The following is a 55,610-nucleotide window of genomic DNA, read 5'->3' on the forward strand; positions in this document are numbered from 1 at the left end:
AGTACCGTTTGGGGGACCGGCTGAGATAGCGGCTGAACAGACGCTCCAACTGGCGGGTGGACATGCCCACATCCTGCGCCAGCACTGACGGGCTGACTGGTTCTTCGATGTTGCTCTCCATCATCTGGATCACAGTGGACAGTTTGGGATGCCGTACCCCGATGCGGGTCGGAATCGACAGGCGCTGTTCGTCCCTTTCACTGCGGATGTTGGTGTGCAAACACTGGTCCGCCACCCAGTTGGCAATATCTTCACCGTCGCGGGTAGCCATCAGTTTCAGCATCAGGTCCAGCGATGACGTGCCACCGGCGGACGTGAACCGGTTGCCGTCAATCATGTAGACCGACTTATACAACTCTACCTCGTCAAATTCCTCGGTGAAACTGTCGTAGTTTTCCCAGTGGATTGTACATTTCTTACCGTCCAGCAATCCGGCCTTGGCCATCGTATGCGCACCCGTACACAGCCCGCCAATGGACACGCCCTTGCGCGCCTCGCGGCGCAGCCAGTTCATCACCGGTTTTGTCGAGGTCCGGTCGATCTCCAGCCCGCCACAAATCATGACGGTGTCTTCCCGCGCGATGTCCCCTAGTCCGGCATCGGGCATGATGCGGGTGCCGTTGGAACAGGCCACCGGCCCGCCGTCCTCGGTTATGATGCTCCAGCTGTAGCGCAGGCGTTTGTCAAAACGGTTCGCGATACGCAAGGAATCGAGTGCCGTAGCAAACGGCACCAGCGAAAACTGGTCAAGCAACAGAAAGACGTATTTGCGTGTTTTGGTTTCGACGAGGGAAGGTCTGGCTATGGGCATGGCGGCAACGTTTGATAGGCCCGAATCACCGGGGCAGTTTGTGTCGTGGTCAACTTGTAAGTTTTTGCAAATTTGTCACAAGGGGTTAACGTTACCATCCGAATGCTTTTCAGACCCGTCAAAAACCGCCAATCCCCGATGATACGATCCAAGGGGTTCTGGTCAAAGGGCAGGGGCTGTTGTATGACCGGAATTCCGATACCCCACCAAGGAGAGACCCGATGACTTCGGCTTGGAAAAAATCTGACTGGCGTTCCAAAGAGCGGATTCAGATGCCGGACTATACCGACGCGGCTGCACTGCAAGCAGTGGAGACCCGGTTGTCCAGCTATCCACCGCTGGTTTTTGCGGGCGAGGCCCGTGCGCTGAAGGCGAAACTGGCGGCTGTTTCCCGTGGGGAGGCGTTTTTGCTACAAGGCGGCGATTGCGCCGAAAGCTTTGCGGAATTCAACGCCGACATGCTGCGTGACACCTATAAGGTGATGCTGCAGATGGCGGTGGTGCTGACCTATGGCGCCAAAGTGCCTGTGGTCAAAGTGGGCCGTGTTGCCGGCCAATTCGCCAAGCCCCGCTCTGCCGGGACAGAAACCGTTGATGGTGTGGAATTGCCGTCCTACCGCGGTGACATCATCAATGACATTGATTTCACACCGGATTCGCGCATTCCCGATCCGAACCGCATGCTGCAGGCCTACACACAGGCGGCGGCGTCTTTGAACCTGCTGCGCGCGTTCTCTATGGGCGGTTTTGCAGATATTCACCGTGTCCATGAATGGAACCTCGGCTTTGCCAATGCTGCGGGCGCGGCCGAGAAATACACCCAGCTTGCCAACCGGATTTCCGACAGTCTGGATTTCATGACAGCGGCGGGTGTCACGTCTGACAATACGTCCTCGCTGCATACGGTGAATTTCTACACCAGCCACGAGGCCCTGCTGCTGGAATACGAAGAAGCGCTGTGCCGGATTGATTCCACCAGCGGCCTGCCGGTTGCAGGCTCCGGTCACATGATCTGGATCGGGGATCGCACCCGCCAGCCTGATGGCGCCCATGTAGAGTTCTGTCGCGGCGTGCAAAACCCGATTGGCCTGAAATGCGGTCCAACCACAACGGCCGAGGATCTGAAGGTTCTCATGGCCAAGCTGAACCCTGAAAATGAAGCGGGGCGCCTGACCCTGATCGCCCGCTTTGGCGCCGGTTCCGTGGCGGATCACCTGCCGCGCCTGATTAAAACAGTGCGCGAAGAAGGGGCCAATGTGGTCTGGTCCTGTGATCCGATGCACGGCAACACGATCAAATCCTCTTCGGGTTACAAAACACGCCCCTTCGACAGTATTCTGCGCGAAGTGCAGGAGTTCTTTGGCATCCACAAAGCCGAAGGCTCGGTTCCCGGCGGTGTGCATTTTGAGATGACCGGCAAAGACGTAACCGAATGCACAGGTGGTGTACGCGCGGTTACGGATGAGGATCTGTCAGACCGCTACCACACCGCATGTGATCCGCGTCTTAACGCGTCACAGGCGCTGGAACTGGCGTTTCTGGTGGCAGAGCAACTGGAAGAACGTGTCGAGGCACAACGTCAGGCTATCTGATCTGTAAACCTCACTGGAAAATAAAAAACGCGGCTTTCGGGGCCGCGTTTTTTTATGGATAATCGGAATGCCTCCGGTTTTGTTTACTCATTCTTAATCAATCGCAGGTAGGGTTTCCCTACTGCCAGACGTCGGGTGGTGGATTTAGTACCGGATTTGGGTCGGTGAAGGCCCTCAAATTGCGGGGCAGGGTCTTGGAACCCTTTCGGTTTGTCGGATGCCGAAGGGATGGTATGTCCGGAATCCTGCTGGCGTCCCTGTGGTGAACCCTGCGCCGGTCTGTGCGCCAGGCTGTCGGGGGGTGTCGGGTCTCGCCCGTCGAAACCCAAGGCTCCCCTGTGCGTGGCGTTCACGTCCATGGCCCCAACGATGCGAGTCGTCTTGACGTCGTGTATGTCGAATCGGGCGGGACGCTGTAGCGGCGGGTCGTCAGACACCAGACAGCCCAATATCCGCGAATACTGGCCCTCTGCATTCTGCATGGGCAGCAAAAGCATGCGGGCGTTCAAGGTCGGTGCGTCATGGGAAGGAGACTTTAGAACCAGTTCGATAATCTTGGGCGCTGTAACCATATCATCTAACACGCGGCCCAATTCGTCCCGATGGCCAATTTCAAACAAGGCCCGTGCCGGCATTCCGCGCAATTCCATGCCTAACATCCTGCACAGCCCCATACCGGCAAGCCTGAAACGCACAACTAGCGGGTTTTTATACTCCAGCACGAACACATGGTCGATGACATGGCTGATCTTGTATGGGTCCAGTTCCGATCGCAGCGGGGCAAGGCGGCCCGCCCGCAAACCTTCCCAGTAATTAAAGACGTCGCGGATGACTGGATCCTGCATATCGGTGTGCTTTCGGGCCAGATGCAATACCTCTGCATCGCCCCTTCCTATCTTTGAGATATGATATCGCATAAGTCACCCTTGCGTATTTTGCACGCATTTGTTGAGAACCGTAGTGTATTTTGATAGGGATTTTTTAACAGTCCCCTTGCCGACTATCTGGCACAAAATCGATTCAAAAGTGAGGCATATCTTCATAAATGGTTAATTCTATGACGGCCTTCGCGTCGGCCAACGGCAGTAGTGGCGCAGTGTCCTGGGCTTGGGAAATCCGCAGTGTTAACGGGCGCGGGCTGGATGTGCGGATGCGTCTCGCGGATGGTTTTGACGGGCTGGAGGCTGACGCCAGAAAGCAGATCGCCGCGATTTGCAAGCGGGGCACGCTTACCATTGCGCTGCGGGTCAGACGCAACACCGTGGCCCGCTTTGCACAGCTTAACCCTGAAGGTTTGCAACGGGCACTCGATGCCGCCAGAACCGCAACACAAGCGGCCAATGTCGAAACTGCCCCGCTCGACATTGCAGCCATCCTTGCGCTGCCCGGTGTGTTTGGCACAGCAGAGACAGAGGCCGACCCGCTCGGCGCGTTGAATGATCCGGTGAAGAAAGATTTTGAAACCGCGCTAACGGCTTTCGCGCAGGCCCGCGCCTCTGAAGGTAAGGCGCTGGCAGAGGTGCTAGCACAACAGATCGACCGGATCGACAGGCTGTGCGCCCAGGCGGGTGAAGTGCTCGACCGGCGGCGGGATCACGTGGCGGAGACCATGAAACAGAACCTTGCCCGTGTTCTGGGCAGCACGGATGCGGTGGACGAACAGCGTCTGGAGCAGGAACTTGCCCTGCTTGCGGTGAAGGCGGATGTTTCGGAAGAACTGGACAGGTTGCAGGCCCATGTCAGCGCTGCCCGCGATCTGCTGGAGCAGGAAGGACCTGTTGGCCGCAAGTTCGATTTTCTCACGCAGGAGTTCAACCGCGAGGCCAATACCCTGTGTTCCAAGGCCAATTTCACTGATCTGACAGGGATCGGACTTGACCTGAAAGCTGTAATCGACCAGATGCGCGAGCAGGTGCAAAATGTGGAGTAACCATGTCTGAACAGATACGATCCGGGCTTCTGATCATTATTTCATCGCCTTCGGGTGCGGGAAAATCCACGCTGGCGAAACGGCTGCTGGCCAAAGATCCGGCGATTGATTTTTCGGTCTCCGCCACCACCCGCCCGATGCGTCCGCAAGAGGTTGAGGGCAAGGATTATTACTTCAAATCCAAAGATGAATTTCTGCGCATGGTTGCGGATGGTGAAATGCTGGAACATGCCGAGGTGTTTGGCAATCACTACGGCTCGCCGCTCGCCCCTGTTGCAGCGGCGGTTGCGACTGGGCAGGACGTGCTGTTTGATGTGGACTGGCAGGGCGGCCAGCAGATTCGCGCCTCCAGCCTGCGGGATAATGTGGTGTCGATCTTCTTGTTGCCCCCGTCGATTGCAGAACTGGAAAGCCGTCTCAACGCCCGCGGACAGGACAGTGAGGAAGTGGTTAACAACCGCATGGCCAAAGCGCGGGACGAAATCAGCCACTGGCCGGAATACGACTATGTGCTGGTGAACGAGAATCTGGAAGCTTGCGAAACCCAGTTGCGCTCTATTGTGACGGCAGAGCGTTTGCGGCGCGACCGTCAACCCGGTCTGGTGGAGCGGGTTCGCGAACTGAATGCAGAATGTGAGGCAATGTTATGATCTACGAACTGGATGGAATCGCACCGGAACTGGCGGCGGACGGGGATTACTGGATCGCGCCGAGCGCCCAGTTGATGGGGCGCGTGCGGATCGAAAGCGGCGCCTCGGTCTGGTTCGGGGCCGTGCTGCGCGGCGATAATGAGCTGATTCTCTTGGGGGAAGGCTCTAACATTCAGGAAAATTCAGTGCTGCACACGGATATGGGGTATCCGTTAGCGATCGGTAAAAACTGTACCATCGGGCATAAGGCGATGCTGCACGGCTGTACCATCGGGGATAATTCCCTGATCGGAATGGGTGCAACGGTGTTGAACGGCGCAGTGATTGGTAAAAATTGCCTGATCGGTGCAAATGCGCTGATTACAGAGAATAAAGTCATTCCGGATAATTCTCTGGTAATGGGCGCACCCGGTAAGGTCGTGCGAGAGTTGGACGCGGCGGCTCAGGCCATGCTGACCAAATCCGCCGAAGGCTATCAGGCAAATATGCGGCGCTTTCGCAAGGGGCTGGTTCCGGTGGATGCCGGATAATCCGCCCACCCCGTTAATGAATTGTTATGTCCAGTGTGGTGTCGCTGAACCGCACATCGATGTCCCGCCCGAGTTTCAGAGCCTGCAAGCGGGCCAATTCAAAATGCACTAATGACGACGTCAGGGTTGGCTGGGCAGTTTCCGCAGACAGACACCCCCAGAGTGCCGGATCATGCCGCACCTCCTTGGCGTTGGTGTGTAAGTCAATCACATCGTCCCTTTGGTGGAGCTGGATTTCCCCGCCATAGGGCAGTGCGCTTTCACAGCATTGTATTAGTAAAAACAGCAGCTTGGTCAACGGTTTCGCCGTGTCTTGCGAAATCCGCCACTGGATGGCGATCTTGCGTTCCGCAAAGTTTGCGGACAACAACTGCTGCGCCTGTGACGGGGCCATTTTGGTCTGGCTATTGGCAAACCCGTAGGCAACGCGAATGAACGCCATCCGTGCAGTTGCGCAATTTACACTATCCGCAAGCAAGACCGCTTCGGGGCAATCTGCTACGCCGGACAGTTCCAGCAGCTCCACACCATTGGCGATAGCGCCAAGCGGACTGGCAAGGTCATGGCAGATTCTGGCGCTGATGAGGGCTGTAATATCGTCGGAAGTATCATACATAGGCGTCACCAATAGGTTTAACAAAAGGCTTTCCATGATTGAGTTTCTGACACCCGGCCAGTTGGTGCGCAATCCCGAGCATCCTGAATGGGGGCTGGGGCAGGTTCAATCTGTTATAGACGGCAAAATAACCGTCAATTTCGAAGAGGTCGGCAAAGTGGTAATCAATGGCGACCATGTGGCCCTGGAGCCAGTGTAGCTGGCGTGCTGTGGAATGAGTATGCTACTTTCAGTTGAGTTTTCAAGTTTTTTTCCTGACGTGCGGTTTGTCTGCAAAAATACGCCGATTGGGTTAATAATTTCCTAATTGGCAGGGGAGGTCCCAGATGATCGTGAATACATCACATTTCACCCTGAAGCTGGCAGAGAGCGAACAAGAGCTCGCCGCCGCCCAGCGCCTGCGGTATCGCGTTTTTGTCCAGGAAATGGGCGCCCGTCCCGCCTTTGACGGAGAGGCTGCGAACCGCGAGTCCGATGCTTTTGATCCCTATTTCGATCATCTCCTTTTAATGGACACGCGGATTCCGGACACTGACAATAACGTCGTTGGGGCCTATCGCATGATGCGCAGTGAAACTGCCGCAAAGGCGCAGGGATTTTACGGTGCGCAGGAATATGATTTGGGTCCGATCATCCGGTCGGGACGCTCTGCTGTGGAACTCGGGCGCAGCTGTATTGATCCGGCCTATCGCAACGGCATTGCGCTGCATCTTTTGTGGCAGGGGGTGGCGGAATATGTGTTGCGCAACCGGATTGAACTGCTGTTCGGCGTGGCTTCGTTTGCCGGAACCGATCCGACGGCTTATGCCGACGGTCTGTCCTACCTGCACCACGGCCATCTCGCCCCGCCGCAGCTGCGGGTGGTCGCGCGGCAAAGCGCCCGTGTCCGAATGGACATGAAGCAAGCCGATGCGATTGACCGCGTAACTGCGGTGCGTCAGATCCCCGCGCTGATCAAAAGCTATATCCGGCTTGGGGGCTGGGTCGGAGAAGGGGCCTATGTGGATCGGGATTTCAACACGATTGATGTGTGTCTCGTGCTCGACCAGCAGAATATTCCTGCCAAACAGAGGGCGCAACTGTTGCAGGGGCTGGCGGCATGACCACTTGGGATGACGGCAGTCGCGCCGTGGTCAAGCCATTCGGCGTTATGGGCTGGCTGCGCTGTTGCCTGCGTGTGGCGGCGATGGCGGTGATTATTTTCGGTCTGATGGGGCCAATGGTTATGCTGCGGATTTCAGGATTCACCGCGGCGGCACAATGGGTTGTCGGGCTGGCCTGTCGCGGTGTGTTGCGGGTGATCGGCCTACCTGTGATCCTTACAGGCACCCCTATGCCCTATGGTGGCGCGGTGGTGGCAAACCATTGTTCGTGGCTGGATATTTTCACGCTGAACGCAGTGCAAAAGGTGTTGTTTGTAGCCAAAGCCGAGGTGCAGCACTGGCCGCTGATCGGCCTGATCGCCCGCTCGGTGGGCACGATCTTTATTGAGCGGCGTACCAGTCATGCCGCCCGCCACCGCGCCCTTGTGCTGGACTATATCGCGCGGGGGCATCGGTTGTTGTTCTTTCCCGAAGGCACCAGCACGGACGGGCAGCGGGTGCTGCCGTTCCGCTCTACCTTGTTTGCGGCCTTTATGGAGCCTGATGTGCGAGAGCGACTTTGGGTGCAGCCGGTTACACTGAATTACATCGCGCCCGCGGGAGAAGATCCGCGGTTCTACGGCTGGTGGGGGGATACGGCCTTTGCGCAGGACCTGTTCCGCGTGTTGGCCCAAGGGCGGCAGGGGCGGGTCGAGGTGGTATTTCACCCGCCGGTTCAGGCCGCCACTGTGGCATGTCGCAAGGATATGGCGCGGCTCTGTGAGGCCGCCGTGCGCAGTGGGCTACACAATCCGCTCTAGATAGGCTTTCAGCGCGGCGTCCGGCCCGTCCTTTGCAGACCAGAGTTCCGGACCAAAGGCAAAGAAATCTGTGACAGGGGCCAGTTTCGCAGCCATCTCAAGGGTAATCGCGCCTTCGGCAACCACCGGAAGCTCGATCATTTCGGACCACCATTCAAAGGTGTCAAAATCCACTGGATCGGACACAGACAGCGGGTTTTCCGCCAGCGGACCAAAGGAAATGTAGTCGGCACCGGCCTCGCCCGCGGCCATGCCGGTATGACGGGAGTTTTCACAAAAGCTGCCGACAATCGCATCGTCGCCCAGAAGTTTGCGCATGTCGCGCACCTGTCGCGGCCCGTCCGTCAGATGAACCCCGTCCAACCCGTGAACCGCCGCGATCTTGCCGTGGTTTTCCACCACCAGTGGCACATCGCGGGCATGGCAGACTTCGCGCAGGTTATCAGCCGCGCGGCCAATATCCTCTGCCGCTTCGGAAGCACAGCGCAAGCGCACGCAGGCCACCTCAAAATTGTCGAGCATCCGGCTCAGCTCTGCCGAGAAGGCGGAAAGCTCGAACTGCGGGGGGGTGATAAGGTAAATCTGGGGATGTTCTGGATCGGCCATGACTGCACCTTTGGACTTGTGACGGGTGTCTTATCGCCTGCGTAGCCTGTCGTCCAGCAATTTAGCAAGAGCCGCAGCGCCCAAGCACGGTTCCGAGACCAAAATGGCACATTTCCAGCGCCGGATTACCGAAGGAGCAGACCGCGCCCCATAAAAAACCGGACGCACGCGCCCGGTTTTTTGTGTTTGCAAAGGGGGAGGCTTAGCCGCGCAGAACGGATGTCCCTGCATATTGCGCCACATCGCCCAGCATTTCTTCGATACGGATCAGCTGGTTATACTTGGCGAGCCGGTCTGAACGAGCCAGAGAGCCGGTTTTGATCTGACCGCAGTTTGTTGCCACTGCGAGGTCGGCGATGGTGGCATCTTCGGTTTCGCCAGAGCGGTGGGACATCACCGATGTAAACCCGTTGCGCGTGGCCATATCGACGGCTTCGAGTGTTTCGGTCAGCGTGCCGATCTGGTTCACTTTCACAAGGATGGAGTTGGCGCAGCCCTCGTCGATACCACGGGCCAGACGTTTGGTGTTGGTGACGAACAGGTCGTCGCCCACCAGCTGGCACCGGTCCCCGATTTTATCGGTCAGAGTTTTCCAGCCGTCCCAGTCGTCCTCGTGCATACCGTCTTCGATAGAGATGATCGGGTACTGGTTTACCAGATTTTCAAGGTAGTCCGCATTTTCACCGGACGACAGTTTCTTGCCTTCGCCTTTGAAGTTGTAAAGACCGTCCTTGTAATATTCCGATGCGGCACAATCGAGCGCGAGGTAGATGTCCTCACCCGGTTTGTAGCCAGCCTTCTCGACGGATTTCATGATGAAATCCAGCGCGTCAGTGGTGGAATTCAGGTTCGGTGCAAACCCGCCTTCATCGCCGACGCCTGTGTTGTGGCCGGCTGCGGACAGCTCTTTTTTCAGGGTGTGGAACACTTCGGCACCCATGCGGATGGCTTCGCGCACATTGGGTGCGGACACCGGCATGATCATGAATTCCTGAATGTCGATCGGGTTATCCGCATGTTCGCCGCCGTTGATGATGTTCATCATCGGAACAGGCAACCAACGCGAGGACGTGCCGCCGATATAGCGGTATAGCGACTGGTTCAGCGTTTGGGCTGCGGCTTTGGCTACGGCCATAGACACACCCAGAATAGCGTTCGCGCCAAGGCGGGATTTGTTTTCGGTGCCGTCCAGATCAATCATAATGTTGTCGATAACCAACTGGCGGGTGGCATCCACACCCAGCAGCGCCTCGGCAATTTCACCGTTTACGGCTTCGACCGCTTTAAGAACACCTTTGCCGAGATAGCGGCTTTTGTCACCGTCACGCAGTTCAACCGCTTCGTGAGCACCTGTAGAGGCACCCGAGGGCACGGCGGCGCGGCCCCATGTACCGTCTTCCAGCAGGATGTCCACTTCGACGGTCGGGTTGCCCCGGCTGTCGAGGATCTCGCGTCCGGTGATTTCAATAATTGCGGTCATGTCAAATTCCTCTTTTCAGTTCGTTCGGTTAACAGGGCATGTGGCTTATGCCGCTACGGTTTGGGGAGGGATGGCGCGGGCCAGTCTGCGTTCGCGCAGCCAGACATAAAGTCCGGCCGCTACAATCACAGCGGCGCCAAACAGGGTTTGCAGGGTCAACACCTCGTCAAAAACGATGACAGAGAGGGTGAAGGCAAAGATGATGCGGGAATAGCGGAAGGGGGCCACGGCGGAAATATCCCCGATGCGCATGGCTGAGGTGATCGCGAAATACCCGATCCCCGAAAACACGATCAGTCCGCAAATATAGCCCGCAGTCAGCAGGTCCGGAATCTGCCACGGCGCACCGAACAGGGACAGGATCACACCGGCGATTGCCACCGTGAAGAATCCCCATGTGGAGGCTTGCAGGTTGGGTACGTCCTTTGGGATGAACCGCGTGGACAGATCCCGCCCCGCAAGGCCGAACACGCCGATAATCGCCAGCAGGGAGCCGGTGGAAAACAGGGCGGGATGGGCCTCGGTTGTTTCTGCAAAAGGGTTGAGAATAATAAGAACGCCGCTCATCCCTACAAAAATCGCGCTCCAGCGCCGCCAGCTTACAGATTCCCGCAGGAACAGTGCCGCGCCAAGCGTGACCAGCAGCGGGGTGACTTGCAGGATCGAAGAGGCGGTTGAGAACGGCAGGATGGTCAGCGCCATCAAGAAACCGCAAGCGGCGACGATTTCTGCAACGCCGCGGCTGAGGATCGCAGGGTGCAAAATACGCCGCGACAGAACCGGTGTACCGCTGGCTTTGGTCAAAAGCCCGAACAGCACCGTGCCGCCAATCCCCATAAAAAACATCACTTCGGACGGGGGCAGCGTCAGCGCGGCCAGTTTGACAAACATATCCGTCGCGGCGAAGGCCGCCATTGACAGGATCATCATCATGATCGCGCGCAACGTGTCGCTTTGTGGGGCGAATATCACTTCTTCGACCGTTCTTTCCCAGTATCGCGGGGGACGCCGTAAAGTTCCATTTTATGACCGCGCAAATCATAGCCGAGCTTGGCGGCGATGCGTTCCTGCAATGCCTCGATTTCGGGATCGACAAATTCGATAACCTCGCCGGAGTGCAGGTCGATCAGGTGGTCGTGGTGGTCGCGCTCTGCGTCTTCATAGCGGGCGCGGCCATCGCCAAATTCCAACCGCTCCAGAATGCCCGATTCCTCAAACAGTTTCACGGTGCGGTAAACGGTTGCGATGGAAATTCCGCCGTCCACCTCGGAGGCGCGGGCGTAGAGTTCTTCCACATCGGGATGGTCTTCGCTGTTCTGCAAGACACGGGCAATCACACGGCGCTGCTCCGTCATGCGCAGGCCCGCAGCCTCGCATCGCTCTATGATTGTGGGTGGTGTCATGGCCGAGTCCCTCTTGTTGTGAGGGGTTTTAGCGGCCATGGCGTTTGGTGCAACCCTGTTAACGTTCGCAGTGCTTCAAAAACATGGCGTAGCAGGCCGGTTTACCCAGCGGTTTAGCGGCTTACAGAAGTTCCGGCGTGCGGCCCAGTCGACGGGCCAGCGGTGCGATGGTCAGGCCCTGAATGATAATGCTGAACAACACCACCATATAGGTCATCGACAGCAGCAGCGGCTTCCATTCTGTGTCCGGCAGGGTCAGCACAAGCGCAACAGAGATACCACCTTTCAGACCGCCCCATGTCATGATCGGAATCACATCGCGGGGGAAGGTCTTGAACGGTTTGAGCATCAGAACCGGCACCGCGACCGCCACCAGCCGCGCCGTCAGTGCCACGCCGATGGCAAACAGTCCGGCCCAAAGCGCACTGACGTTAAAGGCCACGGCAAAGACTTCTACGCCGATCAGCAGGAACAGGATGGCGTTCAGGATTTCGTCGATCAACGACCAGAAGGCATCAAGATATTTGCGGGTTTCATCGCTCATCCCGTATTTCACGCCCACATCCCCGATGAACAGACCGGCGACCACCGCGAAAATCGGGCCGGACAGGTGGAAATAGGTTGCCAGTTGATACCCCCCGAAGGCCAGCCCGAGCGAGAGCAGAACCTCCAGCGGGTAGTCGTCGATCCGCCGCATCACCGCGAAGGTCAGATAACCGAGGATACCGCCAAGGGCCGCACCGCCAAAGGCTTCCTGTCCGAACAGCATGAATGCGCCGGCAAATGTTGTTGCGTGGCTGTCCTGACCGCTTGGAAAGGCGAGCCCGACAAGGATCAGAAACACCACATAGGCCACGCCATCGTTGAACAGGCTTTCCCCTGCGATTTTGGTTTCCAGTTCCTTGCGCAGGTTGGCCGCGCGCAGCACGCCCAGAACCGCAACCGGATCGGTCGGGGAAATCAACGCGCCGAACACCAGCGCAATCATCAAAGGAACACCAAGGACAAGGGTCACAGCCCCCCCGACAATCGCCGTGGACAGACCAACGCCAATGGTCGCCATCAGCACAACCACCCACGCCTGCTGTCTCAGATCACCGATTTTCACATGCAGCGCACCGGCAAAAAGCAGCAGGCCCAGCATCCCTTCAAGCAGCGCGGAGGAAAACTCCAGATCAATCACGAAACTGCGCACCGTGTCGCGAATTTCCAGAACGGGATAGATCGCATCAACCCCCATAATCGCCAGAGACGCCAACAACGCTATGATCATGATGCCAATGGCCGAGGGTAATCTGAAAAACAGGTAGTTGATCGCGCCGAACACCCCTGCAAGGACGATCAGCAACGATGCAATCTGAAGTTCGTTCATGGGGGCTCTTCCTGTTGTTTATCCCACTGCATGTAGCATTCGGGGCAACCGGACGGAAGATAATTACGCACGCTGTGAAAACACGTGCGACAGGGTTCTGGTTCGGGGAGGGATGAAACCGGCCCCTCCGGGAGGAGGAGGAGGGACCGGCATCTGTACCATGCGGGATCTGGGAGGAACGACCGCGCGGTATTCTGGTGTATTATGATGCCGGTCCCACCGGGAGGAGGTGGCGGGACCGGCATCTATACCTAACGGGATCTGGGAGGAACGACCGCCGGGTAATCTGGTGTGTTTGTTTGCCGGCCCCTCCGGGAGGAGGATAGAGGGACCGGCGTGTTTACGAAACGGGATCTGGGAGGAACGACCGTTTTGTAAAAGGCGCTTGAAAGGACAGGCGCCTATCCGAATTATTGATCCTGAACGACCAGCGTGCGTGCGTAGGCCGGAATGTCAGCGCGTTTCACGCCAATCTGGTGCAATTGCTCGTTGCTCATGCCTTGCAGGGCAGAGATCATCCGTGCGGTTTGCAGGCGCAGCAGGGACGCGGATGCCCGTGCTGAAACGCCGGACCAACCCGCAGCGAATGCTTCGGCAGAGCGTTTCTTGAAGGCTGCGAAGCCGGATTCAGAGATGTTGTCGTATGTTACAGTTTTCATTGTCTTAAGCCATTTCTGCCGCTTCACGAGCGACCCGTCTGATGTCACCACGGGAAAACCCGAGGTCTGCGAGATCGCGGGCAGAGAGGCCTGCAAGCTCGGCAAATGTGTTTGTGTACGCCTTGCGTTTGCGGCGATATGTGCTCCAGCTTTCGGCGGTGTTCTTGAGCGCCGATGCGAACTTGTTCTTAAGGTCGCCGAGTGCTGTGCCATTATGTGTGCTAGAGATCGACATTTCGACTTTCCTTCATTTTGCTGCAGCGCAGAATTTCTTGCTGCAATGCAACAATATGAACGATCCCCCCCGGTTTCAACGTATCTCTGCGCAAAGGGGGTATGCATAAACGGAAAGGCAGTTCTCCTTGAAAATAAAGCTCTTGCCCTATGGCTGCGCCTTTATCGGGCAGATCCGGCGGGTCCTGAGCGATATTTGCGCAGGGTTTGCACGCAGTCCCGAAAATTTTGTGATCACAGCAAGTGACGGGACGTTTCCGGCGTGGATGACGCCTTGCGCGGGATTCGCGGCTTTTGCGAATTGCCAAGCGATTCAATGCGTGATGATCTGCGCCTGTCTGGGAAAAGGTGCAGTATGGAAAAGAAAGATCGTATAGATTTGCTCGGTGCCGGCTTGCTGGTCGGGGTTTCCCTGTTGCTCGGACTGAATCAGGTTTTGGTAAAGATCGTCGGGCAGGGGATGCATCCCGCGCTGCAAGCCGGATTGCGCAGTGCGATGGCGGTGCTTCCTGTTCTGGCGCTGGCGGTGCTGTTCCGCCGCAGGCTGAGCCTGCGGGACGGCAGTCTTGGCTGGGGCGTCGTCACCGGCGTCCTGTTTGCGCTGGAATTTCTGATGCTGTTCCTTGCGCTTGATTATTCCTCTGTCGCCCGTGTTTCTGTGTTGTTTTATACTATGCCGGTCTGGATGACCCTTGGTGCGCATTTTCTGATCCCTGCCGAACGTCTGACCCGTAACAAGATCATCGGTCTGGTGGTCGCGGTTACAGGTGTCGTGGTGGCCATGTGGGGGCGTGAGGGCGGCGAGAACGAGTTGCTGGGCGATATTTTCTGCATTGCAGGGGCGATGATCTGGGCGGCCATCGGGATCGTGGCCCGTGTCACGCCGCTGAACCGGTCTGTGCCGGAAATGCAGTTGCTCTACCAGCTTGTCGTCTCGGCTGTTGTGCTGATCCCTGTTGCCTTTCTGATCGGGGACCAGATCCGCGATCTGCAACCGTTTCATTGGGGCGTTCTGGCGTTTCAGTCGGTGGTTGTGGTTGGCTTGGGCTTTTCCACATGGTTCTGGGTGCTGTCGAAATACCCCGCATCGGAAATGGCGAGCTTCGGCTTTCTTGCGCCGCTCTTTGGTGTGCTGCTTGGCTGGTTGATCTTGGGAGAGACGATCACGATCTGGATTGTCGTCGCACTGATACTGGTCAGCGCGGGGATTGTGTTGATCAACCACAAGCCCCGCAAAAGATAGCCCCGCGCAGCGCAGTGCCGCGCGGGAGCATTCCTCAAAGCGTGCCGATCCGTTCGACCAGCAACGCGAAAAAGCCGTCGGCATCCACGTCTTTTACATAGGTTACATTGGCGGGGCGATCCGTAACCCGCCACCAATCCGCCACTGTCGCCCCAAGCGTCAGCTTGGAAATGGTTTCAACCTCTACGTTGATGAAACGGCTGTTGAACAGATCGGGGCGCAGCAGATAGGCAATCACGCAGGGATCATGCAGCGGCGCACCGTCCGAGCCGTATTTCTCCTTGTCGTAACGTTCAAAGAAATCCGTCAGCTCTGCCACCACAGGACCGGCGCGGTTGGGCAGGGCACGAAAGGCTGCGACCCGCGGCGCGGTGGTCAGGGCCTGATGTGTGCAATCAAGCGGCAGCATCGTGACCGCAACGCCCGAGCGCAGCACAATATCGGCGGCGGTTGGATCGACATAGATGTTAAACTCTGCCGCGGGCGTGATGTTGCCCCCTTCAAAGAAGCCACCCCCCATGAAAACAATCTCGCGAATGTTTTCCTTGATCTCGGGGGCTTGTGTCAGCGCGGCTGCGATATTGGTTAATGGTCCCAACGGACAAAGCGTCACATCCTTTGTGCTGCGCAGGGTGTCGATGATGAAATCTACCCCGTGTTTGTCCTGCAATGGGATTTGCGGCTCTGGCAGGGTCGGCCCGTCCAGCCCCGTGCGCCCGTGGACATGCTCGGCTGTGACCAGTGGACGATCCAGCGGCGCATCGCAGCCCGCGAAGACCGGAATGTCCGGGCGTCCGGCCAGTTCCACGATTTTGCGGGTGTTGAGTTCGGTTAGCGCCAGAGGAACATTCCCCGCCACTGCAGTGATGCCCAGAACCTCCAGTTCAGGACTGGCAAGCGCGAGCAGGATGGCTACCGCATCATCCTGTCCCGGGTCTGTGTCGATAATGATTTTACGTGTCATGCCATAGCTTTAGACCAGCCGCGCCAAAAGCAAAAGCGCCCCTTTTGCGTGAAGGCGCAATTCACGTTACCCTCGGCGCAGGTGCATTAGAGAGAAAAGGAGTTTTAGGATGCCTAAAGGTTATTTAATTGCTCATATTCGGGCACATGACGCGGAAAAAATGCAGGAGTTCAGCGCTTTGGCCCGCCCTGCAATAGCCAAATACGGCGGTAAGGCACTGGTAAGCAATCCGAACCCGACGCTAAAGGAAGGCCCTGCAAGCGGAACGGCTGTGGTCATCGAGTTTGAAGACATGGACGCCGCCGAACGCTTTTACAATTCCGAAGAATACACAGCGGCAAGAGCGGTCCGTATGCTTGCTGCGGAAACGGATCTCGTTCTCGTAGAAGGTCTCTGATTTCTCGTAATGCCCAGTCGCCACGCAAGCTTCGCTGCGGATGCTGCCGTGTTCTGCCCTACTTGCGGAACCTCAAAAGTTGAACCGCCAGTGCGTATTCGCACCGGCGGTCCTTATGGCGCGCGCCTGTTACGCAGGCGCGAACACAATATTATGCGATAGCGGACGATCAGCCGTCGAAATCAACCGTTTCGACCAACTTCAAAGAGGTTGGGCGCAGTTTCGCGATTTCGTCGAGCGGCTTGTCGTCCGCTGTAAAGCTGCCCCAGCTTTTCACCAGATCAGAGGCTTGCGTGCCTTCTTTCAGCGGGTATTCCCCGTTCACCTGCGCGTAGATTTCCTGTGCAGCATCAGAGGACAGCCATTCCATCAGTTGAACGGCTTCTTCCTTGTTCGGGGCCGCTTTGGTCAGGGCCACACCGGACAGGTTCACATGGGTGCCGCCGTCTTCAAAGGTCGGAAAGACGATGCGCACGGAATCTGCCCAGGCTTTCTGATCGGGTTCTTCCAGCATTTTTTTCATGTAGTAGGTGTTGCCAAGCGAAATATCGCATTCACCGGCGTGGATGGCTTTCACCTGTCCGCGGTCATTGCCTGAAGGCTTGCGCGCCAGATTGGATTTGATGCCTTCCAGCCATGTTTTGGTTTCTTCTTCGCCGTGGTGGGCGATCATGGAAGAAATCAGCGCGAGGTTATAGGCATTGGTGCCGGAACGGATGCAGATGCGGCCTTCCCATTTGTCCGAGGCGAGGTCTTCGTAGGTGGTGACTTCCCCTTCTTCCACCCGATCCTTGGAGGCGTAAACAATCCGCGCACGGGATGTCAGGCCAAACCATTCGCCATCGGCATGACGGAATTCAGCGGGGATATTCGCGCTCAGGGTTTCGGATTGCACGGGTTGGGTCACGCCGGCATCCACAAGTGCTTGCAGGCGGGAAATATCAACGGTCATCACCAGATCCGCCGGAGAGCGGTCGCCCTCGGCCTGAAGTTTTTCAATCATGCCTTTGTTCAGGAACACAAGGTTGGTTTCAACGCCGGTCTCTTTGGTAAAGGCGTCCAGCAGGGGCGATACCAGTTCGGGCTGGCGGTAGGAATATACCGTTACGTCTGCGTATGCGGCGGTGCTGGTCAGGGTGGCAGCGGTGGCTGCGAGGGCGCTGATAAATCTCATAGGTTCGAATCCTGTATAAGTTTCGGTGGCTCCTCTTAATACGACTAAAATAGTCGGGTCAATGATTGACTGAATTGGTCGGAATAAAAGTTCAACTGCGCTTGCCGTTGGCGATCCGGATAATGGAGCAGTTAAAATTTGCATTGGCGCGGGCGGACTTAGGGGCTAAGCATGTGCCATGACTGACTATATTCTCCTGATCTTTGCGGCTTTCGGGGCCGGTGTTTTGAATACTATCGCCGGTGGCGGCACCTTTCTGACCTTTCCCGCGCTGGCCTTTACCGGCGTGCCGCCCGTTGTGGCCAATGCGACATCGGCGGTGGCGGTCTTTCCGGGCTATCTGGCCGGAGCGGTGGGATTCAAGGACGAATTGAAAGCCTTTGACCGGCGTCAGATGGTCCGCCTGACGGTGATTACGCTGGCCGGCGGGCTGGTGGGGGCGCTGCTGCTGGTGGTCTCCTCTAACGAAGCCTTTGCGATTGTCGTTCCTTTCCTGCTGCTGGCCGCAACACTGGCTTTCTGGTTCGGGGATGCGATCCGCGACTGGGCCGCACGCAAGGCACGGGCGGTCACACCGTTCGGTGCGGCGGGTCTGTTTCTGGTCAGCATCTACGGTGGCTATTTCAACGGGGGGCTTGGCATCGTGCTGCTGGCGTTGTTCTCGCTCTGGGGGATGACCAACATCCACGAGATGAACGGGCTGAAGAACGGCCTTTCCTTTGCGCTTTCGGCAATTTCGGTCGCGGCCTTTGCCATCAGCGGGCTGGTTGAATGGCCCCAAGCGATCGTGATGATGGTCGCGGCCACCATCGGGGGCTATGCGGGCGCGCCTGTGGCCCGTGTCCTGCCAAAATCCGTGGTGCGCGGCATTGTCATCCTTGTCGGCCTAAGCATGAGCGCGGTATTCTTTGCGCGGCTGTTCTGATCACAGCGCTATGGTGATGCCTCAGTCTGCGGCGCGTTCCGCCTGTTTCGCCTGATCCCAAAGCCCGTCCATCTCTGCCAGATCCGAGTCATTCGGGGTCTTTCCCTGCCGTTCCAGCGCATCTTCGATGTATTCAAAGCGGCGGGTGAATTTGCGGTTGGCACTGCGCAGGGCCTCTTCTGGGTCGATCTCCAGATGGCGCGCCAGATTTGCCATTACAAACATCAGATCCCCGAATTCTTCTACCTGTTTGTCACGGGGCAGGCTATCCACGGCCTCTACCAGTTCGGCGGCTTCTTCGGTGATCTTGTCAAGAACCTGCACCTTTTCCGGCCAGTCAAACCCCACACGGGCCGCCCGCTTTTGCAGCTTTACCGCACGGGTCAGGGCCGGCAGATTGCCCGCCACCCCGTCCAGCGTGCGGGTCTTGGTCTGCCCTTTCGCCGCCCGCTCTGCCGCCTTGATCTTTTCCCAGTCGGCGGTCTGTTGCGCTGCGGATTTATCGCGGCTTTCCGTCCCGAATACATGGGGGTGCCGGTGGATCATCTTGTCGGCAATCTTTTTGGTGACGGTTTCAAAGGTGAAATGCCCGTCCTCCGCCCCCATCTGGGTGTAATAGACCACCTGCAACAGCAGATCGCCCAACTCCCCCTCCAGCTCTGCCATATCCCCGAGCGCGATGGCATCGGCAACTTCATAGGCTTCTTCGATGGTATAAGGCACGATAGAGCCATAATCCTGTTCAATGTCCCACGGACACCCTGTTTCAGGGTCGCGCAGGCGGGCCATGATCTCTAGCAGGCGGGGCAGGCCGCCGTCCGGATCAAGGCATAAGGATTGAGAGGCGGATTGGTCTTTACTCATGCTTCGGGGTTCCTGATAGTCCGCGCAAAAGGAGACCAGAATCTATGGCCGTGATCAACCGTATTGCAGAATATTTTGAAGACATGAAGGAATGGCGCCAGCATCTGCACGCCCATCCCGAACTGGACATGGACTGTCACCAGACCGCCGCGTTTGTTGTCGAAAAACTGCGCGCCTTTGGTGTCGATGAAATCCACGAAAAAATCGGGGTTAGCGGTGTGGTCGGCATCATCAACGGGCAGGGCGACGGGCCGACTATCGGTTTGCGGGCGGATATGGACGCGCTGCCCATGCCAGAGGAAACCGGGCTGCCCTACGCCAGCACGGTTGAAGGTATGATGCACGCCTGTGGCCATGACGGACATACGACCATGCTGCTGGGTGCGGCCCGCTATCTGGCTGAAACCCGCAAGTTTTCGGGGCGCGTGGCGCTGATCTTCCAGCCGGGCGAAGAAGGGTCCGGCGGTGCGCGGTTCATGGTAGAGGACGGGTTGATCGACAGGTTCAACATCTCGCAGGTGTTCGGCCAGCATTCCCTGCCAAAATCCCCCGTTGGTACGATTGAAACCTGTCCCGGTCCTTTGCTGGCAGCGGCAGATGACTTTGAAATTCACATCACAGGCGCGGGCGGGCATGCAGCCAGCCCCCATGAATCCGTTGATCCGGTGATGATCGCGGTCAATCTCTACCAGAATCTGCAATCCATCGTGACCCGCAATGTGGATCCGATCAAAACCGTGGTACTGTCCCTGACACAGATCCATGCCGGCACCACCCACAATGTGGTGCCTGAAACCGCTATGCTGGGCGGTACGGTGCGCAGCTTTGACAAGGATGTGCAGGCACTGGTGGTGGAGCGGATGAAGGCGATTGTTCACAGCACCGCAGAGATGATGGGCGGGTCCGCGCGGCTGACGTATAACTATGGCTACCCTGCGACGATCAATGATCCGGTGAAAACCGAATTCGCCTGCGAGGTTGCCCGCGAAGTGGTCGGCGCGCCGAATGTCAAAGGCGACATTGCCCCGACAATGGGGGCCGAGGATTTCTCGTTCATGCTGGAACAGGTGCCGGGCGCCTACTTCTATATTGGCAACGGTGACAGCGCCTATCTGCACCACACGAAATACGATTTCAACGACGAGGCCAGCCCCGCCGGAGCCTCGGTTCTCGCACGGATCGTAGAGCGGGCGCAGCCCCTTGCCGCCAAGTGATCCGGTTCACGAAACCTTGCGTCACGGAAATGGGCTTTGCTCTCCTGCGGTGGTCACACTAGGTTAGGCGGCAACAGGAAATTGAAGGAATAAATGATGTCTAACGACTATGTACCGCCAAAGGTTTGGGAATGGGATTCCGAAAGCGGCGGCCAGTTTGCCAGTATCAACCGGCCCATCGCAGGGCCAACCCATGACAAGGAGCTGCCCGTCGGCAAGCATCCGTTGCAGCTTTATTCGCTGGCGACACCCAATGGTGTCAAAGTCACGGTGATGTTGGAAGAACTGCTGGAGTCCGGTCACGCGGGGGCGGAATATGACGCCTGGCTAATAAAGATCGGGGACGGAGATCAGTTCGGCAGCGGCTTTGTCGATGTGAACCCGAACTCTAAAATTCCGGCACTGATGGATCATTCCACAGAAAAACCGACCCGCGTTTTTGAAAGCGGGGCGATCCTGCTCTATCTCGCGGAAAAATTCGGAGCCTTCCTGCCAAGCGATCCCGCAGCGCGGACTGAAACCCTGTCTTGGCTGTTCTGGCAAATGGGCTCTGCGCCGTATCTGGGCGGCGGTTTTGGCCACTTCTACGCCTATGCACCGGAAAAGTTTGAATACCCGATCAACCGTTTTGCAATGGAAGTGAAGCGTCAACTGGATGTTCTGGACCGTCGTCTGGGCGAATCCGAATATCTGGGCGGTGCGGACTATTCCATCGCGGATATTGCGAACTGGGCATGGTACGGAGTGCTGGCGCAGGGCAAGATCTATGAGGCAGGGGAATTCCTGCAAGTGGACAGCTATAAAAACGTGCAACGTTGGCAAAAGGCCATTGCCGCCCGTCCTGCGGTACAGCGGGGGCGGATGGTAAACCGCGCTTCTGGTCCGCTGGAGGAACAATTGCGCGAACGTCACGATGCGTCGGACTTTGAAACCCGCACGCAGGACAAGCTGGAACCGGCCGAAAACGCCTGATCCGGCATCACAGTTCAGTGCAGGCGGCTGGAAAATCCGCCTGTGCCCCCTACCTTTGGGTAACATATCAGGAGAATTGCCATGCTGTTTTCGTCAAAGCCCACCACCATTCCCGCGCCCGCAGACTGTCTGCCGGGGCGTGCAAGCGAATTGCCAACTGCCGAGATGCACTTCGTCAACGGACGCCCGCTGAAAGGGCCGATCCCCGATGGATTTGAACAGGCCGTTTTCGGCATGGGCTGTTTCTGGGGTGTGGAACGCCTGTTCTGGAAGCTTGACGGCGTCTGGTCCACGATGGTGGGCTATGCGGGCGGATCAACCCCCAACGCCACCTATGAAGAGGTTTGCAGCGGGCGGACCGGACACAACGAAGTGGTGCGCGTGATCTATGACCCTTCGGTGATCAGCTATGAACAATTGCTGACTGTCTTTTGGGAAGGGCACGACCCGACACAGGGTATGGCGCAGGGCAATGACCGTGGCACCCAGTACCGCAGCGGGATTTATACGTTCTCTGATGAACAACAGGCGCTGGCCGAACAAACCCGAGAAGCCTTTCAGCCGCGCCTGCGCGAAAAAGGTTATGGCCAGATTACAACCGAAATCCTGCCCGCGCCGACATTCTATTACGCCGAGGATTACCACCAGCAATATCTGGCAAAAAATCCGGCGGGCTATTGCGGGATCGGTGGCACAGGTGTGACCTGTCCGATTGGCGTCGGTGCCTGACCACCGCGACACCGGTGACTAAGATTGATTATGACCGGATGCAGTAATCTGTGTCCGGTCTTTTCTGTTCAGGCGGAGGGGCCTGATCCGCGGACCATTCGGGCATGACGCTTGACGATGCGCCTTCACTTACCTAATCGGAACACAACGATAGGAGCCTGCAAAATGCCGACATTTACTGCCCTGACCACACTCAGAGACAAATCCCGCGCCGAAGCCCTTGCCGAAGCCTGTGAGGATCTGATCCCCGAACCGACAGGGGTGGGCGTGTTTGAAGTGGAAGACGGCAGCGGCACATGGGAAGTCGGGGCCTATTTCATTGAACAACCGGACGATATTGCCCTCTCCCTGCTGGCAGCGGCCCATGACGCGAAACCCTTTGCGATCTCGGAATTGCCCGAAACCGACTGGGTGGCCCATGTGCGTCGCGAACTGGCACCGATCCGTGCGGGGCGATTCTTTTTATACGGCAGCCACGATGCCGATCAGGTGCCGCAGGATAGCGTGCCCCTGCTGATAGAGGCGGCAATGGCCTTTGGCACTGGACACCACGGCACCACGCAGGGGTGTTTGCAGGCGTTGCACGATCTGGATACCAAGGGCTTTCATGGCCGCAATGTGATTGATGTGGGGTGCGGAACTGCGGTTCTGGCTATGGCGGCTGCGAAAATATGGCAGGGCTCTGTGCTGGCCAGCGACATTGACGAAGTGGCCACAGACACCGCTGCGGCCAATGTGGTCTGCAACGATCTGGACGGACGTGTGGAAATTGTCACATGCGCCGGTTTTGACCACCCGCGGCTGCGGGAACAAGCGCCTTATGATCTGATCTTTGCTAACATCCTGAAAGGCCCGCTGATTGCGCTGGCACCGGACATGGGCGAAAGCTGCGCCGCGGATGGTTATGTCATCCTTTCGGGGCTGCTGAATGAACAGGCGGACGATGTGAAAGCCGCCTACACCGCGCAGGGATTCGCACTGGTGGATCACCTGATTGTTGGTGAATGGTCAACGCTCTGTTTACAGAAGCGCCCTTAATCTGCCCAGATTTTGCCCCAATTCGCGTCTAATTTTATCTAAGCAGTTTGCATCGCCGTGGTTGAGGCAAAGCGGCCTCAGGTTTCCCGTCGATTAACACATTGGTCTGTGTGTGCTTGCAGATGTGTAAGGGCGCGGGTTGCAGACTGCACGACATGCAAAAAGCATGGATATTTACGTGTAGTTGGGATTTGAGTGGTATGACCGAGGATAGAAAAACGTTTGAGAAACGCATTGCGCGGCTGGATCCGGATTTCAAACCGACGATCTGGCGCAAGTGGCAGCGACGTCCCCGTCGCAAGATCCATATCCCCCTGGCCCGTACCGCGCTGTTCATGCTGATGTTCTATGGAACCGTCACTGTCACCAAAGTCGTGATGATTCAGGAACTGGGACCGCAGGGCTATGAGGCAAAAGTCGCGCAACTGGCGTCGGGACCGGATGCCTCGCGGATTGCTGCAAAGCTGCTCGGGCGTGATCCGGTGCTGGCCTATGTGGAAGGCAACTTCCTCTAACCCAAATCCGTTTCGCTACGCATAAGGGCGACCCTGATGGGGTGCGCCCTTTTTTCATGTCCGCATCGCGAAAGGGCGCAGACACAAAAAAGACCGCTGTGGGAGGACAGCGGCCTTTTTCATTTGCGGCCGAATAGCCGCTGGAAAGAAGCGCATCACAGGGAGGAAAATGCGCCGCTTTGTTCCTACGCTCAGAAGCGTGTCGGGATGGAGTCAAGATCGCCCCGGATCAGGCCGATGTCGTTCAGTTCACGATCGGACAGTTGGGACAGGATGTTGACGGTTTTGCGCTTTGTGTTCCACTCTACGATTGCAGCGAATGCTGCTTCGAGACGTGCAACAACAGTGTGTGTCGCAATGGCACCAAAAGGAGCCACGTATGTGTTGGGAGCCAGGGCCATGATAACATTCCTTATAAGTGAAAGACGCAGCGCGTCGGTTCGTCTGAGCCCCAGATAGGCCGCCGGTCCCGCGCTTTCAAATGTCAAAATCGCATAGCTGAACTGCCTGTTTTGCATGGCTGAATCCCGATGTCGCTTTTGGATTATTTCCCGCTGAAAAGGCCCCGTTTTCGCCGGTTCATGTCGTTTTCAGAACAGGTGCGAGGGGCGGCGGGATTGAAACAATTTTAGGGACATCAGCCCTTGAAGGAGTGCCACAGGGTTGCGTGTCTTTTCCGTCACAGGCAGTTCCGTGGGACGGGGATGAAAACCGACTTCTTATCATCCGAAACCGCCTCGCGGGATTTTTCAGTCCGGCCGATGTGCGAATCAACCGGACGGGCGTTTGCGTATTCCGCTTGGCGGATGTTCTTGTTTCGTGCTACGACTTGCAAAAATAACAACAAGAGCAGCGACAAGGCGGGGCAGCGATGCGCGTTATTGGAATCGATCCGGGGTTACGCAATCTGGGTTGGGGTATTGTAGATGTGGCGGGCACGCGGGTGTCCCATGTGGCCAACGGGATCTGCAAATCCACCTCCGGCGGTCCGCTGGCCCAACGGTTGCTCAGCCTGCACAGCCAGCTTGAAGACGTGATCCGGCGCCACCTGCCGACGACATCGGCGGTTGAGAATACATTCGTGAACAAGGATGGCGCTGGCACGCTAAAGCTCGGTCAGGCGCGGGGGATCTGCTTGCTGGTTCCGGCACAATTCGGGCTGGACGTGGCGGAATATGCGCCCAATGCGGTTAAAAAAGTCGTGGTCGGTGTGGGTCATGCGGATAAGAAGCAGGTGCTTCATATGGTGAAGATGCAGCTTGGCGGGATTGATCCGGTCGGGCCGGATGCGGCGGATGCGCTGGCGATTGCCCTGTGCCACGCCCATCATGCTCAATTTTCAGGGCGGCTTGATGCGGCACTGGCCAAGGCGGAAACGCGAAAGGGGGCCGCATGATCGGCAAGATAACAGGGCGGGTAGACTTTAAGGCAGCAGATCATGTGCTGGTCGATGTGCAGGGGGTCGGTTATCTGGTCTTTTGCTCCGAGCGCACCTTATCGTCGCTGCCCCCGAAAGGCGGTGTTGTCGCGCTATACACCGATCTGCTGGTGCGCGAGGATAACCTGCAACTTTTCGGTTTTCTGACGCTGGCGGAAAAAGAGTGGCACCGGTTGTTAACCAGTGTGCAGGGGGTCGGGGCCAAAGTCGGACTGGCTATCGCCGGAACGCTGGGTGTGGAGGGGGTCAGCCGCGCCATCACCCTTGGCGATGTGGCCGCCGTCAAAGCGGCCCCCGGTGTGGGGCCGAAGCTGGCACAGCGGATCGTGGTGGAACTGAAGGACAAGGCAGCCAGTGTGATTGCGATGGGGGCGCAGGGGTCCGAACAGGTGCAGGTCGATGATTCTGTGGTGATTGAAGCTCCGGTAGCAACAAGTGCGCCCGCTGAACCGGCTGGGGCTGTGTCAGCCGGAGCCGCCTCTGCGGGGGCGCAAGCGGATGCCCTGTCAGCGCTTGTGAATCTTGGCTACGGTCATGGGGATGCAGCAATGGCCGTGGCGCAGGCGGGTGGTGACGCCCCCGAAGCGGACAGCGGTGCGCTGATCAAGGCAGCCTTGCGGTTGCTGGCGCCGAAAGCTTAAGTCGTGCGGCACACGGGCCGGTTGGAAAAAAGTGCCTCCGGCGGTCATATCGTCAAGACCATAATGTATATTATTACTTGGTCGGAGTTCATAAGATACAAAAAGCATCTACAAATTTATCTTACTTTTCGCGGTTGAAGAATTGCTTTCGCATAGCAGTCGGTAACTCAGACACATCGCTTCTCAAACGGTTTCCATCATGCATTGGCGGAAATGGTGTTTTTTTGATGTATTACTGTGTCGTCGGAAACCACGGTGCGGAGAACCGACTTTCGCTGGGACCAGTGCGCAGGAAGCGGAATTTTCAATATTACTCGAACGGCCCTTAGCGGACGTTCACCAAGTTCGACGGCAATACACTGCAGCATTTGCACAGCAGACATTGATCGAGGTCATATCATTTTGCCTCACCCTATCGCCTAACCCAAAGGACTATTCTTTCGAAGGCCTTGGCAAATTGACGTTCACCTTCATGTGCTTCGCTAATTTCAAAATACTCTCGCTCTTTTCTTCGACAACACTTTGCTCAGTCAGAACTTGTTCAAAAGCCCCAAGCGCATTGTGATCTGTCGAATCCAAGTGCTTTTTGAATGACGGCGCAAAAGGAATCAGTGTTTTAAGTTCCGAGTATCGATGATACCGAGACCAGTTTTGTCAATACTACGGTCGAGGCACTTTCAAGATCTTTACTTTCCAGTACCAACTTTGTTAAGTCCGGCAACTCCTTGGCCGTCTTCACAAACGTTTCTGGTGTGTAATCAGCGGCTGCAAATTTTTGTGCGATAGACTGTATAATTTGCTGCTTTGTGGTTTGATTTACTACACCAAGTAGTTGGTCGCCCATTCTTGCGGTTACTTCACCGCTGCCAGAGAGTAGACCGAGGTAGTGGTCCTCAAATTGAAGTGGTCCCAGAAAACTGGACAGTCGCTTAAGGTGTATCCCAAACCTTTGAAGGGATACGAGAATGGCGAAGCGCCGGAATTTTACAGATCAGTTTAAGGCCAAGATGGCGCTGGAAGCGTTGCGCGGTGACAAGACCGTGCAGGAGATCGCAGCGAAGCATCAGTTGCACCCAAACCAGGTCAGCACATGGAAACGGCAGGCCATCGACGGGATGGCCGATGTGTTCTCTGGCGGGAAGCAAAGCGGCCCAACTGAAGCAGAGGTCAAGGAACTGCACGCCAAGATCGGGAGGTTGGCGGTTGTAGTGATTCAGATCTCGATGTCGCGTGGCAGGGGAACGAATGGTTCTTTCGTTTCTTCATTTTGGACCATTTCTCTCGTTATGCGATACACCTTAACGACGGGCTCGAATTTCCGCGACCACCTCTATAGGGTAAATCCCGCCAGACTTATAACAAACCGGCAACACACAGGTGTTGGGAAAGACGCGATGCGGCATTGGATAGAACCAAGCTTATTCGTTGTCTACCTTCGCTGGAAAATTCAGGATTCAAACCCACAACACTGACAACCGCAGCGACTTTGCCTTCCTCATTGCGAACTGTGTGCGCTTGCGCACTTAGACCCTCAATGATGTCATCTTTTGAAAAAGCTTCATTTGATCCGCGGAGTTCTTTGACAATCCCAGACAATTCTGAGGCATCCGTAATCGTGCGCGGATTTGCAGAAGGTAATTTCTTTTGGAGGTACGTGTCGCAGTCTTCCGGTGACATATGAGCCAATAGCAATTTGGGTCCAGCACCCTGATTGTATGGCCGCACCTCTCCGATGTTCCAGAGTTGCACCTGAACGGGTGGGTCGATGACAGCCCTGGCGACACATAACGCTCCTTCTTTGCCCGGTGTCGCAAGAAAGACAAGACAGTTGGTTTCAACTGAAACCTGTCGCAAAATGGGTTCGGCTATCTGACGCAGATCATGTTGACCCGGCACACTTGCTGCTAGGGACAACAGATCAAACCCGAGCCAGTATTGTCGCGAGCCCGGATCATGGACGATCATATCGCACTCTATCAGCGTACCCAAAATTCGCAGGGCAGTCGCCTTATCAAGCCCGGTCGCCTTTGCGATTTCGGTCAATGTCAGCTTGGGCTTTGCGGGATTAAATGACCGCATAACAGAAACCGCCCGTTCGATTGCTCTTACTTTCGGCATTCCCGAACCGGGAGTTTTTTGAGCAGTTTCTGTCATTAGGGCTTCGATCCTCCAGGGTCACAAAAACATGAAGTTCTACTGCGAATTAGGCAATATCTTTCATGAATTCTTCCTGAAGTCTTTCAACCTCTTCAAATCCGATAAACTTCTTGAAGTCGGGCAAGCTCATTTGATCGGTTTCATTCAGTATCCTCGTTGTCCGCGCTTCGCGCACGCGATTTAGGCTGCTTTCCATAGCACGTGTCGCCGACAGCAATGTCACAAGCGGGAAATGTGCGATGCCTGCTACGCTTTCGATTTCATCGCCTGTCAGCTCACTCTCCAGCCAACGCATGATTTGCAACGACAGAGGTTTACCGCATTCATTTCTCAGATCCTGAAGGTCCTGAAGGTTTTTATAACCCGCACTGATCGGTTGTATTATATCCGCACCGGCCTCGGCATAGGCTTTGGCCCGTTGGATACTTTCCTTTTTCGTCTCAGCATCTGTGCGCCCGACGATCAGAGTATCTGGGTCTTGTCTGGCAGCGACCGCAGCACGGATTTTCGAGACACCTTCTTCAATCGTAATCAGCTCTAGCTTGGACGCAACAGCGGGACAGCGCTTTGGCATCACCTGATCCTCGATGATCATCGCGGCGGCTCCTGCCTGCTCAAACTCGCGTACTGTACGCATCACATTGATTGCATTCCCGTATCCCGTGTCCGCATCGGCAATTACCGGAATGCCAACGGCGTTTGATACATTGCGCACAACGCCAAGGTTTTCTGTCATGGAATAAACTTCCACATCCGGCTGGCCAAGCAGCGAAGCTGAAATGCCAAAGCCCGAGGTCAGCAACACATCAAAGCCAGCTTTCTCAATAATCAGTGCTGAAAGAACATCGTGGCATCCGGCACTCCATAGGCAACGTCCGGAACGTATGGCTGCTGCCATTTCAGATTTATTCATCATTTTATTAATCCTTTAAACCAGCTGCATTGGAAACAGCCTCGTACAAATAGTTCATATGCCCGCCGTGGATCAGCAGGTTCTGTTCCGTTTTGGTAGGCATCTCGAAGGGGATCTCGGTGCCTTGCGTCACATTGATGACCTTGCTGCTACTCCAGACGACGCGCAGGACATCCCATCGCTCTACAGCAGACAGGATTCCCGGACATGTAATTTGAGGAAAGCCCATGGCAGTCTCGCCCCGGTAATATGTCGGAGCAAAGGACTCCGCTATGACACCGCCGATACCCATGTGCCTCATCGCTTTCATAGGCGGGGAATGGGGGTGGCCGAACCCGAAATTTTCCCCTCCAACTAGAAGATCACCCACCCTTATTGAACTTTGAAAGTGTGGATCATAGCTTTTCATCGCGATGCTACATAGTTCGTCCAAATCTTGAATCCGGATGTTCTTTACCCCGATAATCTGGTCAATGTCGTAGTCTTCATCCTCGAACTTCCATGCCGCGCGTCCTTCGAGTTTTGGCAGAGTGCCCTTCTTTGCGTCCAACATTATTGCACCTCTGACATCATATCTTCAGAACGCGGTATGCGCCCGTCGATCGCCGTCCGTGCAACCACTGCAGCATTGACAAGAAATATTTCGGAGTCGGGACTACCCATTCGCCCTTTGACATTAAGGGTGCCAGTAGAGACGGCCCTTTGCCCATCCCGCATTGTTGCAATACGACCATAGCAAAAGTCACAGGATGCCGACGAAACAAATGCTCCGCATTCGCTGAAAACCTGTAACAGTCCTTCCTCAGCGGCCTTCGTCATAACCCGCTTGCTCGTCGGCACAACATGTAACGAAAAACCCGGAGCGAGTTGTTTGCCTTGCAGAACTTTGGCAGCGGCGCGCAAATCCTCGATACGTCCTGATGCACAGGATCCAATGTAGCCGACCTGCACGTCAAGCCCGGAGACCTCATCCAGAGGCGTTGTTCGGGAAGGCGATGGCGGTTGCGCGACCATCACACCTATATCGCTCACATCGACGGTGTGCACAGCCGCATATCTACAATCAGGATCGCTTGTGACCGGCTCAATGTCCAAACGCGCGATGGGGAGTGCGTAGTCGAGCATCGCTTGATCAGGATTGATTACCGCGGAAAGCGCGCCGGTAAACATCGAGATGCTCGTCAAAGCCTGACGGCCATCCAGTGAAAGTGTATCTATCACCTCACCGCCAAGTTCCAGAACCGCGAACCGTGCAAATTTGTTTCCAAGCTTTTGAACTATACCGTGGAATAAGTCTCGAGGCATGACACCAGGTTGCACCTTACCTACCAGATTCAAGCGGATGGTTTGAGGCACCTGAAAGTCGATATATTCGCGCACAAAAGCTTCAGTCAGCGTTTGGCGCGGCATGTTGACGGCTAAGCAGCCCAACGCTCCAAGCTGCGAAATATGCCCGTCATAGTGCACTGCAAAGGCGCCTGGTACACCGTAACCTGTCTCTCCAGCAACATGGTGCCCAATGCCCTCCCGTTCAACGCAAGCAATGTCAAATTCCCGACACCACGAACGCGTCATCTCGTGGAACTCTTCTTCTTTCGGATCAACCGCCGGCACCATGTGGTCAATGAAAATCACAAAACGTTCTTTTGCCGGCAATTCGGTAAGACCGAATTTTTCTTTCACAGTTTTGAAGATGACATCGGTGTACCCCGGAAAGTCATATGCCATCACAAAATCAGGACGAACTTTTACCTCGTCTCCGGCAGATACAGGATTACCGCCACTTATTCGGCCCATAATTTTTTCGACCATCGTTTTACCGCTCATACGCGTTCCTCCAAAACAGGTTTGTGCCAATTCTTCCCAGGTACAGCTTCGAGAAGAGATTTCGTGTATTCACTCTTAGGGTTTTCGAAGATTTCCCTTGTGGGCCCTTCCTCTACGATCTCGCCTTTTCGCATGACGAGAAGCCGGTGACAGATCGTTGCAGCGACACGCAGATCATGGGTCACGAACAAAATTGCGATGCCCATTTTCAATCTGATGTCTTCCAGGAGGCGCAGCACCTGCTTCTGAACAGAGACATCCAGCGCCGAAACGGCTTCGTCTGCGATCAGAACACGGGGCTGCATTGTCAAAGCCCGTGCAATGCCAATTCGCTGCCGTTGACCACCAGAAAATTCATGCGGGAATCTATCCATTGCAGACGCATCCAGCCCGACAACGTCAAGCATTTCGCGTGCGCGGCTTATTGCTTCGGCCTTTGGCACCCCGTGATGAATCGGACCAATCGTCAGTGCCGATCCGATCCGCCTACGAGGGTTCAGTGAAGCGTAGGGGTCTTGAAACACAAACTGAATAAAGGATGGCAGTTTCTGACCCAAAGATCCTATCTGCTCTCCGTTAATCGCGATTTTGCCGCTATCAATGTCGGACAGTTGCATCACCGATCGTGCCAGCGTCGATTTCCCTGAACCGGATTCACCGACCAAACCGATAATCTCACCTTCATGCAAATCGAACGAAACAGAACGCAGGGCATTGACCTCGCGCTTTTTGGTAAACATCCCACTGCGTGTTTTGAAGGTTTTACAAATGTTTTGTACCGACAGAAGTGGTACTTCTGAAGGTGTGGTAGAGGCGTGATCGTCCAGCGTTGGAACGGCGGCTATCAATTTACGAGTGTAAGGGTGCTGCGGGGAATTTAACACCGCTTCGACGCTGCCTTCTTCCACCACTTCACCTTTTTCCATAACCACAATGTGGTCAGCAATTTCGGCAACGACCCCGAAGTCATGCGTAATAAACATGACGCCCATACCATGGCGCTTTTGCTGTTCGCGAATGAGATGCAAAATCTGTTTCTGGGTCGTCACATCCAGTGCTGTGGTCGGTTCGTCGGCGATCAGCAGTTTCGGATTCAGCGCGAGAGCCATCGCTATCATGATCCGCTGGCGTTGACCGCCGGACAAGCGGAACGGATAGCTATCTTGTAGGGTCTCCGGCTCCGGCAGGTTCATATCAGCCAGTAATTTTGTTATCCGGTCTCGCAATTCCTTGCGGGGCAGAGGGCCGTTTTTACACAATACTTCAGCGATTTGCTCGCCTACCGTTAGCAACGGATTCAAAGCAGTCATGGGCTCTTGGAAAATCATGGAGATATCCGCGCCCCGAACGGTGCGCATTTCGCTGTCGGGGCGCGCTAAAAGATCAGAGCCGTTGAATAGCAACTGCCCAGCCGAAACCTTCACATGAGGCTTCGGAAGAAGGCCCATGATTGCATTGGCGGTCATGGACTTTCCTGAACCGGACTCTCCGACAATGCAGGTAATTTTTCCGGAGTGCAGCTGATAGCTTATCTCCTCCACCGCATTGGAACGGTCGGCTCCTTCAGGAAGGGCGACGGTCAACCCTCGCACCTCAAGCAAAGGGTGTGCTGCAGAGCTTTGGCCGCTTGATACGTTCATCGGTCTCACGGCTTCTTCCTTTTCAGGTTTGGGTTAAGCGCGTCGCTCAGGCCTTCCCCAACAAGGTTGAGGCAAAGAACAGTGATGATAATTGCAACGCCGGGAAAGAAGCTCATCCACCAAGCTGCGCGAAGCATGGTCCGAGCTGCACCAATCTGGTAACCCCAACTAATCATGTCCGGATCACCCAGACCAAGAAAACTAAGCCCGGATTCCATAAGGATCGCTGTCGCAACCATCAAGGTGGCCGTGACGATCACCGGAGCCATCGCGTTTGGAAGAATGTCTGTCAACATGATGCGCCATCCCGGCAATCCCAACACTTGTGAAGATTCCACGTATTCACGGCGGCGTAGGGTCATAAATTCTGCCCTGACCAATCGGGAGACCGAGGGCCATGATACGACCGAAATGGCGATAACGATCGAATTGATAGAAGGCCCCATTATCGCAACCAGCACGATAGCGAAGATCAGACTAGGGATAGTTTGAAAGACCTCGGTGAACCGCATGAGTATATCGTCCACCAGTCCCCCGAAATACCCCGCTACCGCCCCGATACCAACGCCAATCAAAAGCGCAATTGCAGTGGACACCAATCCAATTAACAACGAGACGCGCGCGCCATGCACAAGGCCCGCAGCGATGTCGCGGCCTAACATATCCGTTCCCATCAGATGGCCTCCCCATGCCGGAGGTTGAAAAGGCGCACCCACCATTTTCCAAGGGGATTGTGGATAGATCAGGGATGCCCCGAGCGCGAGGAGTGTAATGACTGCAAGGCAAGCCAGTGCGATTACTGCGGCGCGGTTGCCAAAGAAAAGGGATAAAGGACTATTCATTTGTTCACCTCAATTCTGGGATCAACAAGCGTGTAAAGGAGGTCTGTCAGGATGTTGAAAATGACAACCATGGCTGAGGTGACGATAAAAATACCCAGCAACACAGGGTAATCACGCTGGAGTAAACTATCAAAGGCAAGGCGGCCTATGCCGGGCCAGCCGAAGACTGTTTCAATCAGAACCGTCCCGCCAATTAAATGACCCGCTTGTATACCGGCAAATGTAATAATCGGCAGCAGTGCGTTTCTAAGAATATGGCGTCTGGTGATATAGGATTCGGGCAATCCTTTGGCCCGTGCTGTACGCACAAAATCCATTTCAGACACTTCCAACATAGAGGCACGGGTCAAGCGGGCGTAAACAGCCATGTAGAACAAGCCTAAAATGGTCATGGGCATTATCAGATGATGAAGAACGTCAAGCACATGTCTGATCCCCTCATACCGCATATCCGCTGAAACCATTCCAAAAGCGGGGAACCATCCTAAAACCAGAGAAAACAAAAGGATCGCCATCAACCCCATCCAGAACAGGGGCGTTGCGTAGAAAAGCAAAGCCAGAGTGCCGATAGCGCTATCGGCCCAGGTGCCGCGGCGACGGGCGGCCATCGCGCCTGCAAGGACACCCAACAAAATCGAGATAGCCGAAGCACTAAGCGTTAGGAGCAAGGTGGCCGGCAAACGCTCCAGAATAATAGCCGAAACCGGTGCGCCTTGCCTGTACGACTGGCCAAGATCACCTTGGACCAAACCCTTTAGGAAAATTCCCAGTTGTACAACGAGCGGCTGATCCAAACCCAGCTTCTGCCTGAGATTGTCCATATATTCGGCATCAACGGCACCTGATTTACCGGCTATAACCGCAACAGGGTCGCCCGGTACAAGGCGGATAACGAGAAAGGCTAACACCCCGATCGCGAGTATGACAAAGACGCCTTTAACCAAGCGACCGATTAAATAGGAAAGTCGGTTCATGTCTGGGATTCCAGTTGTAAATTTGCGCTCACCCGGAGGCAGTCGGCATTCCGGGTGAGCGGCTCTAGATTGGATTATTCGGCGATCCAGACATCAGCCATCGTATCGTTCAAACCAATCGCACTACCGACAAGGTTGCGAACTTTGGTTTTGTAGACGGTGGGAAAGTTAACCCGCACGAGATAGCCAAAATAAGCTTCGTCAACGACCGTTTGTTGAAACTCGGCATAGAGTTTCATGCGCTCATCAGTACTGGTGGCAGTTCCAGCTTCGGACAGGACTTTGTCGATTTTAGGATTGTCGAGGCCAGAAACATTTGCCGACGGGGAGCCCTTAACAAGATTGCTCGATACATAAGCCCGCTCAACACCAAGAGCCGGATCTCCGTACTGGTAAAGCAGGTTTACGGTCATATCATAATCCCACTGGCCCAAAGACTGCGCCCAACCGCCAACATCGGTTTGCGTTACCTCCAGTTCAATACCGATCTCGCGCAGTTGCTGGCGTATGTACTCGCCCATACGGATATAGGTTTCGGAATAGGGCAGGCTGAGATAGCGAACCGTTGTACGAACACCGTTTTCGTCCGGAGTGAGTCCCATTTCGTCAAGCAAAGCCCGCGATTTGTCCGGATTGTAGTCAGCGGCAGGAAGGTTTTCTTTATAGAAGGGAGAGCTAGCTGGAAGAGGTCCGTCTGCGGGGTCAGCAAACCCCATCCAGATTGCATTCGCAATAAATTCCCGGTCAATCGCGTGCCAAACCGCCTTACGAAAGCGCACGTCATTCATCGGTTCATTTCTTAGATTAAACTGAATCCACGTAATCGGAGAGAGGAACTCCCAACCGGCGTTTGTTGTCTCAGCATCTGGAAGTGCAGCCAGCCGCTGGACATCAAAATACTCGACATCCCCGCCACGAAGAACATCAACTTTTCCGGTTTCAAAGGCGACTGCCCGCGAAGCAGCATCGGGCACAACGTTAAAGACTATCTCATCCAGGTAAGGTTTGCCGTCCTGCCAGTATTGGTCGTTCTTAACGAGCCGGATAAACGAACCGCGTTGCCATTCGTCAAATTTGAACGGCCCCGTGCCAATAGGCGTTTCGTTGGCGGCATTGGAGCGATAATCCGTTCCTTCGTAAATGTGCGCCGGTACAATCGGGGCACTCGAAACCTCAAACGATTGAAGAAATGCCGGGAACGGTGCGTTCAACTCGATAGAGACTGTGTTAGCGCCCTTCGCCGTAATGTCTTTCACATGTCCCATTACACCACGGGCACGCGGATGAACCTCCGGCAGGAACTTGGACAATGAAAACACCACATCTTTGGAAGAAAACGGTTCTCCGTCATGCCAGACTACATCGTTTTGAAGCTCGAATGTATAAACAAGTCCGTCTTCGGAGACAGTCCACGATTGTGCCAGTCCCGGCAACACAGACATATCAGTCCCGTAACGCAGAAGACCTTCGTAAATTTTGCCCGCCACAAATTGTGTAGGGCCTTGTTGGTTCAATCCAAGCATCAACATCGGTGGCTCGGGCTGCGCGATAAGGCGAAGAGTGCCGCCTTCCGTTGGCTCTGCGGCATTTGCAATTTGTGCGGTCAGCGCAAGCGCAGCCACGATTTTAAGTAACTTCATAATCTTCCTCCCAAAACTAATCGGCCAGTGCGGCAAAAAAGCAAAAGTTTCATTCAATGAAACATGTTTCAAAAATAAAATACCAAGTCGCTCGTGCCAGTCAAGCGGTTGCTTGTGCAGCGACGAGTTGGGCTTTGTCGGAGTGGAGGGCTATTAAGTTAGGAAAGTACGGAAGCCTTTTTGGACACTCATGGTACGTCCCGTTTACAAGTGAGATCTTCGAAATCCCAAATATTTACTTTTAATATCAATGTTATAATCTAAAACTATTTTCTATGAATACTCCTCATACTTTTATTGCGTTAATTCACAATCTGAATGAATTCGGGCCAATCAAGCGCAGGTTTAGACTAGAAAATGAATGTTCTTTCCGATGATGTTTGCAAAATAACCCAGCGTCAAAACTCCTTCCTAAGCATTGTCGGGCTATTTTGAGCGTTGAAGAAGTGTACGATCTGGGACGTTTCAAGCAACCAGATTGATGGCACATTCGTTCCAATGTTGAAATGCGTCGGTCCGTTTTTGGCGATAGGCCGAGGCAGGTAGTTTGTGGCGGCATGGGCGGAACAGGTTTGAGGTTTCATCGTGAACACTCAAAAACCTTTGGGCCTGCCGGGCCGATTTGAAACGGCCCGGGATCTTCTCCCGCTTCCGTGTTGGCCTGTGCGATCCTTCGATCCGATTGTTGAGTCCCTTGTGCGCCCGATGATCCCCGTCCAACGCAAGCTTTCGCAGTGCTGCCCCGTAGCTGCGCAGTTTGTCCGTTACGATGACCCGGGGTCGACCCCAGCGAGCTACCAGTCTGGAAATGAAGCGCTTCGCCGCCCGTGCGTTCCGCCTTGATTACACAAGGACGTCAAGAACCTCGCCGTTGCTGTCCACGGCACGCCACAACCAATGTTTCTCGTCTCGGATTGTAACCACGACTTCGTCAAGATGCCATTTGTCGGAAGGTTGCTGACGGGCTGCTCTCACCTGTTTTGCTATCTGAATGCCAAACTTTCCGACCCAGGCCCGGATCGTTTCGTAACTTACGACGACGCCTCGCTCAGCAAGTAGATCTTCGACGTCGCGCAGACTGAGCGCAAAGCGATGATACGCCCAAACCGCGTACGAAATGATGGAGCGAGGGAAGCGGTGTCCCTTCAGACGGGGCTGGGAAATCTGGCTGATCTTGGTCTGCGGCTAAGGACAACTGGGGCAACCGTCAACAACTTGACGATCTCGTCCGTTCAAATGCAGCGATCAGGTCAACAGGTTCGGCGTTGGAAAGAATATGGAAAGAGGCGTGGTCATTCATGGCATGTCTCAGTTTGTTTGTTTTCGGAAGGCGTTCTTGCGGCTGATCAGCCCGCCCTCGAAGGTGTAAAGGTCGAGGCCCTCACAGAGGGTATGCTGGCCGGTGGAAGCTGTTCCCGTGAAAACCCAGTGCGACACCGACAGACCCGGGGCGCAGTCCCAATGACCCAGAACCGCCCAATGAGCATCCGGCATGGCGGAAAATGTGTCGCCCATGGCGCGCGCGATGGCCTCGGGTCCGGTATGACGATCGCCATGCGGTGCGGTACCCGCATGCCGGTCAAAGACCGCATCAGCGGTAAAATGAGCTGAGACGCTTTCTGGGTCATGTGCGTTGAAGGCATCAAACAGGCTGTTTAGCGCCGACTGTGTCGGACTAGAAATCACGTCTTTCATTGGGTTTTCCGTTGATTGGGTGCGTTGTTTCAGGCTGCGTTTGATCGTTGGGGAGACGTCATTGCCGCATGGCCAGTGGTTTCATTGAGAAAATCAAGAAGCTCTTCTAGCACCGTGCCACCGCTCTCCAGTGCCGCCTCCGAGGGGTAGAAATGGCCGTAACCTGGCACCTTTCTCCAGCGACAGGGAAAGGCATTGTTCTCCAACCGTTCATGTATATAGGGCACCACGCCTGAAATTACGGGCAGGTCATTCTCCGAACTGAACAGCAACACTGGGAAGCGGTCACGCCCGGTGGCCGCATAGGTCTGGATGATGTCAGGGTGAGCCGAACCCGATCCGCGCCTGTGTCTGTGTGTTCGACGCGCGGGTCTGTGCCAATGCCTCCTGTAGTGGCGTGGCCAAGGCTGCGCTCTTTTGCTGTGACAACTGCCGGAAAGTCTCTGTCTGGCTCATAGGAAAACCCTCTTTCTGTTAAATTCTTTAAGGTGAAACTACGGCCGAGCTTGGAGGCGGATATGTGATGCCCCTCAAGCCCAAAGGAGAAGCCGGAGAGCCTGCCAGTCGTCTCGGAGACATTCGGGCGCACATCCACGCCGCAGGCCTCCAGCGCCTCTACAAAGTCGGTGGCGGTGATCGGTGCGGAGCTCAGATCCTTCAGCAGACCTTGCAGTTGGGCCTTGGTGGAGATCACACCCCGATGGGCCATCTCGAACTCACCGCGCTTTGGCGCTGTGATATGATCCCGCGCCTTGTCAGGGTCGAGCAGATGGGACGGGTCCACGCGGACCAGATCAAACCGCTCTTCAATCTCACGAATTACGGCTTCACTGCGGCGGTAGTCATGGGAGTCGCTGACCACACTGCCATCGAGCCGGATGCGGCTGGCCGCAATGTGGATATGATCCTCGTGGCAGACGGTCATGTAGCCTTCAAAACCCATCCGTTCGGCCCAGAGGTCGCCAATCTGTGCCCACTCTTGGTCACTGAGTTCCCGATCCTCTTGCGTCAGAGAGATCGATTGATGGACCATGTTCCGGTTCAGGTTGGGACGCAGGTTCTTGAAAGCGTCCAGATGGGTCTTGGCGGCGTCCTCTTCAAAGCCGAGCGTTCCCCCGACAATATCCGCGCGGTGTCGGATCTCGCCCTTGTGATCGAGTTCTGCCAGCAGGTACTCAACAAGACCCGCCGCACTTCCACCTTTGGTCAGTTTACCGATGGCCATGACCACCCCCGATCAACTCGGCGCGGACCTGTTCGAGATCCCGCTGCAACAAATACAAAAGGGGCAGAATGCGATCGACCTCGGGACGGCCGCCCGTGTTCAGGTGATAACTCATCTGGTTCAGGTTCGAGGCCGTCCGGCTAAGCTCAATCCAAGCCTGACGGTTTACGAGAGGAACCTGTGGCACGCTCTCCATGCTCAGGCCAAGCAACCGATCCCGCACCAGAGCCGCGACACTGCTCCCTGAGGCCGCTTGCTGAAGCTTTCGATATTCGCATTCGGTCAGCCGCACGGTGATCTGTTGATCCCGCTTGTTCCTCACACGCGGCCTCCCGCCTTTGCCCTTGGTTCCCATATCCATTTCCCACCAGTTGGCAGACAAGGTGCAAGCACAGCGCGCACCGCATCCGACTCGAGCGCCGCGAGGGAAGGCGAGCGTTTTTGCAGTGCAAAAACATGGCTCGCTATCCGCTAAACAACGTCTCTGGGAAAACAGGTGGGAAGGCAGGGTTAAGGGGGCGTGAACGGGTGGAATTGACTACCTTAAGGAACCCAAATTTACATTGTTTTGGACAAGAGAACCAAAGATAGACCTCTTGAAGCCAAGGCAGATCTGGATGGGTCTTTTGGCAAACCATCAGGCTATCGAAGTGAACTAATCTTCGGCGGGAAAATATCTAGGGACTATCATTCCTCGAAAGGGATACGTCATTTGCTGCGGGTTTTGCCTTCACTCGTTGTTCTTTCAATGGAGCGCAGACCTTTGCCGCAAACGGCTCAGTAGTCCGGCATGCCAGACTTGCGATCAAACGAGGTTGAATGACGAAAACGGCCATAGGTGTTGAACGACACGAACGGCCCATAGCTGCCATTGGCGACTGATCGCCTCGCCGCAGTGCAACTTTCCCATAGCGGACATTGCCATGTCTGACGTCAGACATCCACACGCCCATGACAGGGCAGGTCGCAAGCTGCTCATCTTTGCTTCACCCATCAAGCTCCAAATATCCTTCGAGGTCAGCCCTCATCTTCGGATCCAGTGCGTCAGGATGCATGAGACGGCTATAGAACAGTGTAAAGTAGACGACTTTAATTGCGGTCACGATGCGTGCAAGAACGGCCTGTAGGATGAAACTCAGAAATACGAACAGGAAAACGGGCAACCAGTTGAAGACAGTGTCAGGCCCGATGAAGCCAATTTCGGGAATGTCAAGGGACAACTCTCGCAAGGCACCCGCGGAGAAGGCCTCGGGTAAGCTCGCGCCAAAGTATAGCCCGCATACGATTGCAGCCAGCATGCCAAAAACATAGAAAGGGGCCATCAGAGTTCCAATCACGCCGCCCATGATGTCGACGCCAAAAACGCCGACGAGTGTTTCGGGCACATGATCTTTCAACCGTTTCAAGCGTCCGGCTCCGTCGCGCAGTCCCAATTTGTCGATAGCAACAGCAGGCAACATGAAGTGGTTTACCAGATCCCAGACCTCGCCGATTCCACCCAGCACGAGCGACATGAGACCGCCTTCCTTGTTCTTGCGACTTGCAATCCAGGTCGCAACCATATCCAGCATTGCAAGCCTGCGCACTTGGGAGCCAAGTCCCGCAAGTTCGCGGCGGGCGTCCCTATGGCTCGGAGTGCCCCCGATCGCGGTGTCATAGGTCAGGCGACTTAATGTCAGCTCGGCGCGATTGTAGAAGAAGTATTTGTAGAGAAACATGAGCACACCGCCGAACAGGAACCAGCCGCCCCCGCCGCTGCCATTGACTACCAAGAAGAGTCCGACAAAGAACACCACAACCATTGCTGTCGCATACACCCACATTGCGATCAGCGGAGTCAACAGCGCGCGATTGCGTCCGACAACGGTGAAAGTGTGACGTACTAGATACCCCAATTGGGCCAGCCGCGCCTTTTTATCTGGCTTTGAAAATTCCATGATCTGGTCTCCCTGTCGATAGTTTGTCCTGCGAATCAGCGCGATACGCCGTCGCTTAGCGGTCCAAATGTGCTTCCGTCGGCTGCGATTTGGGCCGCGCTCTCTTGCATCGCCAAGGTGAGCGCGTCGGCGTCTGAGCCTGCAACTTGGCTTTCCCTTTGGGCGATGATCTTTCCTGTTTCGATATCAATGACCCGAGCGAAAACGCTGAGACTGTCAGGATTGTCATACTCGACGATTTTGAAATCGAGCATCCGGCGAGGTGGGTCCAGTGTGCCTTCGTCCGCTGTGCAAACCGCGCGAAAGCGGGTGGCCGCTCGCGCCGTGGGCAGGATCACGTTGTTATGTCCAAGCAAAAAACGAATATGCAGCGCGTCACCTTTACGTGCTTCCGTTTGCGTGTCTTGCTCAACTTGAGACGCGCGAAAAAAGTCATGTGGCACAAAGTCGGGCGAAGGCGGAACCAATCCGCGCAAGGCCATGAAGCCTTCGGCTGCGGCATTCTCGCGACTGAAGTCCTGTAAGTCGCTGTCAAAGATACAGTCAACGGGCTGATTTTCGGTTCCGTTTAAAAGTGTCAACTTCATGCCGCGTTGAACGGTCATTCCGCCACCGAAAGCATCCATCCAGCTATCGATAGCGCGTGGGGTCACAGCATTAAATCTGAATACGCGGGTTGCCCCTCCACCCGTCAGCGTACCCGTCCAGCCAGAGGTGGCGGAGCGGAGGATATCCATTTGCACTCCTTGCCCAGATATCGAGATCCTGTCGCAGCCGTCATAGGTAAGGTCTACGGTACCCTCATTCCGATTACGTGGCTCTACATGGACCATACCACTCGCCAACAAGGTCACTGTCCCAGAGACCGCACTGTAACGGCCTTGGCATGGCAAAGGGTCAGCGAGCGCCCACGATCCAGAAAGAAGGCACATGGCAATTGCTGCACACACATCGTTCCGCAACCTCATTGCGGAAAGCTCCACCCCTCATGCTCGACACGGAATATCCGAATTGGCGCGCCTGACTGATCAGGGTCGGGCCTTAGGGAAAATACCGCACGAAAGGACTGACCAAAATTGGTAAAGTCCACGTTGATCGTGATCATACCCTGCAACATTGGCTGGTCGGGGTCGGGCAAGATACGGGTAATCTCGCCCTGAAAATCCTGCGCGTTGTAGAGAACATCGCCTCCGTGCCCCGCCAATTCAGGAACTACGCTGGCAAAGAAGTATTGCGACGCCAACCTTGGGCCGAAGGGGTTTTCCGCCGCGCTGCTCTGTGCCTCGAAGGTGGCATAAAGATCGCTCACCAATCGAGCCGCATCGTCGATCATTGCATCGCCAGTGCGATGGACCACGTCAGACCCGACATCATCGGCCTCAACATGTCCCCAATCCGGCTCAAGAAACCGTTGCGCGACCCAGCCGGACTTGATGTAGTCATCCGTCTGCATGAGGCACCAACTCTGCGACAAGTTCTCTCGCTGCGCCTCTGTCAGACGATTATAGATTGAAGGGATCATCAGTGGCACACAGGTGATCTGTTTCAAAGCGCGGGCATTGTGCGGAAGGCTGTCGATCACCAGATAGTCGGTTCCGGGCCCCATCCGCATATTCAGAACATCATCCGCCGCAACTCCAGTCACCCGCCATGCATCTGGCCCGTGACCGTCGATTTCGGCCTGAGCGGTCGATGCGACAAACGCCATGGCGCAGGAAAGCGCACCCGCCATAAAGAGCTTCGCCATTACTTAACCTCCACAACAGACCGCCCCAGAAGTGCGCGGTTCGACACATCCAGATAGCGGACTTCATAGAGACCCGGCTCGTCGGGCATTTTCAATTCCATGCTCTGGCCCGCTTCGATTTTCTGCGCCGAAACCCAGCTGAAATCGGGCTGTTCCTTAAGGGCCAATGCGATCCTTTGGTCAGCACCTTCGCCGCCGCCCGTCCATGTCACGGTGATCACTTCACTCGGCGCTGCCGTTTCGGGAGCCGACAGCCCCGCCCCGTCATCAAGCGGCGCATCCGCATCCACGACTTCCAGTGGGGCGCTCGCAAGGGTCTTGTTTCCCTGATCCAGAACATAGCGGATCTCGTAGAGGCCCGTTTCATCAGGCGCCTTCAGGCGGCCTTCGGTCATATCGCGCACGCGCAGATGGGTATGACGCGTTCCCTCGTCGGCACCTGCGGGCACAATAGTCACGTAGTCACTGCCATTGATGGCCGAAGACCACTGGATGTCGACCTGCGTTCCCGCGCGAACGCTGCCTGGGCCTGAAATGCCCATCTCCGGCTCAATCAACTCAACCGAAGCCATCCCGATGGTGCGGTCGCCCTCATCCAGCACATAGCGCACCTCGTAGAGACCTGGTGTGGCGGGAGCCGTCAGCTTGCCGGAAAGGTCGTCGCGGGCACGGATGTGGTTGTGCCGCGTGCCTTCGTCGGCACCAGCGGGAACGATGGTGATGAAGTCCGAACGGTTGATCGTTTTGTCCCACGCCACGTCGAACGTGGCCCCCGTTGTCACCTGCGCAGGAGCGGTAACGGTGACACCTGCCTCAACCAACTCAACCGAAGCCATCCCGATGGTGCGGTCGCCCTCATCAAGCACATAGCGGACCTCATAGAGACCCGGTGTGGCGGGAGCCGTCAGCTTGCCAGAAAGCTCGTCACGAGCGCGGATGTGGTTGTGCCGTGTGCCTTCGTCGGCACCAGCGGGAACGATGGTGATGAAATCTGAACTGTTGATCGTCTTATCCCACGCCACGTCGAACATGGCTCCCGTTGTCACCTGCGCGGGAGCGGTGACGGTGACACCTGCCTCAACCAACTCAACCGAAGCCACCCCGATGGTGCGGTCGCCCTCATCCAGCACATAGCGCACCTCATAGAGACCCGGTGTGGCGGGAGCCGTCAGCTTGCCAGAAAGGTCGTCGCGGGCGCGGATGTGGTTGTGCCGCGTGCCTTCGTCGGCACCAGCGGGAACGATGGTAATGAAGTCGGAGCTGTTGATCGTTTTGTCCCACGCCACGTCGAACGTGGCCCCCGTTGTCACCTGCGCGGGTGCGGTCAGAATGACCTCGGGAATGACGGGTTCGGGTGTTGGCTCTGGTTCGACCACCATCGCGTCCTGAACCTGAGCCAAGGCATTGTGAAGCTCGTCCGCATTGCCCGCAGGAACAAACATCCCGCCCGTATTATCGGCAATGCACGACAGGCTCGCCTGCGCGGCATCGTCCAGATCGAAGCCGACGACATGGACGGTGAATTTCACGCCCTGCTTGGCGAGCTGTGCAGATAGGGCACAAGGGTCGGCATTACAGGTCTCGACCCCATCGGAGATGAGCACGACGGTCGCGGGATTGTCACGGTAGGCAAGCAAATCGGCGGCATGTTGGATCGAGGCTGAAATCGGCGTCTTCCCAACGGGCCGAATTGCGTTGACCGTGTCAATGAAACTGCCGCGATCCACAGGGGCGGGTGAAATCAGCGTTTCGATGTCGGTGCAATCGCCCTTGCTCCGGTGACCATAGGCCACAAGGCCCAAATTGGTCTCAGCATCCCAATCATTGACCAGATCGGCCAAGACCTCGCGCGCGATTTCTACCTTTGACGTGCCATCGATCTGTCCCCACATGGAGCCAGAGGCATCATAGACAATCACAACATCATCCGCAGCCTGTACCGCAGACGCGTGAGCGATGATGCCTGCGGTGGCCATTATTGCCAATTTTGATGCTACCAGTTTCATAGTCCGTCCCTTCATCCTCTAATCATTAAGAGCGCCCCGAAGTGAGTGCTCAGGGCAGTTCCCATTATTCGTTTATTTGTGGCGGCCCGTCACAGGGGCGCCGACGGCCTCATAGGCCTCGTCAACGCCCTCGGACATTCCTCGGCGGCCCTTTTTCATACCCGTTGCATAATGCGCTTTTTGTGCAAGGTCAGTATTGGCATCCACGAGCATGGCTTGAACATCGTTGATGCCATCGTCATCAATCGCGAAGAATTTGAAACGCAGGCGTTGTTCCGCCGGAGGATATGTCTGCCGTGGCGCGCATATGTCCGAAGCCGTCGGATCGTCCACCTCAACACGCGGGGTCTCCGGCGTATGCGCTTTGACAGGAAGCAGGCGGCCATCTTTATCCAGCAATACGTTGGTTTCGACGGTGGTTGTTGTGTCTGGCGGATAGACGCGACAGGTTTTTACGCCAGTTAACTCGACAGGACAGCCTGGCTCACCCGGAAGGATTTCCGTTATGCCCTCATCGGATTGGCGGGTTTTGGCCACGGTTTCCGCAGCCGAAATGTAGCGGCCCGCTTCAGCCGGCGGAATGCCCAGCTTTGCCGCGACAATGTCGATTGCTTCTCCGCGCAGCGTTGGATCGACAGTCAGGCGATCCTCCATTGGCATGTCACGTGGCGCGAGATCGTCGTAACACCCTTTCATATCAGGCATCGAAACATCGCGCGGGTCCAACGCGACAGGAATATTGAACGCAAATCCGTGTGACTTGCCGGAAACGCTGCCGACCATGATCTTGTGATCAACCACGCGCAGCGTCAGTTCCGCCTCATCGGTCCCAATATCCTGTGCGACATACAGTGTCTCATCCATGATGGATTGCAGAAACAGCATCTGTTTCGAGCCCTGCGTCAGAACAAACTGACGTCCGCACTGGCTCACCTTAACCTCATGCAGCCCCTCACTTTTCGGCTTGCCCATAAACTGTCCCAACCACGCGCCACGGTTGGCATTGTAGAGCGCGGCGGCCTTTGCGCCATTTGGCGGGGCTTCGCCCGGCAGGGCTGTGACCGTATCCTGACCATTGAAAAATTCATAAATGCCTTCGCACACGACCGTTGCGCTGGCTGGCAGTGCCAACGTTGAGGCAACAGTGAAGGCAAGCGCCGTTAAACAATGCTCTTTCATCACAATTTTCCACCTTCATTCACAAGGGTCAAAAAGTCTCTCATACCTCTGATGCCCCTCTCGCACCTGTCTGACTTTCTCCCAAAGCGCGCTCCTTTAGTTTGCGGAACTTGCCTGACATCTGTTCGAGCTTGGCGTCCCATTCGGGATTGGGCTGCTGCCCGTCAGTCACTTTGAAAAAGACCTGCATCATGCAGGCTATGGCGAAAGGCTCCAGCAAAGCCGCCTTGACGCTCCATGCAAAAAGCAGCGCGAACACCACACCACCCGCTGCCCATGCGCCGGGCATCAGGTAGACAACCAGTGCCGCAGGTGCGAGCATGACCAAGAAAACCACAAAGCTCAGACCATAGATAAACAGCGCAAGCCATGCGGCGTTTTTCAGCATCGGCTTGTAGTTTTGCCCGTAGAGCACCAACGCCTCTTTCGCCGACATCCATGTATTGTCCGATCGTGTGCGAATGGCATGGGCGAGGATCACCTCGTCGATGAACCCCACGGCCACACGCAGGAACGCCGAGAGAATGCTGCTCAACTGCTGCACGCCCGGAATAGGCAGGATGGTGAAAATGCCGCGTACGAGCCCTGTGATTGCGCGGATGACCCCAATGATCAAACGATCCAACAAGAAGAGGACACTGGCCTGCGGAAAACGCTCTTTGACCACGGCTGTGGCATGGCTGATCTGGCTGCGGCCTTGAGGCATCGTCTTGCCGTCGATCAATTCCACCAGCACAGCGATATGCCCCGCCTTGACGATGTAAAGAATATATTCACGCGCCCAATACATGATCGCACCGAAAATGCCGAAACCAGCGAAGCCGCCCCACATCGTCGTGCTCGCGCGAAAGCCTTCGTCACCGAAGCCGCCGACGCCCCAACCGACACCCGCGCCAATTCCCGTAACGAGTATGTATCCTAAGGTAATACCAAAATAGACGGCCATCCGTAGCAAGATGAAGGGAAGAGTCCGTCCCATCATTCCAAGTGCGCCGCCGATACTGAAGTCCCACATTCCTAAGTTCCCTTGCCTGTCGTGGTTTGCTTTTGCTGCTTGATGCGGGGCTACATCTCACATTCGGCATTGCCGTATTTCGCAGTGCAGGCGCGGGCAGCACAGGAGGCGATCTGCGTGTCGCGCTGCGCCTTGCGAATGTCGACCCGCTCCAACTCTTTGTAAGGCACCGAAACCGTTTTCATTACGGGTTTACAAACGGTCGTTGTGCCCGATGTTTCGCAGACTGTTTCACCGCTCGGCCGCTCCTCGCTACGGTATTTCGTAACAGGCTCGAGGCGATAGACGGGGGGCATTTCCAGCAACCACTCAGCCTCGCAATGAGTGCGTTCAGTGCGATACTCGGGCGTACCGCAGGACTGTAAAATCAAGCAGGCAGAAAGGAGGGCTATAATAGGTGTTGGTCTGGGCATGACGGCAAATACTCATTGGTTCTCGGCCGACCTTATCGGGTGACTTTTCCATTCGCCCCATCTGTTTAGAGGGGGAGTAACGGAAAATATTTTGATATGGTTTGAAACTTATGTGTCTGCCTGCTCAACTGGCGCAACACTTCGAGGAAATTACAATGCGCACATTCATCGTCACCTGCCTGCACATTTTGGCGTTATCAGCACTGCCATTGGTTGGGGCTGCCGGAACTGAGAGCAAACCAGTACTGCAGGTGACCAGGGTGGTGACGGACGCGCCTATCTCTTTCACCATGGCACAAATTCAGGAAATGCCCGCAACAACTCTCACGACCTCAACGGTCGTGACGGACGGTGTGCATCAATTCACTGGGGTTCTTCTGCGCGACTTTCTGGAAGAGCTTGAGGCTGCTGGTGATACACTCGCCGCGACTGCGTTGAACGATTACATTGTCGACATTCCCCTAAGCGACCTTGAGCGGTTTGATGTAATCATGGCCTATAGTATGGACGATAAGGCGCTGGAACGCTCCGACAAAGGACCGCTGTGGATCGTCTATCCGCGTGATGCCCACAAGGAGCTACAAGACATCCGATATGACTACCGCTGGGTCTGGCAACTATCGGAACTCGCAGTAAAATGAACCGCTTGGGAGGTTCTCGACTCTGGCTGAGCCTGCCTTTGATCGCCATTTTGATCTTTGCCGTTCTGCTTGGGTTTGCGCTGTTGCGCATGTTCAAAGTAGAGGCCGACATTCGCGTTGACGCAGAGCAGAACATGCTTTGGGTTATGCATCAAAGCGAAAGTGCGGCCCGCCGTTTAATAGAGACAACGATGCGCGCTGAACTGGGCGAAACTGATGCCGATGAGGTTGCCCTCAGGCTGGATTTGCTGCGAAGCCGCTTCGTGCTTTTGCAAGAGGGGCCGCAGCAACGGTTCATGACTGAAATCGGACTACAACAGCGCGTGACCGAGCTGCACAGTGCGTTGCAAGACGTGCAACCGTTGCCCGAGGTATTCACCGCTCAGGATGCCCGAGAGCTGCGCCAAACGATAGCACCCTTTGCCACCTTTTTTTCGCGCGCAGCGAACCAGACAATGATCCAAGAATGGGATGATCTTGGCGGACGCTTGGAAACCTCGCGGGAGCAATTACGCCAGATCATTGTCTCGATGATTGGCATCATGGTGACGGGCACACTCCTAATCATAGCCCTCTTTTTCGTTCTGCGCCTATCTCGACAACGCAATAGAATGCTGCGCAGCGAGCGAGATTTTTCGAGCCTGTTGATTTCCTCCAGTGGCGAAGGGATTCTTGCGATTGACAGCACAGAGAAATGCACGATCTGGAACGCGGCGATGGCGACCATGACGGGTCGCACAGCAAAACAGGCAATGGGCAAGGAACTCACCGACATTAGTGGTTTCTTCGGCGTAGCCCAAGTGCGCGAAGCGGTATCGGCGGCACTAATTGGTGAGAGGACAAGCCTTGCGTTGCAGCCCTTTTATCGCGATCCGTATAGTCCGCCTATGCACGTAGATTTGCGGATCTCGCCCATGCGCAACGACAAAAAAAACGTCGGAGCCATCATCTTCATGCATGACGCCAGTGACCGCTACGCGGCACAGCAAAAAGAGACTGAAACGCGCGAACGTCTGGAACTTCTTGTTGCGGAGCGGACCCAAGAACTGGACGACGCTCTCATGCGAGAAAGGTCGGCAGCGGACCTTTACCGCAACTTTGCAGGTATGATTTCACACCAATACCGCACGCCTCTGGCCGTGGCAGATTCCGCTTTGCAGCGATTAATCCGGCGGGGACAGCGTGCCACTACGGAAGAGACCAAGGAACGAGCGACGAGGGCACGTGACGCGATCGCGGGGCTGACGCGTCTGGTGGAAAGCACGTTGGACAGCGCTCGGCTTGAAGCCGTGCCGATCAGCGCCCAGCGCGTGGAATGCAACCTGTTGGAGCTATTGGAAATGGTCATAGAACGGCATCAGGCCGCGGCTCCGAACACTCCCATCAAAGTACAGCAAGCGGCGGGATTTGACCCCGTCGCACATTTTGACCCCACCCATGCGGAGCAGGTGTTGGAAAACCTTCTATCCAACGCGGTAAAATACTCCCCACAGAAAGCCGCCGTGACGATCTCTTTGCATCACGATACCACTCAAGTTCATTGCGACATTAGCAATTATGGCCCTACGATAAAGCTTGAGGACCGAACCTATCTGTTTCACGCTAATTTCCGAGGGAGCAACAGTACCAAAACATCGGGCTCGGGGCTCGGGCTCTTCATAGCTCGCAGCCTCGCGCGTATGCAGGGAGGGGAGGTTAAATTAGTTAACGTTGAGCCCAACGTTACATTCCGTTTCAGCTTGCCGCGCAAACAAGGTGACCACTATGTCTGACACGCCTCCTGCCCCGCTGATCCTCGTGGTCGAGGATGAACCTGATCTGCGTCGCGATATCCTCGAAGAGTTGCAAGAAGCTGGCTATCGCACCCTCGCGGCGCAAGACGGAGAAACCGCAATGGCATTTCTATCGGGCATCACGCCGGATCTGGTTCTGTGCGACATCACCATGCCACGGCTTGATGGCTATGGCCTGTTGTCCGCCATGCGCACTAAAAGACCAGACATCGCGACCACACCATTTGTATTTCTAACCGCGATGTCCGAGCCGCAGGAGGTCATCAAAGGCAAACTACAAGGAGCAGATGATTACCTTGTCAAACCCGTGGATTATGACCTTTTGCTGGCCACAATTTCCGCACGGTTGCGTCAGGTAGACCGCATCCGCGGACAGCAGGAAAGCGAAATTTCCAACCTTCGGATGGCTTTGGGTGATTTGTCCACTGGCGTAAGGCACCCTGTGTTGGACCTCATAGCGCTCGGGGTTGTGCTTCTGAACGGTGAGGGTCGTGTTGTTCATGCCAACCGTGCGGCGCAAGATATGGCGCAGGACGCGTCGTTCTTGACTATACGAAACGACAGATTGCGTGCAGTAGACCCTGATAGCAATACAACGCTACACCGAACGATTAAGGAGTTGAATGAGGTCGCGCCCGAGACAGAAAATATAACTGGCGTATTACTACATCGGGCAGACCAGTCAATCTCGGTGCTAATCGCTGCGCTGGACATTACTGTGAAGCGAGATCCGAATGTCCCGCAATTTGCACTTTTTTTATCGCCTCCAGCACATGAAAAAAGGGTATCCGAAAAGCTACTGATTGATCTGTTCGGCCTTACACCTACAGAAGCCCGTGTCGCAGGGTTGCTCGCGCGCGGGGTTCTCCCATCAGAGGTCGTAGATGAACTTGGCGTGTCATCGACGACAATCGCCTTTCATATCCGCAACCTCTTGCAAAAAACTGGAACTAATCGCCAAGCCGACTTGATCGCACTCATACTTGCGGGCCCAATGGCGGTTGGAGCCATGTAATAGCCGAGAGCCATTTGCTTTGGCTGACTAGAGCTACAATTGCTCGCACGCATTTCATACTACAAAGCTATTTTCCCGTTCAAACAAACGGGGCGGCGATGGTCGAAGCCGACGCGCCATTCCGCGTCGCCCCCGCCAGCGCGAAGCTGGCCAAAGCACAAGCAGCGGGGTACACGCGCCGGCGCATCATGGGCCGACCCATGTCAGATCATAGGTGCCGACGGCAAGGCAGCGCTCGGACCCTTCCAGCAGCTTGGCGATTTTTGCCGACATGATGACCTCATGGTCCATGACCTCCTTGATCCGTGTCTCCGACAGGACCTCGGCCGTCAGAACCACCTTCTGTTTCATGCCGCCGACCGACTTGTCCGCAACCACCGTGTCCCAAGTGTTCATGCCGCTCTGCGCCCAGTTCAGTTTCTCGGCGTGTTTCATCAGGGGTTCGGGCTGGAACGGCGTGGCAAATGTCAGGGTCTCGCGCTTTTCATCGCCGAACATGCCAGCCATGGCCTTTTCGATGCCGCTGACAATCTTGGGGGCGCAGCCTTCGGTTTCGTGGTTGACGAGGCTGATTGCCCAGGTGCCGTCCTTGGGTTGGATCGGGCCGTCGCCCACGGCGACGGCAATGCTGGCGCTGCCTTCGCGCACGCCTTCGCCGCCGATATGAACGGTCACGGTATAGGTGCCCTTGGCGGGGTAGACATGGCGCCCGATCTGGTCGCCATGTCCGCCCGCGCCGCCGAAATCCCATTCATAGGTCATGTTCGGCACCGACTCGTTCTGATAACCGGCCAAAAATCCGAATTCCTGATCCACCTTGGCGCCATACAAATGAGTCAGGCGAATATCGCCGCAGCCATCGGCCGGCGCCCCGAAATCAATGCCGAGGTTCTGCATCGCATCCCGGAATGCCAGGACCAGCGCATCGTAATCGGCCAGCGACAGCTTGCCGCCACTGCCCGTGGGATACCGTCCGACAGTCGAGCCGCCGGTGGACGATCTGCGCGCCATCACGCGTTTTTCAGGACCGACATCAATATCGGACAGCCGCGCGTTGGCGAAATACTGATGGCGCGTCAGGCCATTAAGGGTTTCGGTGATGCGCTGGACCTCGAATGTCAGGATTTGCACCGGCTCGAACGTCTCGCGCGCCTGTTTGCGACATTGCGCAGGATGGGTGAGGCGCCACGCCTCGCTTGGCATCATATGGCCGTCCGGCCCGATGAACACATGCACCGATCGCAAATCGCCAGTATAGTCATTGCCGAAAACGTAGTCTTCTGGCGACAGACCCACCTCGGCGGGAATGGCAGGAAGGATTTCCATGACGGCCTCCTGCGCCAGCGCGGGATTGATGACGGATCCGTCGCCCTCCTGCGCCTGCGCCAAGGTCGCCAGAGATGACAGCGCAAGCGCCATGGCAAGTGTCCTGGTCGGTTTGCGATGTTGCTGTCTCATGGGATGCTCCTGTAATTCTGGCCGGTCGTGAGAGCTTTGCTCAGCGCGGGTTCCGCGACATTTTTGGCGGGAGTAAAGACGCCGCCAGTGTGCTCCAGCGGCAGTGGCGGAATTCCCCCGTTGACGCGTCTTTTGCGGGAATGATGGCACGGGCGCCGCACCCTTCGCCCCGTCCGTTTGGAGGGGGCGCGCAAATGAAAGTACATAGCTTGCAAAAGCGCGGTGAAATCCGCCAACAGCGACCCTTCCACATTGGGCGGACGCCGAAGCCAATCGAAACACATGGCCCGTAAATGGCTATTCTATTGAGGGCGAGCGCCGCACAGACCGGTTCATCAAAGGCACCCTGAAGCGCCATCGAACCTTGGCAATCGCGATTATCTGCGCCTCGGCAAAACGGTTCTTTCGCATTCGTCTGCTCCTTCAAAATTGGGCAGACTCTACATCAAAGTGAGAGATTTTGTGGGGGGCAGGTCACTATGAGCGGCCGCGTGGACGACTTCACTCGAACGGGCGGCGGCCCTATGGCAATTTTTTCCGACAGTCCCGCGCTACTACTTCTCCTGAAAAATGGCGGGACGGCGAAGGCTGAGTTCGCGCAGCGCGCCAAGGATGTCGGCTACGCTTCCTTCAATCAATGGCGACTTGGACGTCGGAGCATTATCTTGGAAAATAGGAAACCAGCCCCAACGGAGTTTTCCGAAGGTAAGGAATTACTAAGTTCACCCAATCCACGACACAGTGGCGCTATGATTTCTTCCTTCTGGAAGAGTTTCACTAAACTTCAAGGTCCACTTTGGCGAATTGGAACGGCGCCTTTTGCACTTGCAGCGAACGTCCGGTTCCCGCCATAATTGTCGGTTTCTGCGATGCAGCGCTTTAACATCTTGGGCGGAAACCGGACCTTAGCTGCATCTGCCAAGGTTCTGTGCCAGAATTGTAAAAGCGGCCATTCAAGCCGTCGCAGACCGAAGCCCCCATGCTGCGCTGGACGCCGAGGTCGGCTGTGCGCAGGAAGCGGGCTTTGCAAAGTTTGGCGAAACGGCCCACGGCAGTCATTCATCGCGTTACTTCCAGCGCTGGCCACGAAGTTCAACAGGGCCGCCCCATGCGGGCTTGGGAAGTCATTTCAGGCCGCCGGAAAGAGGCGCTGGATACCTTAACCTATTCTTACGCCGCGCGGCAGCTTGTAGGGCTAGACATGGAACGCCAGGAGAGCGATCTTACGCGAAGAGACGCGCCGCAAAAGTTCCCGACCGTTGATAAGTCCGCGTGGCTGGAAAGGTAATTATGCAGAAACATGGCGGCCAAACTTGCGAAGGCCCAGAGGAAATTCTCGTTTGCATTGTCGATGATAGCTACGGGAAGCCAAGCGAACTTGATGAAGAACAGCAATATGATTGGTATAAGGAACAGCTAGAAAAGGAGTTTTCTCAAGAGTTTGAGGAGGTGGATGTTGCCCCCGGCTATTCACTCCCTGCATTTGCCACAATCGTCCAAATCGTATCTGAATACTGGCCTGCACTAGTGGCGACCTTCTTTCTTGCGAAACCCGTATCTGAGAATTTGGAAGCGTGGAGGAATGCCGCAAAGTCGATCAAGAAATATTTTTCCAGACCTGAAGTGGTCTTGGGAAGAAATGCGGCGGCAGCATTGGCCGTGAAAGCCGTTTTTGACGACATGGGTGGCGTTCCAAAGAAAATCGAGTGCCTTCAGTATTTTTGGAGAGACCGTAGGTTCAAAGAAGAAGACTATTCTGATGGTAAAATAATTCAGGATGGGCCTAGGACGGAATACCTAAGCATGGCGGTTCATTTCTATAAGATTCGCGCTGACGGAATCGAATTTGAAGTTGAAGTTGACGGCAAAATCGTTCGTGCGAAACGCGTTTAGTCCTCATATCTTTCACGCATTTCTTCGAGCATTCGTTTCAATTCGCCAGTCCGGCTCACCGTTACAGATTCCAGTTCGCTCGCGTAGACAAGGGGGGCCATACTGCCCCCTTCAAACTCAGCCGCCGCGAACTCCGCTTGGGCTTTTGCATAACGTTCCCAATTCGCTTGAGTTTGCTTAAGTGCTGCGACTTGGCTCTCTTCCATCCAACCTGAACACTCCAATGCGACCATTGCGCGCTCCATCTGTTGCTGCGCTACATCCGCACGGCGGCCAGCTTCCATGTTCATTTCGACTTGGGTCATATAGGTGCTGTCGATAATCTCGATAGCATTCTCGATGAAGGCTTCCTGTTGGCTATTCAGAACCGCCAAGAATTGGGCAGCATCATCTCGGGCATGTTTCGCTAAGGCGGGGTCTTTTCCAAGTGATTTCAGTTTTTCCATAATATCGAGTGTAAGGATATTCTCTTCGACATTCGCCTTTTTTCTGGCGGTAGGAATAAATCGATTGATCCACTCTGTGCTGGCAGGCATAAAAACCGACCGAAAGAGATCAGCGACGAAACCCAAAACGAAACCAACCAACCAATCCATTCTGACCCCTCACATTTGTTAAGTGTGAAGTTACAGACAGATTTCGAGCTAGGCAACGTGGGGAAGTGGTCAAACAGGTAACGTCCCTCGACCATCCCACAGCGCGGGCACCTTGCTCAACATGGCGGTAACGCCCGTATCGGTCTCCTTCTCGATTTCCATCGCGACCGAACGTCGTATTTGGGCTGGGACCGGTCATCCGGTTGGTCGCGCCGAAGCCTGCAAGGTCAAAATTTGCGTGCCGCACCGCCGCAAGTCCGGTTTGAGCCCTTTGCGCGAATAGAGATTCTTGGAATATCTATGCCGCTCGTCCTTAAACCGAGCAACAGCCGTCAACGCATTATCGCCGACCTTCGATCTTGTTGATGCGCTCTCCGATCGATCTCAGAAACGCTGCCCTCGGGTTGTTTCTCAGGCCCGCATCAGCCATATGAATTGCAAAGCGATCAATCAATCCATCCGCTCCCATATGCGAGAAATCCAGCGGGCCGCTATCTCCTCTAAGATCGTTGGATGCGATGCGCTCGATCGCGCATATGTCGAGCGGCTCGATCTCTTTCCTTAGATGCTTGAACTTTTCCTCTGCTGGCAGATCGACGTTCGTCCATCCCGGTGCGAGGCCTACGGCTGCCTCTACGTCCGACCATTCAAAGTCCAACGCTTTCATTCCGTCCTCAGAAAACGCCCGCCAAGGGCAGGCGTCGAAGGGCATGTCTTTGAAGAAGTCAAACAGCAGGGTTCCAAGTTTCACTAAGTGGATGGCACACGAGACCCTAATATCATTCCCCATAACCTCAGGCGGAAGACGGAGTCGATCCTCAACAAATCGATATGTGTATCCGCCTTTCATTGTCGATCCACCGACGTAAGAGACCGGACCCTGCTTCTGGGAAACGTTACGAAGCTCAAGAAAGAAGCGCATCGCGGCATCAGTGCGCATCTCCGCCTGCTTCTCAGCATACCAATCACTGAAACCGCTGACCTTCGACATGGAACTCTGCATGACGAAAGTGACGTTTCGTGAGGCAGATAGGAAGGCATTCAGTTCATACTGAAAGTAAGGTCCGGACACCTCCATGCACCTGCCGAGGAAGTATTCCGCTT

At 55.7% G+C, this 55,610-nt stretch carries 59 protein-coding genes and 1 pseudogene (2 of these 60 cut by a window edge); 23 read left to right on the forward strand and 37 right to left on the reverse strand.

Features of this window, described 5'->3' with window-relative positions; all coding sequences use genetic code 11:
* Positions 1–811, reverse strand: partial view of a GlxA family transcriptional regulator gene (locus tag BFV97_RS03780; protein ID WP_069298947.1) — the 5' portion only. Its footprint begins 197 nt before the window's first position; only the first 811 of its 1,008 coding nucleotides appear in the window; it begins with the start codon at positions 809–811; its stop codon lies off the left edge, out of view.
* Positions 812–1,032: 221 nt separating this feature from the next.
* Here BFV97_RS03780 and BFV97_RS03785 point away from each other — a divergent pair, with 221 nt between their 5' ends.
* On the forward strand, positions 1,033–2,403 hold the full coding sequence (locus BFV97_RS03785; protein WP_069298948.1) for a class II 3-deoxy-7-phosphoheptulonate synthase: 1,371 nt from the start codon (positions 1,033–1,035) through the stop codon (positions 2,401–2,403).
* Positions 2,404–2,486: 83 nt separating this feature from the next.
* On the opposite strand, the gene BFV97_RS03790 is transcribed toward BFV97_RS03785, so the two are convergent.
* A complete protein-coding gene (locus tag BFV97_RS03790; protein ID WP_157888259.1) occupies positions 2,487–3,248 on the reverse strand; it encodes a PAS domain-containing protein in 762 nt (253 codons plus the stop codon).
* 212 nt (positions 3,249–3,460) lie between these two features.
* Between BFV97_RS03790 and BFV97_RS03795 the strand changes: the two genes are divergently transcribed.
* From BFV97_RS03795 to BFV97_RS03805, 3 genes are read left to right on the forward strand one after another with little or no spacing between them, the layout of a single operon-like run.
* Complete coding sequence (locus BFV97_RS03795) at positions 3,461–4,333, forward strand: YicC/YloC family endoribonuclease (protein ID WP_245667555.1); 873 nt, start codon at positions 3,461–3,463, stop codon at positions 4,331–4,333.
* Between the two features lie 2 nt (positions 4,334–4,335).
* Complete coding sequence (gene gmk / locus BFV97_RS03800; RefSeq protein ID WP_069298951.1) at positions 4,336–4,983, forward strand: guanylate kinase; 648 nt, start codon at positions 4,336–4,338, stop codon at positions 4,981–4,983.
* Positions 4,980–5,513: a gamma carbonic anhydrase family protein gene (locus BFV97_RS03805; protein WP_069298952.1), complete on the forward strand. Its 534-nt coding sequence runs from the start codon at positions 4,980–4,982 to the stop codon at positions 5,511–5,513. Before gmk ends, BFV97_RS03805 begins: the two co-directional genes overlap by 4 nt.
* A gap of 13 nt (positions 5,514–5,526) precedes the next feature.
* Here the strand turns inward: BFV97_RS03805 and BFV97_RS03810 are convergent, their stop codons facing one another.
* Positions 5,527–6,129: a histidine phosphotransferase family protein gene (locus BFV97_RS03810; RefSeq protein ID WP_157888260.1), complete on the reverse strand. Its 603-nt coding sequence runs from the start codon at positions 6,127–6,129 to the stop codon at positions 5,527–5,529.
* 34 nt (positions 6,130–6,163) lie between these two features.
* Here BFV97_RS03810 and BFV97_RS03815 point away from each other — a divergent pair, with 34 nt between their 5' ends.
* The 3 genes from BFV97_RS03815 (at position 6,164) to olsA (ending at position 8,032) form a co-directional block, all read left to right on the forward strand.
* Positions 6,164–6,328, forward strand: a complete 165-nt coding sequence (locus BFV97_RS03815) for a DUF3553 domain-containing protein (protein ID WP_069298954.1) — start codon at positions 6,164–6,166, stop codon at positions 6,326–6,328.
* Between the two features lie 127 nt (positions 6,329–6,455).
* Positions 6,456–7,232, forward strand: a complete 777-nt coding sequence (locus BFV97_RS03820; protein WP_069298955.1) for a GNAT family N-acetyltransferase — start codon at positions 6,456–6,458, stop codon at positions 7,230–7,232.
* A complete protein-coding gene (gene olsA / locus BFV97_RS03825) occupies positions 7,229–8,032 on the forward strand; it encodes a lyso-ornithine lipid O-acyltransferase (protein WP_069298956.1) in 804 nt (267 codons plus the stop codon). The genes BFV97_RS03820 and olsA overlap by 4 nt, the downstream gene beginning before the upstream one ends.
* On the opposite strand, the gene BFV97_RS03830 is transcribed toward olsA, so the two are convergent.
* The 7 genes from BFV97_RS03830 to BFV97_RS03860 form a co-directional block, all read right to left on the reverse strand.
* The gene (locus BFV97_RS03830; protein ID WP_069298957.1) at positions 8,015–8,638 is read right to left on the reverse strand and encodes a thiamine phosphate synthase; all 624 of its coding nucleotides are present in this window, start codon (positions 8,636–8,638) and stop codon (positions 8,015–8,017) included. The two genes, olsA and BFV97_RS03830, sit on opposite strands and share 18 nt — an antisense overlap.
* A gap of 202 nt (positions 8,639–8,840) precedes the next feature.
* Complete coding sequence (eno, locus tag BFV97_RS03835) at positions 8,841–10,118, reverse strand: phosphopyruvate hydratase (RefSeq protein ID WP_069298958.1); 1,278 nt, start codon at positions 10,116–10,118, stop codon at positions 8,841–8,843.
* A 45-nt stretch (positions 10,119–10,163) separates the two neighbouring features.
* Positions 10,164–11,090 (reverse strand): DMT family transporter, encoded by a 927-nt coding sequence (locus tag BFV97_RS03840; RefSeq protein WP_083225478.1) that lies wholly within the window; start codon positions 11,088–11,090, stop codon positions 10,164–10,166.
* Positions 11,087–11,521: a Fur family transcriptional regulator gene (locus tag BFV97_RS03845; protein WP_069298959.1), complete on the reverse strand. Its 435-nt coding sequence runs from the start codon at positions 11,519–11,521 to the stop codon at positions 11,087–11,089. The genes BFV97_RS03840 and BFV97_RS03845 overlap by 4 nt, the downstream gene beginning before the upstream one ends.
* A 121-nt stretch (positions 11,522–11,642) precedes the next feature.
* Entirely contained in the window at positions 11,643–12,893 is a 1,251-nt protein-coding gene (locus tag BFV97_RS03850; RefSeq protein ID WP_069298960.1) for a cation:proton antiporter, read from the reverse strand.
* A 410-nt stretch (positions 12,894–13,303) separates the two neighbouring features.
* A complete protein-coding gene (locus BFV97_RS03855) occupies positions 13,304–13,552 on the reverse strand; it encodes a DUF1127 domain-containing protein (protein WP_108721621.1) in 249 nt (82 codons plus the stop codon).
* A 4-nt stretch (positions 13,553–13,556) separates the two neighbouring features.
* Positions 13,557–13,787, reverse strand: a complete 231-nt coding sequence (locus BFV97_RS03860) for a DUF1127 domain-containing protein (protein WP_069298961.1) — start codon at positions 13,785–13,787, stop codon at positions 13,557–13,559.
* 354 nt (positions 13,788–14,141) lie between these two features.
* Here BFV97_RS03860 and BFV97_RS03870 point away from each other — a divergent pair, with 354 nt between their 5' ends.
* The gene (locus BFV97_RS03870; RefSeq protein WP_069298963.1) at positions 14,142–15,029 is read left to right on the forward strand and encodes a DMT family transporter; all 888 of its coding nucleotides are present in this window, start codon (positions 14,142–14,144) and stop codon (positions 15,027–15,029) included.
* Positions 15,030–15,063: 34 nt separating this feature from the next.
* Here BFV97_RS03870 and BFV97_RS03875 read toward each other — a convergent pair whose 3' ends face one another.
* Positions 15,064–15,993, reverse strand: a complete 930-nt coding sequence (locus tag BFV97_RS03875; protein WP_069298964.1) for a nucleoside hydrolase — start codon at positions 15,991–15,993, stop codon at positions 15,064–15,066.
* Positions 15,994–16,102: 109 nt separating this feature from the next.
* Here BFV97_RS03875 and BFV97_RS03880 point away from each other — a divergent pair, with 109 nt between their 5' ends.
* Entirely contained in the window at positions 16,103–16,390 is a 288-nt protein-coding gene (locus BFV97_RS03880) for a DUF1330 domain-containing protein (RefSeq protein ID WP_069298965.1), read from the forward strand.
* Positions 16,391–16,559: 169 nt separating this feature from the next.
* Here BFV97_RS03880 and BFV97_RS03885 read toward each other — a convergent pair whose 3' ends face one another.
* Positions 16,560–17,564: a Fe(3+) ABC transporter substrate-binding protein gene (locus BFV97_RS03885; RefSeq protein ID WP_069298966.1), complete on the reverse strand. Its 1,005-nt coding sequence runs from the start codon at positions 17,562–17,564 to the stop codon at positions 16,560–16,562.
* 178 nt (positions 17,565–17,742) lie between these two features.
* On the opposite strand from BFV97_RS03885, the gene BFV97_RS03890 reads away from it, so the two are divergent.
* Positions 17,743–18,489, forward strand: coding sequence for a sulfite exporter TauE/SafE family protein (locus BFV97_RS03890; protein WP_069298967.1), 747 nt, complete (start codon positions 17,743–17,745; stop codon positions 18,487–18,489).
* Between the two features lie 21 nt (positions 18,490–18,510).
* Here BFV97_RS03890 and mazG read toward each other — a convergent pair whose 3' ends face one another.
* Positions 18,511–19,353 (reverse strand): nucleoside triphosphate pyrophosphohydrolase, encoded by an 843-nt coding sequence (mazG, locus tag BFV97_RS03895; RefSeq protein WP_069298968.1) that lies wholly within the window; start codon positions 19,351–19,353, stop codon positions 18,511–18,513.
* Between the two features lie 44 nt (positions 19,354–19,397).
* Between mazG and BFV97_RS03900 the strand changes: the two genes are divergently transcribed.
* From BFV97_RS03900 to BFV97_RS03920, 5 genes are all read left to right on the forward strand, one after another.
* A complete protein-coding gene (locus tag BFV97_RS03900; protein WP_069298969.1) occupies positions 19,398–20,567 on the forward strand; it encodes a M20 aminoacylase family protein in 1,170 nt (389 codons plus the stop codon).
* 96 nt (positions 20,568–20,663) lie between these two features.
* The gene (yghU, locus tag BFV97_RS03905; RefSeq protein WP_069298970.1) at positions 20,664–21,539 is read left to right on the forward strand and encodes a glutathione-dependent disulfide-bond oxidoreductase; all 876 of its coding nucleotides are present in this window, start codon (positions 20,664–20,666) and stop codon (positions 21,537–21,539) included.
* An 81-nt stretch (positions 21,540–21,620) separates the two neighbouring features.
* A complete protein-coding gene (msrA, locus tag BFV97_RS03910; RefSeq protein WP_069298971.1) occupies positions 21,621–22,268 on the forward strand; it encodes a peptide-methionine (S)-S-oxide reductase MsrA in 648 nt (215 codons plus the stop codon).
* 165 nt (positions 22,269–22,433) lie between these two features.
* Positions 22,434–23,306, forward strand: a complete 873-nt coding sequence (locus tag BFV97_RS03915; protein WP_069298972.1) for a 50S ribosomal protein L11 methyltransferase — start codon at positions 22,434–22,436, stop codon at positions 23,304–23,306.
* Positions 23,307–23,506: 200 nt separating this feature from the next.
* On the forward strand, positions 23,507–23,821 hold the full coding sequence (locus BFV97_RS03920; protein WP_069298973.1) for a hypothetical protein: 315 nt from the start codon (positions 23,507–23,509) through the stop codon (positions 23,819–23,821).
* A 191-nt stretch (positions 23,822–24,012) separates the two neighbouring features.
* On the opposite strand, the gene BFV97_RS03925 is transcribed toward BFV97_RS03920, so the two are convergent.
* Complete coding sequence (locus BFV97_RS03925; protein ID WP_069299077.1) at positions 24,013–24,222, reverse strand: DUF1127 domain-containing protein; 210 nt, start codon at positions 24,220–24,222, stop codon at positions 24,013–24,015.
* Between the two features lie 470 nt (positions 24,223–24,692).
* Here BFV97_RS03925 and ruvC point away from each other — a divergent pair, with 470 nt between their 5' ends.
* Together ruvC and ruvA are read left to right on the forward strand one after the other, a co-directional pair.
* Positions 24,693–25,217, forward strand: a complete 525-nt coding sequence (ruvC, locus tag BFV97_RS03930) for a crossover junction endodeoxyribonuclease RuvC (protein ID WP_069298974.1) — start codon at positions 24,693–24,695, stop codon at positions 25,215–25,217.
* Positions 25,214–25,900: a Holliday junction branch migration protein RuvA gene (gene ruvA / locus BFV97_RS03935; protein ID WP_069298975.1), complete on the forward strand. Its 687-nt coding sequence runs from the start codon at positions 25,214–25,216 to the stop codon at positions 25,898–25,900. Before ruvC ends, ruvA begins: the two co-directional genes overlap by 4 nt.
* Before the next feature lie 616 nt (positions 25,901–26,516).
* Here ruvA and BFV97_RS03940 read toward each other — a convergent pair.
* Positions 26,517–26,744 carry a hypothetical protein gene (locus tag BFV97_RS03940; RefSeq protein WP_069298976.1) on the reverse strand — a complete coding sequence of 76 codons (228 nt, stop codon included), beginning with the start codon at positions 26,742–26,744 and terminating at the stop codon, positions 26,517–26,519.
* Positions 26,745–26,865: 121 nt separating this feature from the next.
* On the opposite strand from BFV97_RS03940, the gene BFV97_RS19230 reads away from it, so the two are divergent.
* Positions 26,866–27,372, forward strand: a complete 507-nt coding sequence (locus tag BFV97_RS19230) for a transposase (RefSeq protein WP_108721622.1) — start codon at positions 26,866–26,868, stop codon at positions 27,370–27,372.
* Here BFV97_RS19230 and BFV97_RS18365 read toward each other — a convergent pair.
* The 19 genes and pseudogenes from BFV97_RS18365 to BFV97_RS19135 all read right to left on the reverse strand — a co-directional run bounded on the left by BFV97_RS18365 (position 27,254) and on the right by BFV97_RS19135 (position 46,882).
* Positions 27,254–28,054, reverse strand: a complete 801-nt coding sequence (locus BFV97_RS18365; protein WP_083225479.1) for an IclR family transcriptional regulator — start codon at positions 28,052–28,054, stop codon at positions 27,254–27,256. The two genes, BFV97_RS19230 and BFV97_RS18365, sit on opposite strands and share 119 nt — an antisense overlap.
* 49 nt (positions 28,055–28,103) lie before the next feature.
* Positions 28,104–28,970, reverse strand: a complete 867-nt coding sequence (locus tag BFV97_RS03950) for an isocitrate lyase/PEP mutase family protein (RefSeq protein WP_108721634.1) — start codon at positions 28,968–28,970, stop codon at positions 28,104–28,106.
* Positions 28,971–28,977: 7 nt separating this feature from the next.
* On the reverse strand, positions 28,978–29,523 hold the full coding sequence (locus BFV97_RS03955; RefSeq protein WP_069298978.1) for a 3-isopropylmalate dehydratase small subunit: 546 nt from the start codon (positions 29,521–29,523) through the stop codon (positions 28,978–28,980).
* A complete protein-coding gene (locus BFV97_RS03960) occupies positions 29,523–30,797 on the reverse strand; it encodes a 3-isopropylmalate dehydratase large subunit (RefSeq protein ID WP_069298979.1) in 1,275 nt (424 codons plus the stop codon). Before BFV97_RS03960 ends, BFV97_RS03955 begins: the two co-directional genes overlap by 1 nt.
* Entirely contained in the window at positions 30,794–32,437 is a 1,644-nt protein-coding gene (locus BFV97_RS03965) for an ABC transporter ATP-binding protein (protein WP_069298980.1), read from the reverse strand. The genes BFV97_RS03960 and BFV97_RS03965 overlap by 4 nt, the downstream gene beginning before the upstream one ends.
* A gap of 5 nt (positions 32,438–32,442) precedes the next feature.
* Complete coding sequence (locus tag BFV97_RS03970) at positions 32,443–33,279, reverse strand: ABC transporter permease (protein ID WP_069298981.1); 837 nt, start codon at positions 33,277–33,279, stop codon at positions 32,443–32,445.
* Positions 33,276–34,253, reverse strand: coding sequence for an ABC transporter permease (locus tag BFV97_RS03975; protein WP_069298982.1), 978 nt, complete (start codon positions 34,251–34,253; stop codon positions 33,276–33,278). Before BFV97_RS03975 ends, BFV97_RS03970 begins: the two co-directional genes overlap by 4 nt.
* Before the next feature lie 74 nt (positions 34,254–34,327).
* Positions 34,328–35,893 carry an ABC transporter substrate-binding protein gene (locus tag BFV97_RS03980; protein ID WP_069298983.1) on the reverse strand — a complete coding sequence of 522 codons (1,566 nt, stop codon included), beginning with the start codon at positions 35,891–35,893 and terminating at the stop codon, positions 34,328–34,330.
* A 465-nt stretch (positions 35,894–36,358) separates the two neighbouring features.
* Positions 36,359–37,066, reverse strand: a pseudogene (locus BFV97_RS18370) (IS6 family transposase).
* Positions 37,067–37,201: 135 nt separating this feature from the next.
* Positions 37,202–37,588 carry a nuclear transport factor 2 family protein gene (locus tag BFV97_RS03985; protein WP_069298984.1) on the reverse strand — a complete coding sequence of 129 codons (387 nt, stop codon included), beginning with the start codon at positions 37,586–37,588 and terminating at the stop codon, positions 37,202–37,204.
* Positions 37,589–37,826: 238 nt separating this feature from the next.
* Positions 37,827–38,813 carry a relaxase/mobilization nuclease domain-containing protein gene (locus BFV97_RS03990; RefSeq protein WP_069298985.1) on the reverse strand — a complete coding sequence of 329 codons (987 nt, stop codon included), beginning with the start codon at positions 38,811–38,813 and terminating at the stop codon, positions 37,827–37,829.
* On the reverse strand, positions 38,800–39,168 hold the full coding sequence (locus BFV97_RS03995; RefSeq protein WP_069298986.1) for a plasmid mobilization protein: 369 nt from the start codon (positions 39,166–39,168) through the stop codon (positions 38,800–38,802). Before BFV97_RS03995 ends, BFV97_RS03990 begins: the two co-directional genes overlap by 14 nt.
* A 631-nt stretch (positions 39,169–39,799) precedes the next feature.
* The gene (locus tag BFV97_RS04000; protein WP_069298987.1) at positions 39,800–40,750 is read right to left on the reverse strand and encodes a hypothetical protein; all 951 of its coding nucleotides are present in this window, start codon (positions 40,748–40,750) and stop codon (positions 39,800–39,802) included.
* Positions 40,751–40,785: 35 nt separating this feature from the next.
* Positions 40,786–41,487: a hypothetical protein gene (locus tag BFV97_RS04005; protein WP_069298988.1), complete on the reverse strand. Its 702-nt coding sequence runs from the start codon at positions 41,485–41,487 to the stop codon at positions 40,786–40,788.
* Between the two features lie 227 nt (positions 41,488–41,714).
* Positions 41,715–42,497, reverse strand: coding sequence for an SH3 domain-containing protein (locus BFV97_RS04010; RefSeq protein ID WP_069298989.1), 783 nt, complete (start codon positions 42,495–42,497; stop codon positions 41,715–41,717).
* Positions 42,497–44,503 carry a vWA domain-containing protein gene (locus BFV97_RS04015; protein WP_069298990.1) on the reverse strand — a complete coding sequence of 669 codons (2,007 nt, stop codon included), beginning with the start codon at positions 44,501–44,503 and terminating at the stop codon, positions 42,497–42,499. The genes BFV97_RS04010 and BFV97_RS04015 overlap by 1 nt, the downstream gene beginning before the upstream one ends.
* A gap of 72 nt (positions 44,504–44,575) precedes the next feature.
* A complete protein-coding gene (locus tag BFV97_RS04020) occupies positions 44,576–45,685 on the reverse strand; it encodes a hypothetical protein (protein WP_157888261.1) in 1,110 nt (369 codons plus the stop codon).
* 37 nt (positions 45,686–45,722) lie between these two features.
* Positions 45,723–46,697 carry a hypothetical protein gene (locus BFV97_RS04025; protein WP_069298992.1) on the reverse strand — a complete coding sequence of 325 codons (975 nt, stop codon included), beginning with the start codon at positions 46,695–46,697 and terminating at the stop codon, positions 45,723–45,725.
* 50 nt (positions 46,698–46,747) lie between these two features.
* On the reverse strand, positions 46,748–46,882 hold the full coding sequence (locus BFV97_RS19135; RefSeq protein ID WP_281200934.1) for a hypothetical protein: 135 nt from the start codon (positions 46,880–46,882) through the stop codon (positions 46,748–46,750).
* A 383-nt stretch (positions 46,883–47,265) separates the two neighbouring features.
* On the opposite strand from BFV97_RS19135, the gene BFV97_RS04030 reads away from it, so the two are divergent.
* From BFV97_RS04030 to BFV97_RS04040, 3 genes are read left to right on the forward strand one after another with little or no spacing between them, the layout of a single operon-like run.
* Positions 47,266–47,751 (forward strand): putative pterin-binding protein, encoded by a 486-nt coding sequence (locus BFV97_RS04030; protein ID WP_083225504.1) that lies wholly within the window; start codon positions 47,266–47,268, stop codon positions 47,749–47,751.
* On the forward strand, positions 47,748–49,523 hold the full coding sequence (locus BFV97_RS04035; protein WP_069298993.1) for a sensor histidine kinase: 1,776 nt from the start codon (positions 47,748–47,750) through the stop codon (positions 49,521–49,523). Before BFV97_RS04030 ends, BFV97_RS04035 begins: the two co-directional genes overlap by 4 nt.
* Positions 49,516–50,559: a response regulator gene (locus BFV97_RS04040; RefSeq protein WP_069298994.1), complete on the forward strand. Its 1,044-nt coding sequence runs from the start codon at positions 49,516–49,518 to the stop codon at positions 50,557–50,559. Before BFV97_RS04035 ends, BFV97_RS04040 begins: the two co-directional genes overlap by 8 nt.
* Before the next feature lie 186 nt (positions 50,560–50,745).
* On the opposite strand, the gene BFV97_RS04045 is transcribed toward BFV97_RS04040, so the two are convergent.
* Positions 50,746–52,017, reverse strand: coding sequence for a PKD domain-containing protein (locus BFV97_RS04045; RefSeq protein ID WP_069298995.1), 1,272 nt, complete (start codon positions 52,015–52,017; stop codon positions 50,746–50,748).
* 979 nt (positions 52,018–52,996) lie between these two features.
* Here BFV97_RS04045 and BFV97_RS19235 point away from each other — a divergent pair.
* Positions 52,997–53,305 carry a terminase gpA endonuclease subunit gene (locus BFV97_RS19235; protein ID WP_425412257.1) on the forward strand — a complete coding sequence of 103 codons (309 nt, stop codon included), beginning with the start codon at positions 52,997–52,999 and terminating at the stop codon, positions 53,303–53,305.
* 2 nt (positions 53,306–53,307) lie between these two features.
* Positions 53,308–53,910 (forward strand): hypothetical protein, encoded by a 603-nt coding sequence (locus BFV97_RS04055; protein ID WP_069298997.1) that lies wholly within the window; start codon positions 53,308–53,310, stop codon positions 53,908–53,910.
* Here the strand turns inward: BFV97_RS04055 and BFV97_RS04060 are convergent.
* Positions 53,907–54,506 carry a lysozyme inhibitor LprI family protein gene (locus BFV97_RS04060; protein WP_069298998.1) on the reverse strand — a complete coding sequence of 200 codons (600 nt, stop codon included), beginning with the start codon at positions 54,504–54,506 and terminating at the stop codon, positions 53,907–53,909. The two genes, BFV97_RS04055 and BFV97_RS04060, sit on opposite strands and share 4 nt — an antisense overlap.
* 340 nt (positions 54,507–54,846) lie before the next feature.
* Positions 54,847–55,610, reverse strand: partial view of a hypothetical protein gene (locus BFV97_RS04065; protein ID WP_157888262.1) — the 3' portion only. Its footprint extends 142 nt past the window's final position; the window shows 764 of its 906 coding nt (coding positions 143–906); its start codon lies off the right edge, out of view; its stop codon occupies positions 54,847–54,849.

Source organism: Neptunicoccus sediminis, assembly GCF_001719615.1.
Classification (GTDB): Bacteria; Pseudomonadota; Alphaproteobacteria; order Rhodobacterales; family Rhodobacteraceae; genus Amylibacter; species Amylibacter sediminis.

Bases quoted from the DNA above. Each gene is read 5' to 3' on its own strand.
- BFV97_RS04055 (WP_069298997.1), top strand. From the start codon at position 53,308: ATGCAGAAACATGGCGGCCAAACTTGCGAAGGCCCAGAGGAAATTCTC.
- yghU (WP_069298970.1), top strand. From the start codon at position 20,664: ATGTCTAACGACTATGTACCGCCAAAGGTTTGGGAATGGGATTCCGAA.
- BFV97_RS03970 (WP_069298981.1), bottom strand. From the start codon at position 33,279: ATGAATAGTCCTTTATCCCTTTTCTTTGGCAACCGCGCCGCAGTAATC.
- BFV97_RS03870 (WP_069298963.1), top strand. From the start codon at position 14,142: ATGGAAAAGAAAGATCGTATAGATTTGCTCGGTGCCGGCTTGCTGGTC.
- ruvC (WP_069298974.1), top strand. From the start codon at position 24,693: ATGCGCGTTATTGGAATCGATCCGGGGTTACGCAATCTGGGTTGGGGT.
- BFV97_RS03975 (WP_069298982.1), bottom strand. From the start codon at position 34,253: ATGAACCGACTTTCCTATTTAATCGGTCGCTTGGTTAAAGGCGTCTTT.
- BFV97_RS03850 (WP_069298960.1), bottom strand. From the start codon at position 12,893: ATGAACGAACTTCAGATTGCATCGTTGCTGATCGTCCTTGCAGGGGTG.
- BFV97_RS18365 (WP_083225479.1), bottom strand. From the start codon at position 28,054: ATGACAGAAACTGCTCAAAAAACTCCCGGTTCGGGAATGCCGAAAGTA.
- BFV97_RS03920 (WP_069298973.1), top strand. From the start codon at position 23,507: ATGACCGAGGATAGAAAAACGTTTGAGAAACGCATTGCGCGGCTGGAT.
- BFV97_RS04025 (WP_069298992.1), bottom strand. From the start codon at position 46,697: ATGTGGGACTTCAGTATCGGCGGCGCACTTGGAATGATGGGACGGACT.
- BFV97_RS03785 (WP_069298948.1), top strand. From the start codon at position 1,033: ATGACTTCGGCTTGGAAAAAATCTGACTGGCGTTCCAAAGAGCGGATT.
- BFV97_RS03890 (WP_069298967.1), top strand. From the start codon at position 17,743: ATGACTGACTATATTCTCCTGATCTTTGCGGCTTTCGGGGCCGGTGTT.
- BFV97_RS19235 (WP_425412257.1), top strand. From the start codon at position 52,997: ATGCTGCGCTGGACGCCGAGGTCGGCTGTGCGCAGGAAGCGGGCTTTG.
- BFV97_RS03810 (WP_157888260.1), bottom strand. From the start codon at position 6,129: ATGTATGATACTTCCGACGATATTACAGCCCTCATCAGCGCCAGAATC.
- BFV97_RS03845 (WP_069298959.1), bottom strand. From the start codon at position 11,521: ATGACACCACCCACAATCATAGAGCGATGCGAGGCTGCGGGCCTGCGC.
- eno (WP_069298958.1), bottom strand. From the start codon at position 10,118: ATGACCGCAATTATTGAAATCACCGGACGCGAGATCCTCGACAGCCGG.
- BFV97_RS03955 (WP_069298978.1), bottom strand. From the start codon at position 29,523: ATGTTGGACGCAAAGAAGGGCACTCTGCCAAAACTCGAAGGACGCGCG.
- BFV97_RS03805 (WP_069298952.1), top strand. From the start codon at position 4,980: ATGATCTACGAACTGGATGGAATCGCACCGGAACTGGCGGCGGACGGG.
- BFV97_RS04040 (WP_069298994.1), top strand. From the start codon at position 49,516: ATGTCTGACACGCCTCCTGCCCCGCTGATCCTCGTGGTCGAGGATGAA.
- BFV97_RS04010 (WP_069298989.1), bottom strand. From the start codon at position 42,497: ATGGCGAAGCTCTTTATGGCGGGTGCGCTTTCCTGCGCCATGGCGTTT.
- BFV97_RS03940 (WP_069298976.1), bottom strand. From the start codon at position 26,744: ATGGGCGACCAACTACTTGGTGTAGTAAATCAAACCACAAAGCAGCAA.
- msrA (WP_069298971.1), top strand. From the start codon at position 21,621: ATGCTGTTTTCGTCAAAGCCCACCACCATTCCCGCGCCCGCAGACTGT.
- BFV97_RS03950 (WP_108721634.1), bottom strand. From the start codon at position 28,970: ATGAATAAATCTGAAATGGCAGCAGCCATACGTTCCGGACGTTGCCTA.
- BFV97_RS03995 (WP_069298986.1), bottom strand. From the start codon at position 39,168: ATGGGAACCAAGGGCAAAGGCGGGAGGCCGCGTGTGAGGAACAAGCGG.
- BFV97_RS04030 (WP_083225504.1), top strand. From the start codon at position 47,266: ATGCGCACATTCATCGTCACCTGCCTGCACATTTTGGCGTTATCAGCA.
- BFV97_RS03815 (WP_069298954.1), top strand. From the start codon at position 6,164: ATGATTGAGTTTCTGACACCCGGCCAGTTGGTGCGCAATCCCGAGCAT.
- BFV97_RS03790 (WP_157888259.1), bottom strand. From the start codon at position 3,248: ATGCAGGATCCAGTCATCCGCGACGTCTTTAATTACTGGGAAGGTTTG.
- ruvA (WP_069298975.1), top strand. From the start codon at position 25,214: ATGATCGGCAAGATAACAGGGCGGGTAGACTTTAAGGCAGCAGATCAT.
- BFV97_RS03965 (WP_069298980.1), bottom strand. From the start codon at position 32,437: ATGAACGTATCAAGCGGCCAAAGCTCTGCAGCACACCCTTTGCTTGAG.
- BFV97_RS03880 (WP_069298965.1), top strand. From the start codon at position 16,103: ATGCCTAAAGGTTATTTAATTGCTCATATTCGGGCACATGACGCGGAA.
- BFV97_RS19230 (WP_108721622.1), top strand. From the start codon at position 26,866: ATGGCGAAGCGCCGGAATTTTACAGATCAGTTTAAGGCCAAGATGGCG.
- BFV97_RS03960 (WP_069298979.1), bottom strand. From the start codon at position 30,797: ATGAGCGGTAAAACGATGGTCGAAAAAATTATGGGCCGAATAAGTGGC.
- BFV97_RS03885 (WP_069298966.1), bottom strand. From the start codon at position 17,564: ATGAGATTTATCAGCGCCCTCGCAGCCACCGCTGCCACCCTGACCAGC.
- BFV97_RS03820 (WP_069298955.1), top strand. From the start codon at position 6,456: ATGATCGTGAATACATCACATTTCACCCTGAAGCTGGCAGAGAGCGAA.
- BFV97_RS03925 (WP_069299077.1), bottom strand. From the start codon at position 24,222: ATGGCCCTGGCTCCCAACACATACGTGGCTCCTTTTGGTGCCATTGCG.
- gmk (WP_069298951.1), top strand. From the start codon at position 4,336: ATGTCTGAACAGATACGATCCGGGCTTCTGATCATTATTTCATCGCCT.
- BFV97_RS03915 (WP_069298972.1), top strand. From the start codon at position 22,434: ATGCCGACATTTACTGCCCTGACCACACTCAGAGACAAATCCCGCGCC.
- BFV97_RS03900 (WP_069298969.1), top strand. From the start codon at position 19,398: ATGGCCGTGATCAACCGTATTGCAGAATATTTTGAAGACATGAAGGAA.
- BFV97_RS03860 (WP_069298961.1), bottom strand. From the start codon at position 13,787: ATGTCGATCTCTAGCACACATAATGGCACAGCACTCGGCGACCTTAAG.
- BFV97_RS04060 (WP_069298998.1), bottom strand. From the start codon at position 54,506: ATGGATTGGTTGGTTGGTTTCGTTTTGGGTTTCGTCGCTGATCTCTTT.
- mazG (WP_069298968.1), bottom strand. From the start codon at position 19,353: ATGAGTAAAGACCAATCCGCCTCTCAATCCTTATGCCTTGATCCGGAC.
- BFV97_RS03830 (WP_069298957.1), bottom strand. From the start codon at position 8,638: ATGGCCGATCCAGAACATCCCCAGATTTACCTTATCACCCCCCCGCAG.
- BFV97_RS04035 (WP_069298993.1), top strand. From the start codon at position 47,748: ATGAACCGCTTGGGAGGTTCTCGACTCTGGCTGAGCCTGCCTTTGATC.
- BFV97_RS19135 (WP_281200934.1), bottom strand. From the start codon at position 46,882: ATGAAAACGGTTTCGGTGCCTTACAAAGAGTTGGAGCGGGTCGACATT.
- BFV97_RS03855 (WP_108721621.1), bottom strand. From the start codon at position 13,552: ATGAAAACTGTAACATACGACAACATCTCTGAATCCGGCTTCGCAGCC.
- BFV97_RS04015 (WP_069298990.1), bottom strand. From the start codon at position 44,503: ATGAAACTGGTAGCATCAAAATTGGCAATAATGGCCACCGCAGGCATC.
- BFV97_RS03875 (WP_069298964.1), bottom strand. From the start codon at position 15,993: ATGACACGTAAAATCATTATCGACACAGACCCGGGACAGGATGATGCG.
- olsA (WP_069298956.1), top strand. From the start codon at position 7,229: ATGACCACTTGGGATGACGGCAGTCGCGCCGTGGTCAAGCCATTCGGC.
- BFV97_RS03795 (WP_245667555.1), top strand. From the start codon at position 3,461: ATGACGGCCTTCGCGTCGGCCAACGGCAGTAGTGGCGCAGTGTCCTGG.
- BFV97_RS04000 (WP_069298987.1), bottom strand. From the start codon at position 40,750: ATGGAATTTTCAAAGCCAGATAAAAAGGCGCGGCTGGCCCAATTGGGG.
- BFV97_RS03980 (WP_069298983.1), bottom strand. From the start codon at position 35,893: ATGAAGTTACTTAAAATCGTGGCTGCGCTTGCGCTGACCGCACAAATT.
- BFV97_RS03985 (WP_069298984.1), bottom strand. From the start codon at position 37,588: ATGAAAGACGTGATTTCTAGTCCGACACAGTCGGCGCTAAACAGCCTG.
- BFV97_RS03990 (WP_069298985.1), bottom strand. From the start codon at position 38,813: ATGGCCATCGGTAAACTGACCAAAGGTGGAAGTGCGGCGGGTCTTGTT.
- BFV97_RS04045 (WP_069298995.1), bottom strand. From the start codon at position 52,017: ATGAGACAGCAACATCGCAAACCGACCAGGACACTTGCCATGGCGCTT.
- BFV97_RS04005 (WP_069298988.1), bottom strand. From the start codon at position 41,487: ATGGATATCCTCCGCTCCGCCACCTCTGGCTGGACGGGTACGCTGACG.